Genomic DNA, 57,336 nt, shown 5'->3' on the forward strand with positions numbered 1-57,336 from the left:
TCCTGATCCTGTTCCTCTTTATCCTGACGCTGGAAGAATCCGGCTACCTGCCGCGCGCAGCCTTCCTGCTCGACCGGCTGATGATGGGCGCGGGCTTGTCCGGCCGTTCCTTTATCCCGCTGCTGTCGAGCTTTGCCTGCGCGATTCCCGGCATCATGGCCACGCGCACCATCCAGGACCCGCGCGACCGCCTCGCGACCATCCTGGTGGCGCCGCTGATGACCTGCTCCGCGCGCCTGCCCGTATACGCGCTGCTGATAGGCGCCTTCATCCCGGCGCGCACGGTGATGGGGCTGTTCAACCTGCAGGGACTGGTGCTGTTTGCGCTCTATGTGGCGGGCATCGTGAGCGCGCTGGTGGTGGCCTATGTGCTGAAGTATTTCCGCCGCGACCGCACCGACCACCCGCTGCTGATGGAGCTGCCCTCGTACCGCATCCCCAATGCGCGCGACGTGGCGATCGGCCTGTGGGAGCGTGCCCGTATCTTCCTGTCCCGCGTGGGCAAGGTGATCCTGACGCTGACSGTGCTGCTGTGGTTCCTGGCCACCTTCCCGTCGCCGCCGGACGGCGCCACCGCCCCGGCCATCGACTACAGCTTCGCCGGCATGATCGGCCGCGGGCTGGAGCATGTCTTCGCGCCGGTGGGCTTCAACTGGCAGATCTGCATTGCGCTGGTACCCGGCCTGGCCGCGCGCGAAGTCGCCGTGGGCGCGCTGGCCACCGTCTATGCCCTGTCGGGCAGCGAGGACGCCATGGCCAGCCAGCTGGCGCCGATGATCGCYGCGCAATGGTCGCTCGCCACCGCGCTGTCGCTGCTGGCGTGGTTCGTGTTCGCGCCGCAGTGCATCTCCACGCTGGCGGTGATCCGGCGCGAGACCGGCTCCTGGAAGGTAATGGCGGCCTCGACCGCCTACCTGGCGGGGCTGGGCTACGTGGCAGCCTTTGCCACATACCGCATCGCCCTGATGTTCAGCTAACCAGCAGCACCCAGTCATGAACCTCTACCACGCCGCCGAAACCCTGCTCGTACCGTTGATCGTGCTGGTCTGCGCGCTCTCCGTGCTGGCGCGCTACGCGCCGCGCACGCGCGAGCGGGTCAAGGCGTGGCTGGCGGCGAGCCTGSGCGGCAGCGCCGCCAACGGCTGGCGCCAGCGCGCCGTGGCATGGCTGGCACCGCAGGCCGCGGCCGGCTGCGCCAGCGGCTGCGACAGCGGCGGGTGCAATACCTGCGACTCCAGCACGGCGCAGGGCGAGCATCCGGCGCCCGGCAAACAGGCCGGCGAGCAGGTCATCCGTTTCGTGGCCAAGCGCTGAAATACCCTCAAGACCCATCGCGAACCCTCTTGCCGGTCCACGCAGAAACGGGTACGCCCTGGGTTCGCCGGGGCTGAATCCCGGCTTTTCCCGCCTCCTTTCCCCCTCCCCCTGCGCCGTCTTTCTCTACCCGCCAGGAAGCCTGGGCCAGGCAGTCTCCACGATGTTGCGCCAAGGTCCAGGCTCTCATGCACGAGCAGTTGCCGGATTCCCACCGCGTTACGGTATTTTCCCGAATGCCAGGCCAACCTCTGCTTGCTTGTGCAGTGCGCCGGCAATGACAACGACGCCCGGCAGATAAGCATGCCGGGCGCCGCGTCAAAGCCGAGAAGGCGTACAGGAAGACCTGGCCCTCGTATCAGATCACCGTTCCCGGAATCGTGATTGAGATCGGCTGCAACTCGGGGCCTGCCGTGCAGGTTGCCGTCACGGAGAAGTCGCCAAGCGCCAGGGGCGTCACTACGATCTGCGCGGCATCGACGCCAGGCCCGAACGTCACGTTTGCGCTGCTGGTCCAGCTCCAGCCGGTGCAGTTGAGGGACGGGCTTGCCGCACCGAAGAACATCAGCTTGGCGCTGACTGGAATGGGCACCGGCAGCGACAGCAGCAGCTTCAGGGGCTGCGGCCCGCTATACACCAGCGCCCATTTCGGCTGCTCCGTCACCGTCAGGCTGGCCTTGGGCGTACTGGATATCTTGGAACTTGCAGCCGTCACCAGCAACTGGCTCTGCACGGTGGGCTTGCCAATCACGATATTGCTGCTCACCACGGCTTGCCGCGTGGCCGGAGTCGCGGAGACGGACAGTGTCGGGGAAGCGATCGCATAGCTCCAGGTGCCGTCGAAGTCCGCGGTGGAATCATGTGAGTCGCTGCGGATCACGCGGGCGCCAAAGGTCTGCGGATAGCCATTGAGCACGGTCAGCGTACTGATCGGCGTCCCCCCCTGCGACAGTTCGAGCTGGTACGTGTAGCTGGTGTTCTTCTGCACCGTCACCAGCATTTGCCCGCTGACAGGACTGCCGTTGGGCGCGGTGACCGACACGGTGACCGTGCCGACCGCTTCGGTCGTATCAGAGCTGTTGACCCCCTTGAGCGAAGCCGAGTTCTGCGTGGCACTGACTTGCACGTTGGAAATCGAACTGGCCCAGGCCCAGTCATGCACGGCCGCGCTGACGTCGTTGCCGTTGCCATCGACCAGCTTCGCCGTGACTGGCTGCACCTGGCCGTCGACCAGCGACAGGACCGGATTCGACAACGCCAGGTTGTAGCTGACGGTGCCCGGCTCCACGGTCACCGTCGCGGTCTGTGCGGGCAACTGCGTGGTGGTGTTGTCGGCCGCCTTGACGCTGGCGACCACCTGGATGGTGGCCGTACCCACCGCCACGCCCGTCACGGTGGCGCTGCCGCTTGCAGCGGCGGCAGGGACCACGGTGGCCACTGTATCGACTGACGAAGTCCAGGCAAAGGCGGTGGACGAGGTCACGTCCGTGCCCTTGCTGTCCACCACCGAGGCTGACATCGAAATGCTGCGTCCCACGCCCACCTGTCCCGAGGTCATCGTGAGCGTTACCGAGTATTTCAGCGGTGTCGTATCGGCCGCGGTGCTCGCCGTGCTGGGCGCGGCTGAATTTCCGCCGCCGCCCCCGCCACCGCAACCCGCCACCAGCAATGCCATGGCGCCACAGGCCAGCCATGCTGGCCACCTCTYGGTGTTTGTCATGATGTCTCCCCCGTATGGCGTCCTGTCCGCGGGCCATGCCGAACAAGGCAAAGGCGCAGGTGCCGAATCTCGTTTTCCGGACGCGCCAGCTGGGAAAATGGCGGAATCTCTGGTCACGTCGCTTACCAGACTAGTCAGGATGCGCGGACTGCTGTACCAGCCATACGGTTGAGGGTTCGAGGCTTATGTGCGGCAGCGCTCATCCCCGCGCCGCCATCCGTCAGGGTGAAATGCGAAACGCGCACCTTTGCGGCTCAGGCCCGAAGACGACGCGGCGGCGCCCTTGACGCCCGCGCGTCAACTCGACTACTCTTGCCAGATGCTTGCCGCTTCGCTGGCGACAGGCATGCAACGCAAGTGATCAGCGCAACCACGGAAGCCGCGCCATCCGGACCGCTTCCCGCACCGCACGCAATGCACCAAGCCACCTGCTCCCACCGCCAGGCCGCCGATGCTTCCAGCATCGCCGCAGCCGTGCGCGTGCCGGCAGCAGGCCGTGTGCCGGGCACCGCTCCGGCGCTATCGGCGCCGCATCTCTCCTCCTCGCTACTGCTAGACCTACCGATCGGTTGCCGGGCCTAGTGCCTCGTGGCAGTTCGGCAGCCTCGCGCCACCCTTTTTCCGCCATTGCGCTTTAGCGCTCTGGCCTATTGTGTCTTGCATCTTCCCGCGAGGAAGGAGAACCGTCATGATGTTGTGCAACCCCGCCGCCAAGTACCGCCCCGCCATCGCCGTCGAAATCGCCGACCGCACCTGGCCCGACCAGCGCATCACGCGCGCGCCGATCTGGATGAGCACCGATCTGCGCGATGGCAACCAGGCCCTGATCGAGCCGATGAACCCGCAGCGCAAGCTCCGTTTCTTCGAGCAACTGGTGAAGATCGGCCTGAAGCAGATCGAGGTGGCGTTCCCCTCGGCATCGCAGACCGATTTCGATTTCGTGCGAATGCTGATCGAGGAAGACCGCATTCCGGATGACGTGACCATCGTGGTGCTGACGCAGGCGCGCGAGGACCTGATCCGCCGTACCATCGATTCCGTGCGCGGCGCGGCTCGCGCCGTGGTGCATCTCTACAATCCCATCGCTCCCGCGTTTCGCCGCATCGTGTTCGGTGCCAGCCGCGAGGAGGTCAAGGAGATCGCCCTGGAGGGCACGCGGCTGATCAAGGCGTTGACCGATGCCATGCCCGAGACGGCATGGAGCTACGAATACTCGCCGGAAACCTTCAGCATGACCGAACTGGATTTCTCGCTCGAGGTCTGCGATGCGGTGTCCGCGATCTGGCAACCGAGCGCTGCGCGCCCCCTGATCCTGAACCTGCCGACCACGGTGGAATGCAGCACGCCCAATATCTTCGCCGACCAGGTCGAATGGATGCACCGCCATCTCGCAAGGCGCGCTGACATCGTGCTGTCGGTCCATCCGCACAATGACCGCGGTACCGCCGTGGCKGCCGCCGAGCTGGCCGTGATGGCCGGCGCGGATCGCGTGGAAGGTTGCCTGTTTGGCAACGGCGAGCGTACCGGCAATGTGGACCTGGTCACGCTGGCGCTGAATCTCTACACGCAGGGCGTGGACCCTGCGCTCGATTTTTCCGATATCGACGAAGTGCGCCACTGCGTGGAGCATTGCAACCAGCTCCCGGTGCATCCGCGGCACCCCTATGTGGGCGACCTCGTCTTCACCGCGTTCTCGGGCTCGCACCAGGACGCGATCCGCAAAGGCTTCGCCCAGCAAAAGCCTGACGAGATCTGGGAAGTGCCCTACCTGCCGATCGACCCGGCCGACCTTGGCCGCAGCTACGACGCGGTGATCCGCGTCAACAGCCAGTCCGGCAAGGGCGGCATGGCCTACCTGCTGGAACAGGTGCATGGCATCTATATGCCGCGGCGCCTGCAGATCGAGTTCAGCCGCGCGGTGCAGGCAATGACCGACGAAAGCGGGCTCGAAGCCAGCGCCGACGACCTCTACGGCTTGTTCCAGCGCGAGTATCTCGAACACGCCGCGCCGTTGCGCTATGTGGGCCACCAGATGGTGTCCGATAGCGAAGGCCAGGTGGAGATCGAAGTGGCATTGCTGCGCGACGGCGAGTCCGTCAGCGTGCGCGGCCGGGGTAACGGCCCGATCGATGCGTTCGTCGGCGCCTTCGCCGGCGCGCTCGATGCGCCGGTACGTGTGATGGATTACCACGAGCACGCGCTGTCGTCCGGCGCTAATGCCGCCGCGGCTTGCTATGTGGAAGTGCGTGTTGGCGATTCCGCCACCGGCTTCGGCGCCGGCATCGATGCCAATATTGTCACGGCGTCGCTCAAGGCTGTGGTGTCCGGCGTGAACCGCCACCTGCGCGCCACCAGTCAGTCGCAACGCGAGGAAGCCCTGGCCGGCTGAGGTCCACCGAGGAAAAACCGGTGTGCCCCGCCCCCACGGGGCACACCCGGAAAGACGCCCTTGGCGGGACGCCCACGACATGCTCGTTGCTTGACTGTGTGCACAGCGTAAGGGGCGCCGGTGCCGGTTGCCACGAATATTTGCGCATGTCCTTAGAACCCCGGAGCGCGATTGGAAATGCGAAAGTCCGGCGGCTTGCCCACGATCCCGCCTGACAACCAGACAGYGGCTGTGGCGACGCTGCGACGCACATGCACACGCGCGCCGCCGATGCAGTGCTTCTTGCTTTCGGTCAAGGCTTGGCTGGGAACCCTACGCCACACTGAGCGTGAAGTTTCCCTACTACACGAGCCAACCATCATGAAGAAGCGTCTGTCCACCCGCCTTTCCACAACCGTTGTTGCTGCCATCGCCCTGCTYGGCAGCGTTGCCGCGGCGCCCGCCATGGCAGCGTCCGACGAAACCCAGGGCAACTGGATGGTGCGCCTGCGCGCCACCTATCTGGACATGGCCGACAAGTCGGACCCGATCGGCGGCGTTGGCGCATCGGACCGCATCACCGTCAACAACAAGTGGATCCCGGAACTCGACGTCACCTACTTCTTCACACCACACATCGCCGCGGAACTGGTGCTGACCGTGCCGCAGAAGCAGAACGTCTACCTCGATGGCAACAAGATCGGTTCCTTCACCCACCTGCCGCCGACGCTGCTGGTGCAATATCACTTCATCCCCAACGGTACCTTCCGCCCCTATGTGGGCGCGGGCCTGAACTTCACGCGGATCTGGGGCGCCGACATTGCCAACAACTCGCTATCGCTCGACAGCTGGAGCGTGGCGCCTGCCTTGCAGATCGGCATGGACTACAAGCTCACCAAGAACTGGTTCCTCAATGCCGACATCAAGAAGGTGTGGCTGTCGAGCGACGTCAAGGCGGCCGGCGTCAAGGTCTCGAACGTGAGCCTGGATCCGTGGCTGTTCAGCATGGGTGTGGGCTACCGCTTCTAAACACCTCGAACACATCGAACACATCGAGCCCTTCGGACGCCTCGGACGCCTCGGACGCTTTAACCGGGCTTCCAGGCGCGCGCGGCAGATCCCCCGTCAGGCCCTCGCCTGACGGGGGATCTGCCGCAATGCATCGCGATTCAAGCCGTAGAAGCGCGCGACCACGGCCATCTCGGAGCCGGCGCTGAGCAGCGCTTGCGCCGACCGCCGGCGGTGCAAGACCTGCGGGATGTTGGCGAGGAAGACGCTCGTCACCTCCGGGTCGAATTGCGTGCCTGACCCAGCCGAGACGATGGATAGCGCATCGTCGTCCGTCATGCAGGGGCGATAGCAACGCGCCTCGGTCATCGCGTCAAAGGCATCGGCAACCGCCACGATGCGAGCTGCCAGCGGGATCTCCTGGCCGGCCAGCCCACACGGATAGCCCGTGCCGTCAAAGCGCTCATGGTGGTGATGCGCGACCTGCGATGCGAGCCGCATCAGGGCATTCGAACTACCCGCAAGTAGGTTCGCGCCGATCTCGGCGTGGCGCTCGATCACCTGTCTCTCTTCGGGAAGCAACTTGCCGGGCTTGAGCAGCACGGCGTCCGGGATGGCGAGCTTGCCGACGTCGTGCGCCGGCGTGGCGAGCCGAATGCGCTCGCACTCCTCGGCACGCAGTCCGACCATTTCCGCAAGGCCGGCCGCAATCGTCGCGGTGCGAACCAGATGGCCAGAGGCATGCGGATAACGCAAGCAGCCTGCCAGCGTCAGGCTGGCCAGCGTGACGACCGCATGGTGGTTCGTAGTCATAGTTCTGAAGTGGTGCAGATCGCAACGGCACCGGCATGGCCAGGTGGATGCCATGCCGGGCAATCGCGGCATTCGCCGCATGACGGCGAATGGCATCTGGCAAAGCGCGAGATTCTATGCCTGGACTGGCATATCGCCAATAGGCAATAGCCGGTTATCGCCAGGGATCCGGTGAAACACGCGTGGCGGGCCAACGGCGCGGTGAGCGGGAACAGGGAATGCGATGGACCGCCAGTGCGAACGTACGCCAGCTCGCACGTCGATGAGAGCGCGGCACAAGAAGAAAGGCCCCGCATCACGGGGCCCCCTTGCATTGCAGCTTTCCCGAAGAAGCCCGCCTAGCGGAACGCCGGTTCGTCRAAGCTRCGCAGCTTGCGCGAGTGCAATTGTTCGGCACCACCTTCGCGCAGGATACGAATCGCTTCCAGCCCGATCGACATATGCTGGCTCACCCGCTGCCGGTAGAACGCATTCGCCATGCCCCGCAGCTTGAGCTCACCGTGCAGCGGCTTGTCGGACACGCACAGCAGCGTGCCGTATGGCACCCGCAGGCGGAAGCCGTTGGCCGCGACCGTGGCGCTCTCCATGTCGATGGCGATGGCACGTGACTGGTTGAAGCGGGCGTACAGCGCCTTGGACTTCAGCTCCCAGTTGCGGTCGTCGGTGGAAACCACCGTGCCGGTGCGCATGCGGGTTTTCATTTCATTGCCGGACAAGCCCGTCACTCGCACCACGGCCTCCTGCAGCGCGACCTGGATTTCGGCGATGGGAGGTACCGGTACCCACGGCGGCAGGTCATGATCGAGCACGTGATCGTCGCGCACATAGGCGTGCGCCAGCACGTAGTCGCCCAGTTGCTGCGAGCGGCGCAGGCCGCCGCAGTGGCCGACCATCAGCCAGCAGTGCGGACGCAGCACGGCAAGGTGGTCGGTCATGGTCTTGGCGTTGGACGGGCCCACGCCGATATTGACCAGCGTGACACCGAGCTTGTCCTCGCGCACCAGGTGATAGGCGGGCATCTGCGGCAGCGCGCGCGGACGCTGGGCGTCGTCGGGCTCGGCCGCGCCGCGCTCCTGGATCACGTCGCCGGGTTCGACGAAGCGCACGTAGCCATCGGCGCCCTGCGCATCTTCGGCCCCCATCAGCGAGCGGCCGAGCGCGATGAATTCATCGACGTAGCGCTGGTAGTTGGTGAACAGCACGAAGCGCTGGAAGTGCTGTGGCGCGGTGCCGGTGTAGTGGTAGAGACGCTGCAGCGCCAGGTCCACGCGCTCGCCGGGGAACATCGAGAGCGGCCAGGCCTCGCCCGCCACCGGCTCATAGGTACCGTTGGCGATGGCATCGTCGATGCGGCTCAGCTCGGGCAGCACGAAGGAGGCTTCCAGCTCGCGCGCCTGGGTGTAGCTGATGTCCGTGGTGGAGGCTTCGATGACGAAGGGCAGCGGGATCGGGCGCCGGCTCACGCCGACCACCACGGGCACGCGGTGGTAGCGTATCAGGCGCTCGATCTGGTCCCGGTAGTAGTCCGCCAGCAGTTCGGGCCGGGTGACCGTGGTGCCGTACACGCCGGGGTAGGCGACCGTGCCCCAGGATGGGCGGCTGTCGGTGACCATGGTTTCGAGATTGACCGAGATGCCGAGGTAGGGGTAACAGGCATGTGCCGCTGACGGCAGTGGCTGTCCCTTGGCAAAGGCATCGAAGCGCGCGCGGATGGCGCCGACCGAGGCATCGTAGATTTCACGGATGCGGGCCAGCGCGGCATCGGCATCGCTGAACTCGGCCAGCTGATCGGCCGGATGGGCGGAAGAGAAGATCGAGGCATTCATGGTGTCCATGATACCCCGCCACAGCATGGTAGCAACATGGCCTGTCGCAAATTGACGGGCCTGCGCGCGCTCGCTACACTGCCAGCAGTCTTTCGCGGCCTCGGGCCGCACTCGCCTCGAGACGCCCCCCCACAAGAAGGGCAGCGCCGAGTTGCAGTATGTGCTTGCATGGGGAGCCCTGATGGAAATCCGCAATCTGCTGCCAGAAGAAACCGAGGCAGCCAGACAACTCCTTGCGGCCAACGGGTGGGCACACCGGGTCGCCAATACGGAACGCTTCGCCCGCCTGATCGCCAACTCGCAACGGGTGGTGGTGGCGGTGGATAACGGTGAAGTCGTAGGTTTCGCGCGTGCCTTGTGCGACGACATCTCCAACGGCTATCTGTCGATGGTCGCGGTGGCACCGAGCCATCGCCGGCGCGGCATCGGGCGCGCCCTGGTGCGCCAGATCGTCGGCAACGATCCCGACATCACCTGGGTGCTACGCGCCGGACGCTCGTCCGAGGCGGCCTTCTTCGGCCAGCTAGGCTTCGTGCCTTCGCTGGTGGCCATGGAGCGCCGGCGCACCTGAGTGGCGCAAGGCGGCCGCCAAACACCTCACACGCAACGCCATGGCTTCTTCCACCGGTTGGTTTCATTGGGCATTGCTGTCGGCTGTTTTCGCCGCGCTGACGGCGATCTTTGCCAAGATCGGGCTTGAGGGCATTAATTCCGACCTCGCCACCCTGGTGCGCACCGCGGTGATCATCGTGGTGCTGAGCATCTTCGTGGTRCTGACGGGCAAGTGGAGCAACCCGCTCGCGCTGCCGCCCCGGACCTGGATCTTCCTGGTCCTGTCGGGACTGGCCACCGGYGCCTCSTGGRTSTGCTACTTCCGGGCACTGAAGATCGGCGATGCCTCGAAGGTGGCGCCGGTGGACAAGCTCAGCCTGCTGCTGGTGGCGGTGTTCGCCGTGATCTTCCTCGGCGAACGCCCCAGCCTGCGCGAGTGGGCCGGCATCGCTCTGGTGGGCGCCGGCGTGCTGGTGCTCGGGTTCAAGCGCTGAGCGGCGCCCGCGCCGCCCGGATTCCTCACCGGTCCGCGGCGCCGGCACGAAGATACGACAGCACCGGTGCCAGTTGCGGCAGCGCCGGCGCCTGCTGACAGGCGAGTGCACCAGCACACCACGGATAGGGCAGCCGCGCCAGCCAGCCGTCGAGCACGGGTTGCGCGGTGTCGGAGGGCAATACTTCCATGGCCTCGATCACGATGGCGAGGGCTTGCACGCGCGGCTTGCCCGGCCCGGAGAATTCCCATGCGTAGCTGCCGCAGCCCACACGTACGCCGCCGGTGGCCTTGTCGGTCATGCCGACCAGCCAGTCGCAGGCATAGCGCTGCGCATCCGCTGCGGGCTGGGCTTCGGCCAGGCAAAACGTGTAGACATTGTCGTAGCTCTGGCCAAAGCGCCGCACCAGCACATCGCTGATGGCGGCCAGGCCTTCGCTGCGCGCGGGGAAGGCGATGGCCGCGGACTTGACCGTCATCTCCAGCGTGGCATCGGCGGCGAAGGCCTGCGCCATCAGGTGGGGACGGTTTTCGTCCTTGGCGCGGATATAGGTGCGGATCAGCGCCTGGGGGTCGAGGGAGCCGGGAAGTCCCGAAGCGGCGGTTGCGTTCATGCTGTGCCTTGCGTACGTCCGCGCATGGCCGTGGGCCGGGGCGTGGCGAAAGTTGAGTGGGTGCCGGCATGGTAGCCCGTCTGTGGCGCCCGGGGCGCTGCGGCCCTGCCGCCAGCAAGGTTGACCTAGGGCGCGCCCCGCCCCATCCAACACATCCGATGCGCAGCGCCTAGCCCGGCAAGCTGCYGTATGCGGTTGGCTGCCAGGCCATGCCGTGCAGGTGGATCGCACGGCAAGGCGGCACGCATGGCTTACTCGGGCTGGATGTTCGCGGCCTTGATGATGCGGCCCCACTTGGCCGATTCCTGCGTCTGGAACCTCGCCAGTTCCGCCGGCGTGCTGGTGAACACTTCAGTACCGGTGGACTGGTAGAAATTGGCCGCGGTGTCACTCCTGGCGGCCTTTACCATCAGCGCGTTGAGCTTGTCCACCACCGGCTGCGGCGTTTTGGCCGGCGCGTAGGCGGCGAACCAGTAGCTCATCTCATAACCCTTGACGCCCGCCTCGTCGATGGTCGGCACATTGGGCGCAAGCGGCGAGCGGGTCTTGCCCGACACGCCCAGCGCCTTGAGCTTGCCGCTCTTGACCTGGGGTAGTCCGGTGGCGGTATCGGTGATCATCATCTGGATCTGGTTGCCCAGCAGATCCGTGACCGCGAGCGGATTGCTCTTGTAGGGCACGTGCAGCAATTGCACATGCGCCATCTGCTGGAACAGCTCGCCCGCGATACGCGAGGACGAGCTGCCGCTGCCGAAACTGAGCTTGCCCGGCTCCTTCCTGGCCAGCGCGATGAAGTCTCCCACGCTATTGACCGGCAACTGCGGGTTGACCACCATGATCTGGCCGCCACGGCCCAGTGCTGTCACCGGAACGTAGTCCTTGACCGGATCGTAAGGCAGCTTCTTGAACAGGTGCTCGTTGGCCGCATGCGTAGTGTTGCTGGTGATCAGCACGGTATAGCCGTCGGGGCTGGCCTTGGCCACGTCGCTGGCGGCGATAAAGCCGTTGGCGCCGGGCTTGTTGTCGACCACCACCGTTACCTTGGCATCCAGCGTGATGGCCTGGCCGATCGCGCGGGCTAGCTGGTCCGTCGCGCTGCCGGCGGCGAAAGGCACCACGAAGCGGATCGGCTTGTYCGGGAACTCCGCGTGCGCCGGGCCGGCCAGCAGCACGAGCGCGGCGGCGGCGATGCCGGTGACCGCCTTCAGGACGGAAGCGGGCTTGGTGTATGCGGACATCTTGGGTCTCCTGTTCGAATCTCGAATCGTTTTGATTTGTGATACGTGGTTTGTGGTTTGTCGCTTGYGGTCTGGATCCGGCGTTTCAGCCGGCGCCGGCCAGGCGCGGGGGCAAGGGAATTTCCAGTTGCAGCAGCAGGAAGGACAGCGCCTTGCCGTGCGTGTCCAGGTTGAGTGCATCGTTGACGCCGCCGTCGAGCACGCCGTCGATGACGAAGTTCATCGCCTGCAGCGAGGGCACCAGGTAGCGTCTGACCGCAGACGGCCGCCGGTAGCTGAACAGTGCCGCCACGGCGTCTTCGGTGACATGGGCGGCGAGATGGTCGAAGTCGCGCGGGTCGTAGGCGATCACGCTGATATTGGAGCGATCGCCCTTGTCGCCCGTGCGTCCGTGCGCAAGCTGATAAAGCGCGATGGTGGCTGCAGCGGCAGCCGGCGTGGCGGTATTGGAGGTGGTGGCGTTCATGGCAGCAGAGTGTGGCTTGCGGTGACGGCGCTGCGCGGCACCAGGCAGGACATGGCATTCAGGCGCGCGCGCAGCGCGGTGCGCACGCCACCGCCGCCGGCGGGTCCGCAGGTATAGAGCGCATTGACCTCGCGCAGCAGCGTTTCCGCCACGGACTTGTCCTCATGCGCCAGCGCGGCGCGCAGACGCACGTCCCGCGCCTGCGCCTCGCCGGCTTGCGGCTGTTGCAGCAGGCGGCCGCCATCGTCGGCGAACACGCTCAGCACGCCGATCAGGTCGAAGCGGATCGGCGCCGCGTGGCCCAGCAGGTCCATGCGCTTGCGCACGATCTCCGCAGCCAGGCGCGCGCGCGCCGCGGCGTTGGGGCCGGCGTACGAAATCTCGCCTTCGGCGATCCAGCCGCCTTCGTAGAACAGGTTGGCCTTGAGTTGTCCGGGCCGCTCGCGGCCGCGCACATTGCGCACGGCCACGCGGTCGGGGCCGACCTGCTCGACCGTGGCCGCGCTGATATCGGCGATCACGTCGGGCGTGAGATAGGCGGCAGGGTCATGCACCTCGTACAGCAACTGTTCCTTGACCGTGCGCAGGTCCACGCAGCCGCCGGTATCCGCCGCCTTGCCCACCTCGATATTGCCGTCTTCATCCAGGCGCACGATGGGATAGCCGACGGCGTGCACATCCGGCACGTCCTTCATGCCGGGATCGGCGAAATAGCCGCCGGTGACTTGCGCCCCGCATTCGAGCAGGTGGCCTGCCATGGTGGCGCGCGCCAGGCGATCCCAGTCCTGCCATGACCAGCCGAAATGCGCCATGGCCGGGCCGACCGCCAGGGCGGGATCGGCCACGCGGCCGCACACCACCACCTGCGCGCCGGCGGCCAGCGCATCGGCAATGCCCTGCGCCCCGATGTAGGCGTTGGCGCAAACGAAGCGCGCCTCGGGAAAATCAGGGCCGACGATCTGGCGCAGGACGGCGCGGCCGGCCTCGTGCGAAAGATCGTCGCCCTCCACCACCGCCACCCGCGGCGGCGCCAGGCCAAGCTCCGCCGCCAGTGCGCCCACGCGCTGCGCGGCGGCATGCGGATTGGCCGCGCCGAAATTGCCGACGATGGGAATGCCATTGGCCAGGCACAGCCCCAGCACGGGCGCCAGCAGCGCGTCGAGCAGCGGTTCATAGCCATGGGCGGGGTTGCCGCGGCGCGCCAGCTGGGCCAGCGCCAGCGTGCGCTCGGCCAGCGTCTCGAACATCAGCACGGCCGGACCGCCCGCTGCGATCAGGGACCGCACCACGGGCAGGGCGGCGTCGGTGCGGTCGCCGGAGAAGCCGGCGCCTGAGCCAATCAGCAGAGGAGCGGTCATAGGATGGAAGCCCGTTGATGGCCTGAGAAAAGCTTGGGTGATGAAGAAGTACGAGCCCCGATGAGCACGTCCGATGAAGTCATTCTAGACGTGTCATCCTCAACTAAAAAATGGATAATTTGGATTAATCTATCGTTTTTTCAGCTGAATTGGGCGCCTGCCAATGAACCTCTCGGTCAAACACCTGCGCGCCTTCGTGGCCTTGGTCACGCACCGCAACTTCACGCGCGCCGCGCAGGCCTGCCACCTGTCGCAATCGGCCTTCAGCGCACTTATCCAGACGCTGGAGGAACAGGCCGGTACGCGGCTGTTCGAGCGCACCACGCGGCATGTGGAACTGAGCGTGGAAGGCCGGCGCTTCGAGGAAGTGGCCACGCGCCTGCTGGCGGATTTCGAGACCGCCTTCGCGGAACTGCGCGACCACGCCGAACGCCGCAAGGGGCGGGTTTCGATTGCAGCGCTGCCCTCATTGGCCGCGGGCGACCTGCCGCCGATCCTCGCGGCCTTCCACCAGCGCTATCCCGGCATTGCCATCGAGCTGTTCGACCTGCTGGCGGACGGCTGCATCGACCTGGTACGGCGAGGCCGCGCGGACTTCGCGCTGGCGCCCGCCCCGGCGCAGGACGGCGACCTGCGCATCGAGCCCCTGGTGACGGACAGCTTCCACCTGGTTTGCCCGGCGGACCATCCGCTGGCGCGCCGCCGGCGGGTGGCCCCGCAAGCGCTTGCGGGCCTGCCCTTTATCCAGCTCTCGCGTACCAGCAGCGTGCGCCAGCACCTGGACGCCGCGCTCCATCCGCTCAAGCTTAACGGGGTGATGGAAGTAGAACACCTCGCCACCGTAGCCGCACTGGTAGCGGCGGGGCTCGGCGTGACGGTGRTGCCCGCGCTGGCGCTGTTCCAGTTCCAGCAAGAAAGCCTGGCGATCCGGCCCCTGCAATTACCCTCCCTGGTACGCGAGATATGCCTGGTGCGGCTGAAAGAGAGAGGAGACTCGGTAGCGGCAGCGGCGATGATTGAAGCCTTGCAAGCGCATTTCAGGAAAGGCGGAAGCGGCTAGGCTGCAGCGACGATGCTCTAACGGCAACAGCCTGGCCAAGACCAAAGGCGAATGTGGAACTCGCGCCTGACAAGCAAAGCCTGACGGACCGAAGCAACGCAGAGAAAAGCGCCACCGCCAGATCAACGACCTGGTGTAGCCGTGTGGAGCGCCCCCAAGGGCGGGCCGCACCAACCCGCGATGCGAAGCGAGCCGTCAAGGTGTACCAGGCCGTATGGGGCGCCTCGTCGGCAGGCAAAAAGAGCGGAAAAGAGGGACCCATGTTTGAGTATCGCCTTAAGGCGATGCGAGTTTGGGTCCCGACCACTCGGCAACGCTAGCGTCATCGACCATAGGCTGATTAGGTTCGGTAGCAAAATACCCCGGCGCAATGGCATTGACAGTCACACCATCCCGCCCGAGATCCGCCGCCATTGCCCGGGTAAGCGCATCCAGCCCCCCCTTGGTAGCGGGATAGAGCACGTCATTGGCACGCGCCACCTGCCCCGCGATCGAGCTGACATTGACAATGCGTCCATAGCCGCCGCGCCGCATCAGTTGCGCGGCGTGCCGGCACAAGGCATACGGCGCCACCAGGTTGGTCTCCAGCATCTCGCGCAGATCCGCCGCGTCCAGATGCGCCATATTGCTGCGCTTGCGCGCGCCGGCGTTGTTGACCAGGATATCGAGGCGGCCGTGCACGGCGTCGACGTGGGCAAAGGCAGCGTCGACCGCCGCTTCGTCGGTAATGTCTAGCACCAGTGGCTCGGCGCTGCCGCCGTGCCGGGCGAGCTCGGCCGCGGCGGCATGCACGCGCTCGGCATTGCGCGCCGCAACGATCACGTGCGCGCCGGCTTGCGAAAGGGCGGCGGCAATCGCCAGGCCCAGGCCTTGCGCGCCGCCGGTGACCAGCGCCACGCGGCCTTGCAGGGAAAAAAGTGAGGTAGCCATCCGGCGACTATACCGCAGCGCGCCGGCGGGGCGCTGCGGCCGGACCCTTCGCTCAGCGGATCAGTTTGCCCGTCGACGACACGATCGACATCTCCACGAATGACGACCCGGTATGCCGCGTCGGGCTATAGCTGATCAGGATCCCGCCCAGGTCAAAGTCGCGCAGGCTCTCCAGCGCGCCGACCAGCCGCTCGCGGGTCAGATCCGGCCCCGCGCGACGCAAGCCCTCCACCAGCACCTTGGCCGACATAAAGCCCTCCATGCCGGCATTGCTGGGCTCCACGCCTTGCTGCCGGGCCTGGCTGCGATATTCGCTGGCAATGCTCATCTGGCTGGAATTGGTGCCCGGCACCACCTGCGTGATGATCAGCCCGCGCGCGTCCTCGCCCAGCTCCTTGATGAAGGAATCGGCCGCGTTGTTGGACAGCGTGACGAACTGCGCCTGGCTGCCGCCGCGGCGCAGTTCCTTGATCAGGCGCGCGGCCTCGGAGCCTGAGCCGATCACCAGCACGGCCTGCGGATTCGCCTTGTTGATGGCGGTGACGCCAGCCTGGATATCGCCCATTGGGCGGGCAAACGAGGCGCTTGCGGCAGGCTGTACGCCGCGCGCCTGCAGCGCGGTGCTGAAGCCCTCGAACACGTCCTGGCCAAAGCCGTCATTGGCGTAGAAGATGGCGATGCGGGTCATGCCCGTGGTGGCAAGATGGTTGATCGCGCGGGCGACTTCATCCTGGTATTTGGCGCGCACGTTGAATACGTAGCGGCTGACCGGACGATGCAGCGTGATGGCGCCGGTAAGCGGTGCCACCAGCGGCACCTTCTCGGCCTGGATGATGGGCAGGATGCTTTCGTTCTGCGGCGTGCCGCGCACCATGAAGAGCGCGAACACCTTGTCCTCCTGGACCAGCTTGCGCACATTGTCGGGGGTGCGCTTGGCATCGAAGCCGTCGTCGTAGGTCACCAGCTCGATCCGGCGGCCTCCCACGCCGCCGTTGGCGTTGACCGTCTTCAGGTAGACCTGCGCCCCGGCGATCTGCTCCTTGACCGAGCCCGCCACCGGCCCTGTCACGCCGGCCGACTGCCCGATCCGGATCGCGGTCTTGCTGACCCCCGGCTCCGCCTGCGCCACCGGCGCGCCCAATCCCAGCGCCGCGGCCAGCAGGCCGCACGCGATCCATTTTGTTTTCATCTCCGACCCCTCGTTCGCTTACGAATCTTTTGCTTTGTCATGCGCGCCACGAATGGGCGCGGCGACAAGCAAATTACCTCAAAGCGGCGCCATTCTGCAAATCGCTGTTGCAAAAGTCATCACAGCGGCATCGAACGGCAGCTCGGGAAGGAATCGGGTATGGCAGGGAAAAGCAGGGTCGGAGCGCACAAGGGCAGGCGGCCCGCAGGCCGCCATGCCCCCGCATTGGCCGGTCCCCGTTCAGGGGAAGGCGGGTATGGCCGGGTCCATCCCGGCGAAGCGGGCTTCCGGATGGGACTGTTGCAGCAGCGCTTCGATTTCCTCAACGCGGCCACGCGGTACGTCCACCATCAGCAGGATCTTGCCTTCCTCAATGTCTTTCTCGAAGGTCTTGTGCCGGCTGTTGGGCGCTGAGCAGCCGATCATGCTGGACGCCCAGGCGCCGAACACCGCGCCGAGCACTGCCAGCACACCGACCAGGCCCCATTGCGGGGTCTCGCTGACGATGGGAAACAGGGCGACCAGTGCCCCGGCCACGATGCCGATGCCGCCGCCAACCATCAGGCCCATTTCCGCAGCATGCACGATGTCGGAAGTCTGGAACAGGTTGGCTTCATGCAGGCCAGTCATATCGGCGCCATCGCGCGCGATGAAGTGGATATGACTGTTCTCGACGCGAGCCAGCAGCAGATCGTCCATGGTGCGGCGGGCGCTCGCCAGATCGGGCAACAACCAGAAGATGCGTTTGCGCATGACTCTCTCCTCGCTTCAGGCCGTTTCGCGGCCATTTCGGGTCATCCCGGCAGCGGTGTGCATGCGGAGTCGCCTTCACGCAGTCACGGAAAACATGGAGGTGGAGGTGCATCCGTATCCGCCCAGGGGACGGGGTAACTCATTTGTACGCCAGTCGCGCGGCAAGCGCAAGGCGATGACCACGGCATGCCTACCGCGCATCACGTGGCGTCTCATCCGTCGAATTCGCGCATGTCACCAGCCCTCAGAAAGTGATTGGCAGGCGCACCGTGACCTGCAGATCCGGGGTATCGCGCGTCAGTCCCGCGCCGACCGATACATTCAGCGTATAGCGGCTGTTGAAGCGATACGAATAACCCACCAGCAAGGTGCCCTGCGTGATGCGCACCGAGCCGGGCACGGTCTGGCCATTTTGCTTGGTCGGCCAGATGATGCTCTGGTCGTAGCCGATACTGAACGACGCATGCTCGTTGAGCGACAGGCCCATGCCGAAGTTAAAGCCAAAGATATCGCCCGGCGCGATCTTGCCGAGATTCTCCTGCTGCCCGTTGAGCACGGTGCGGCTGACATTGTCCCGCGCGAAGTTGTGCAGGTAGCTGAAGGTACCGAAGAACACCGCCGGATCCGTGGGCAGCAGCCACGTAATGCCCGGCTGTATCGCCTGGAAGCCGGTGCCGGTGGGCAGCCCGAGCGGCAAGCCCGTGCCGGTTGTATTGCCCACGCAACGTGTCACGCAGTCGGTCACGACGTCGAAGGGGCTTTTGCCGGTATTGGACTTGTAGCGCAGCCAGCCGATGAAGTACGGCATTTTCTCGTTGCCGTAGTTGAGCTGGTAGCGCACGGTGGCTTCCACGTCGCCCAGGCCCTGGCCACTGGCATTAAAGACGTTGTCGACCGCTGTGCCGGTAAAGACTTCGCGGCTGATGGTGGAGCCCGAGGTCTGCACGTAGGGCACCTTGACCTCGAGTTCGAGCCGCTTGGTCACGCCATAGCGCAGCGCAGCCTGCTCGATATAGGTTGAGGTCTTGACCTCGCGGACATCGATCAGCCCGATCAGGATGGCGGGAATGATCGTGTAGCCGACCAGCGCCACACGGTTGTTCGACGAATAGCCATACTGAAAGCTCGGCTCGAGCACGAACTTGCCCGCGGGCGTGAGTACGCCAGGCTGGTCGAAAATCGGTGCAATCGCAGGTGGAGCGGTGTCGGCCTCGGGCGGTTTGCCCACCGGCTGCTCGTCGCCGGCCTGCGCAACCTGGCTGTCGGCTGCTGGCTGTGCCGGCGTTGCGCCTTGCTGCGCCTGCGTGGCGCCTTCCTGCGGCACATTGGCGGTATTAGGCAGGGCTTGCGTGCCTGCCGCGCCGGCGGCGGCCGCCGCGGCATTGGTGGCGGTGTCGCCGGGTGTCACGCCGCCGGTGCCTGGCGCGCGCTGGCCGCCGCGCTTTCTCGCCAGCACTTCGGGACCCAGCACACTGCGCAACTCGCGGATGGTGGCCTCTTGTTCCGCCATTGCCCGCTTCATCTGCTCCAGTGTCGCGGCCTGCTCTGTCACCTCGCGCTTGAGCGCATCCAGCTTCGCCGCCGTTGGTCCCTCGTCAGGCGGGGTCTGGCCGTGTGCCATCCCGCCCAGCAACAGCAATGTCGAGCACCCTGCCTGCCGGATGCCGCGCAGCGACTTTTTATTCATTTCGCCTTCCTCCCCCGGACGGCGGACTGCTTCGTACAGGAGTCCGCAACCTGCTTAACGCATACTGCCCCTCTCGTTGCACGTACTACCAATCGCCTGCAGGTATTCAGTGCCGGCTCGCGGCACTCTGCAATGCACTGTTCAATGCTGAATTAGCCACCTGGGCGCGGAATGCCTGCAGGGTGTTCACGCCTGCATTGATGGTCACCAGGTTCTGGATCGACTGGTTGTTCAGCGAGTTTTGAATCACCGTGGCAGGTGTGCCTGCCAGCATGCTGGAGGCGACGCTATTGCCCGGCCCGTTTTGTATCAGGCTTAGTGCGCCGTTGGTTGTCACCACGGCGCCACCCGCCGCTATCGCCGTGGCAGGCAGGCTGGTCACCGATGCGCCCGGACTGCCGGTCGCGCTGGCGCTGGTGCCTGTACTGCTACTGCTGCTTCCCGTGCTGCTGCTGCCATTCGCGCCGGTCGCGGTTACCGGGTTGCCGGCCAGCGCGTTGTTCACGGCTGCGCTGGCCATGGCCGCCGCACCTGCAGCCCCACCGAGCGCCGTGGCCAGGCGGCTGGCCTGGTCGGCGGTGATGCGGCTCACATCGGGAATAGTAAGGCTGGTTGCCACCACCAGGGCACCGTTGATGTACACGGCGCGTTCGATACCGAACGAAACTTGCAAGCCGGCGCCCACGTCGAACCCGCCACGCAAATCGTCAAGCCGCTCTTGCGCGACCGGCTTCCAACTCGCCATGGTGCTGCGCGCGGCATGTGTGGGCGATGTTCCGACAGCCGCCAGCGTCACGGCAGGCGTTGCCGGGGCAGCGGCGCCGGCTGCATCTGGCGACTGGCTCGCGGCGGCGAAACCGCCCCGCAGGTCTTCCAGCCGTTCCGACGCTACCGGCTTCGGCGCGCCCGCGCTGCTGCGTACCGCAAGCCGGCGAGGCGCGCTGGCGGCGGCCAGGACGGGATTGCCGGTTTCGGCCTGCCGCTCCACCGGCGGCGCCAAGTCGGCAGCATCGGGGGCATCGGCCGCGCCGAGGGTGGCGCGGCCATCTGCCGGACGGTCAGCCGGCTCCGCCACGGCGAGGGGGTCTTGCGAGACCGGCGTCCGGCCGGCCATGCTGCCAAGTGCCGCAGCCAGGTAAGGGTTGTGGGTTTCCGCCTGCATTGCGGGCGGTGCCGTGAAGCCGGCAGGGTCGGTCGCACCGAGCGTGCCGAGCGCCTCGATCCCCGTGCCTTCGTCGGCCCGCACCGGCCCGGCGCAGGCAAGGCCCGCGCCGAGCAACATGACGGCAGTGGCCGAACCGGCGCTACTGCGGCGATGCTGCGCGGACTTTGAGGATGTCTGGAACATGGTACGTTCCTTAGAAGTCGCTACCGCCATGCGAAGGCATGACGGTGAAGAACAGACTATCCCGGTTGATACCCATCGAATAAGGGCCGCTCGGCGCTACACGCCAGTCGGCCGCCAGGTTGAAGCGAGCGGATTCCTCGCGGTTGTGGATGACGAACAGCAACTGGCTGTCCCAGATCCGCTCAAAGTGCTCACGCGACAGCGCGCGCGTGCCAAGCGCCGGGTCGCCGACCAGCACACGGTCGCCGTGCACCCCCTTGACCACGACAAAATGGTGATACCCGTTCTCCACCACCAGTACGATGGCGGGGATCTGGGTTTCCTCCAGCTTGGACAGGGGCAATTCATAGCCATCGGCAAGAAAGCCGCGCGACTCCAGGAAGCGCTTCATGTCCAGCAGCGAGAACCCCTCCTGCCGGATCTTGGCCTGGTCGCCGTTGACATACATGTTCTGGAACACCGTCTGCTCACTGACCGGAAAGCCATACTGGTAAGTGAGCAGCGTTGCTACCGCGGCAGAGCCGCAACTGAAGTCGTATTGCTGGCGGATGGTGGTCTTGTACCGTGCCTCCTTGAGGCTGGTCACCCGCACGTTGTAGTAGTTTCCGCCATCGCCTGGCACGTATATGTAGTCGGCCCACGCCACGGACACGCCGGCCGAAGCCAGCAAGAGCGTAGCCTGCAGAAGCAGCTTTCGCAGCATCATGGCTTGAACTGGATATTGACGATGGTAGCGTTCTGGATCAGCACGTTGGCGCCCGAGTTCTGGATGACAGTGGGCAGACCCGCGGCGCTGGCGAAAGAGCCTTCGGCAATGCTGTTGGAGCCGCTGATCATGCGGTTCACGCTGTTATCCGCCACGGTGCCGCCGAGGCGCATGTCGTTGACCACCAGTTCGGATCCGCCGCGGATACCTTCGAGCTTGTCGCTGGCGACGGGTTTGCCGAGATCGGCAAAGATGCCGCGCCGAGCGCCACCCACCACGGCAGCGGGAGTCTGATCCGGCGCCGCCGCGCTGGTGTTCATGGCGGTTCCGGTGTTGGCCGCAGGCACTGCGGCTGATGGCCCGGCGGGCTGCGGCCCGGCAAAGGCTTGCAGGCCAGGCCAGACCAGGATTGCTGTCGTGACCAGGGTGACAGCGGAGCGGACCGATCGCATGTTGGTGTCTCCTTCAGCCTCTTGCGTGCCGTCCCCATCCAGACGATCACACCGGAAGCGAGTGGACGCTTCGTCGAATGGGCACCCCGGCAGCGCACGATGCGCCGGGATGCCCTGAGTTGCCGGAGTCAAGCTGTGCCGGCGGGACGTGCGCGCGGGCCATCCACCCGCAGCGCACGCCACCACCACGCACGCGCCTTACTTGCCGACCGCCAGGTTGGCCTGGACGTTGACGCTTTGTTGCACCAGCGAAGCGAAGCCGCTGTTTTGGTTGGCGATCATGATGCCCGCTGCCGACTGACCGACGCTGGTCATGGTGTTGGACATATTGAAGGTGCCAGCATCGACGTAGTTGGTGCCGCCGGCGCCGCCAGCTCCACCCACTGCGCCATTGCCGGTACCGCCAGTGCCGCCATTGCCCACGCCGCCAGCGCCACCGGCGCCGGAAGCCGCGCCAACCGCGCCAGCGCCTGCCGTTGCGCTGCCGTTGGTGGCCTGGGTGGTAGCACTGCCGTTGGCTGCGCTGCCGCCGCCGCCGCCGCTACCGGCCAGGCTGGTTTGGGTACCACCCGCGCCACCCGTGCCGGTGCCTGCGCCGCCGGAAGCCGTTGCCGCGCCGCCTGTGCCCGCACCACCTGCACCGCCAAGCCCGGTACCGGCACCGCCGGTCGGGCTGGATGCGCCGGATGTCGCCGCACCGCCTGCACCGCCGGTCGCGGTACCTGCGCCTGCCGTGGCTGTGGTCGTGCCGCCAGTGCCGGCACCGCCTGCACCTGCCGTGCTACTGCCACCGCCGCCACCGGCGCCAAAGCCCCAGCGGCCACCGTTGCCGCCGCTGCCGGCAGCCGATCCGCTGCTGCCGCCCTTGCCGGCACTCAGGCTGCCGGCGCTACCGCCGGCGGCACCTGCGCTGCCGCCCTTGCCGGAGCCTGCGAGGCTGGCACCCAGCGAGTCGCCGCCGGAGCCCTTGGCACTGCCGCCGCGGGCACCCACGCCGACGCTGGCGCTAAGCGCATCGCCGCCAGAGCCCTTGCCGTTGCCGCCGTCTCCGGCCCAGCCGATGGCCTTGCCGCCATTGCCGCCGTCACCAGCATTGGCGCTGCCGTTGCTGGCAGCACCCGCGGTGGCGCTACCGTTGCTAGCGGAACCGCCGCTACCGCCGCTGCCGCCGTTGCCGCTGTTGCCACCGTTGCCGCCAGAGCCACCGTAGCCGGCGCCGCCATGACCGGAACCGCCCTTGCCACCGGCGCCGCCATTGGCGTTACCGTTGTTGGTGGCGACATTGCCGATGTTGCCAATCGAAATGCCGCTCACCGAGCCCGAGAGCTTGCTGATGGCAATTGCCTTGCTGGTATTGAAGGAGTTGGTGAAAGCGGCGTTGGCCGTGCCGCCGTTGTTCGCGCCGGCATTGCCATAGCCTTCATCGAAAGTGACCCGGCCCCGGTTATCGGCGTTGTTCTTGGTTGTGGTATTGGTGGTGTTCCTGGTAGAAGTTTTGGTGGATGTCCTCGAGTGATAGCTGTTGTCTTGCGAGGCCGATGAGTTTTCGTTCGCCGCCGCGCCGCCGCCGGACTGGGTGGAAGTTGCAGTGGCTGTCTGCGTGGTACTGCGCGTTTCCTCGCCATTGTTGTTCGTCGGGTTAGCCATCGCCTGACCGCCTGCCCCAAGGGCCAAAGCAATCGCCGACGCAAGTAAGGTCTTTTTCATACAAAGCTCCCAGGAGAATTTCACAGCGGCTCAGCCTCTCGCCAGCGCTCGGGGAGAACGATGGCTGGAGGCCCGGGTCCGGCACTCGGCCAAACCAGCCTCTCTTTCCGCATAATCGGTGCCAGGCAAATGTCTCAAACTTGTAAACCCTTGCAATACAAGGGCTACAAAGGCATGCCCTCAACCTTTATCTGGCTTGCAGAGGACGCGCGGCGGTGCCGCCGCTGTGAACCGCACACGACATGTCACATGGCTGTGACAAGGCCCGACGCGCTACATGGCAGAGAGTTCCCCATGGCAGCGAAAACTCCGCCTGCTATCAGGCCTTTAGCGCGGTTCCCAAGGAAAACCCTAGGTTGCCCATGCTGTATCACGAGTGAAACACACGTCCCGCCGGTGCACTGGTCGTCGCTCGTCGCCACGTTCCCTACTTCGGATGAGACGCTGCGTGATAGCCCCGCGCGTCCGCCCCGGCGCGGTGGAAAGAAGACATTGCGAGGGATCAACACGCCGAATGCTGCATATCCGCTGCATGCACGCAACGCCCCAGGGCCATTCGGGGATCGAATAACGCACAACTGGCGACATGACTAGGCTCTATGTCTGATTTAAAGTACATTAAGGCTATCTGAGACTTGTCACCTATTCGCAAGGGAAACCATGAGTGAAGCCGTCGTTCCCCTGTATCACCAGATTTACGTGGTACTACGCCAACAGATTGTGGAAGGCCGTTTCGGTCAAGGCCCTTTGCCGGGCGAAATCGACCTCGCCAAGCAGTTTCACGCATCGCGCGTGACCATGCGCCGCGTCTTCGACCGCCTGGTGCAGGAAGGCCTGGTACGCCGCCATCGCGGCCTAGGCACATTCGTCAATCCGCACCCGATCAAGCCGGTTACGGTCGGCGACCGCCCCGGCAGCCTGCTCGACAACATCATCGACATGGGGCAGAAAACCTCGGTCAAGGTGATATCGATCGACGACGTCCACGCCACCCCGGAAGTCGCCGACGCGCTCGGGCTGCAACCAGGCGACCCGGTGGTCAAGGTGGTGCGCGTGCGCCACTATGGCAGCCGCCCGCTATCGCATATCACCACCTATCTTCCGGCCGACCTGGGGCGCGGCCTCAATCGCAAGGATCTCGAAAGCACGCCGATGCTGCGCCTGCTCGAAGGCTCGGGCGTGCAGCTGGGGCGCGCCAGCCAGACGCTGTCGGCCCGGCTGGCCGACGTGGTGGTAGCGCCATTGCTTGACGTGCCCGTGGGCGGCGCGCTGCTGGCGGTGCGCCGCGTGGTGCTGGACAAGGCTGGCCGCCCGGTGCAGTTCCTGCTCGGCCAATACCGGCCGGACCGCTATGAATACCGCATGGAGCTCTCCCCCGCGGGCGGCGACAGCGCCAATGTCTGGGTGGAAAGCGAAGCGCGAACAGGGCTGCGCGAGTAAGAAAAGCGAGCGATACTGCACGCTCACGATCTTTCCAGAAGGAAACCGCGATGCCTGCTCCCAGCACGGGCCGACCTTTCTCCCATGCGCTTGCCACCCCCTCGCGCCGCAAGGCGATGTACGGCCTGCTTGGCGCCGCCGTCAGTGTTGCGCTGCTAGCGCACGCGCCGGTAGCGCGCGCCGAGATCGCCGGCGGCAAACCCATCCGCATCCTGGTGGGGGCGCCCGCCGGGGGCACCACGGATACGCTGGCGCGCACCATCGCCCAGGAGATGTCCCGCGAACTGGATCAGTCCGTGGTGGTGGAGAATCGCCCGGGTGCGGGCGGCAATATCGCCGCCGACCAGGTGGCCAAGAGCGCGCCCGACGGCACCACCCTGCTGATGAGCTTCACCAGCCACACCATCAACGCCACGCTGTACAAGAAGCTGCCCTTCGACCCGATCCAGGATTTCACGCCGATCACGATGGTGGCCACCGTCCCGAGCGTACTGGTGGCCACGCCCAGCCTGCCTGCCAACAACATCCCGGAACTGATCCAGCTGGCCAGGAGCAAACCCGGCAAGCTGAACTTTGCGATCGGCTCGGTGGGTTCGTCGGTTCACCTGGCTGGCGACATGTTCAAGATGATGACTGGCACCTATATCGTCAACATTCCTTACAAGGGCACCGCGCCCGCCATCACCGACCTGCTATCTGGCCATGTCGACCTGATGTTCGCAAGTACCTTCAATGTGCTGCCGCATGTCAAGACCGGCAAGCTCAAGGTGCTGGGCGTGACCAGCGCCGCGCCGCTGCCGCAGTTCCCCGGCGTGGCGCCGATCGGTGCCACCGTCAAGGGATTCGAGTCGAGCGCCTGGTTTGGCCTGTTCGGCCCCGCCGGCCTTACGCCCGACGTGCTGCAGGCGCTTTACCAGGCCGCCCGCAAGGGTCTCGACACACCCGCGGTGCGCAAGCGCCTGGAGACCGACGGCGCGCAGCCGGTCGGCAATCCGCCGGAAGCCTTTGCCGCCTTCGTGCGCAATGACGTGAAGCACTGGGCCAAGGTGGTCAAATATTCGGGAGCCACGCCGGAATGAAGCCGCTAGCCGGGCCCGCCCACGCACCCGCCACGCTGGCGCAGAAGCTGGTTGCGCGGGCTGCCGGGCTCGATGCGGTCACGCCGGGCACGGTGGTGACATGCCGGGTCGACCTTGCCATGTCGCACGATTCGAGCGGCCCGCGCCGGGTGGCGCCGCTGCTGCGCGAGCTGGGGGCGAAGGTCTGGGATCCGGAGCGCTATGTCATAGTGACCGACCACTACCTGCCCGCGGCCGATCCCGAGGCCGAGGCGATCGTCCGCTTCACCCGCGACTGGGTGGGCGAGGCGCGCCTTCCCCATTTCATCGACGGCGAGGGCATCTGCCACGTGGTGCTGCCTGAGCATGGCCACGTGCTGCCGGGACGCTTCATCGTGGGCGGCGACAGCCATAGCCCGACCGGCGGCGCCTTCGGTGCCTATATGTTCGGCATTGGCGCCACCGAGATGGCGGGCGTGGTGGCCACGGGCGAGATCTGGCTGCGCGTGCCGCACACTATCCGCCTGCAATGGGACGGCAAGCTTGGCGACGGCGTCTGCGCCAAGGACATCATGCTGTTCCTGTGCGGCCAGCTTGGACTCGACGGCGGCCGCTACGAGGCGATCGAATACACCGGCACGGCCGTGGCGGCGCTGCCCATGCAGGAGCGCATGACGCTGACCAATATGAGTGCGGAACTCGGCGCGCAGACCGGCCTGATCGCACCGGATGCCACCACGATGGCCTGGCTGGCGGAAGCGGGGGTGCCCGCCGCCACGCTCGACGCCATCGCGCTTGCGCACTGGCGCACCGAGCCCGGAGCCGCCGTGCTGGCCAGCCACCGCTTCGACGCGGCCGCGCTGGAGCCGCAGGTGGCCGCGCCGCATTCGCCGGCCAACACCGGCCCCGTCGGCCAGGCTGCCGGACAGCCCGTGGACATCGCCTACCTGGGCGCTTGCACCGGCGCCAAACTGGAAGACATGCGCATGGCCGCCAGCGTGCTGCGTGGCCGGCGCGTGGCGCCCGGCGTGAGCCTGCAACTGGCGCCCGCCTCGCTGCGCGACCAGCGCCAGGCCGAGCGCGAGGGCACGCTGGCCATCCTGCTGGATGCCGGTGCGCAATTGCTGCCCAATGCATGCAACGCGTGCGCGGGCTATGGCCCGTCCCGCTTCCCGGCCAACAGCCGCGCCATTGCCTCCACCGCGCGCAATTTTGCCGGCCGCATGGGCGACAGCGGCAGCGCGGTCTGGCTGGCTTCGCCGCTGACCGTGGCGGCATCCGCCGTCACCGGCAGCATCTCCGACCCGCGAGCATTGTTGCCATGAGTCCGGTACCCGTCCCGCCCCTGCCCGGTGGCCGCATCTGGCGCTTTGGCGACAACGTCGATACCGACCAGATGGCGCCCGGTATCCATATGAAGGGGGGCGTCAAGGAGATCGCCCGTCATTGCCTGGCCGGGCTGCGTCCCGAGTTTCCGGCCATGGCGCGCCCCGGCGACCTGCTGGTGGCCGGGCGCAATTTCGGCGTGGGTTCCTCGCGCGAGCAGGCGCCGCAGGCGCTGCGCGAGCTTGGCCTGGCCGCGGTGATCGCGCCGTCCTTTGCCGGCCTGTTCTACCGCAATGCCATCAACCTCGGCCTGCCGGTGCTGACCTGCCCCGACACCACGCGGCTGGTGGATGGAGGGCTGGCGCGGCTCGAGCTGGACGGGGCTTGCCTGCTGCTGCCCGACGGCAGCCGCGTGGCGTGCGAACCGATTCCCGATTTCCTGCGTACCCTGCTGCGGGCCGGCGGGCTGGTGCCGCACCTGAAGGCCAGGCTGGCGGCGCAGCGTTGAGCCGCCGGCGGCCCGGGTTCACGCCGGGCGCCCGCAGGCGCACTGGCGCAGCAAGGCCATGACTTCCTCATCCGTGGTCTGGCGGAAATCCAGGTAGAAAGCGCTCACGGCGCCAAAGCTGGCCGGCACGTTCAGGCAGACCACCTGGTCCGCCGCCGCGCGCAGGCTGTCCAGGCCTTCCTCCGAGGCAACCGGCACCGCGGCCACCACCTGCTTCGCGCCCGCGCGGCGCACACCTTCCAGCGCTGCGCGCATGGTCGCGCCGGTGGCCACGCCATCGTCCACCACGATCACGGTATGGCCGGCCAGGGCAGGCACGCTCGCGCCGCCGCGATAGCGTTGCTGCCGGCGCGCGATCTCGTCGAGCTGGCGCCCGCGCTCGGCGTCGAAGGTGCCGCTATCGAGGGCGCGTCGTGTCCAGCGGTCGTCGTTGGCCACGGTATATGGAGCGTTACCGGCGGCGTCGCCCTCCACCACGGCACCCAGTGCCAGTTCCGGGTAGCCGGGCGCGCCGATCTTGCGCACCAGCAGGATATCGAGCCGCCCTTCCAGGATGAGAGCCACCTCGAAGGCGACAGGCACGCCGCCGCGCGGCAGGGCCAGCACCAGCGGCGGCTCGCACTGCGCGGCGGCGCCAAATCCGAGCCCCGCCAGGTGCCGGCCAAGGAAGATCCCGGCTTCGCGGCGATCGGCAAAGCATGGCGGCAACGGCATAACGCTGGACATGGCTGGCTCCTGCAGTGAGTCGGTCGGGCCGGGTTGCGGCAGGCCAGTGCCGTGGCAACGCTACCCGCGGCGCACGGCTTCGGGGCAGCGCGGCAGTGGCGTGCCCTAGCCAAATATAGACGGAGAAGGCGGGCGAATCGAGGTGTCCGGCGAGGTGTCCAGCGATACCGCGCACGACGCTGACATCGCCCCGGGTGCGGCCTGGCGTCCGCCTTGGCGGCGAAGGGCGAGGAGCGCACCTTTGCCTCGGCAAACAATCGCAGCACGGGGAAACGGCGCGTGGGACGGAAAAGGCACCACGGTCACATCACGGACGCCGCGAAGGCGCGCCACGTGATGCCAGCGTCCCCGCTGGCCCGTGGGAGGGTGCGATTGGGCGCGATTCCGCAACAGTGTATTTTGCCGGGCCTGGATTTTCTTTCGCGCGCATCTGGATAAGATGGCTCGCAACGATGGCAGCCAGCCGGCTCGCCATTTCACCAGCGCCAGCCATGCCGGTTGTTTACCGCGCGGCGCGACAGTCAGGACAGCCAGGATCAGCGAGAACGCACATGAGCACGCACCACAAATCCAGTCACGAAACCCAACGCACGGATCACGCCGCCACGGATGCGAGCAGTCTTGGCCTCGACATCCCTTTCGGCTCGCTTGATGCCGCGGCGCTGGCCGAACTGCCATATACCTTCCGCCCGGCCGGCACCTTCACGCGCTACTACAACGAGTGTTTTAGTTAAGCCCGGCTGTGCCCCGGGCCGGGCGACCTGCCCGGCCCGGCAGGCGCGGACTCCCGGTATCAGCGGGTACGCTTGGCATCTTCCTTGGCGTCACCGTAAGCGGCCTGCGTCTTGCCGGCTATCTGCTGCGCCTTGCCCTTGACCTCGGTAGTGGCGCTGCCCGTCACCTTTCCGGCGACCTCCTTCATCTTGCCCTTGGCTTCCTCGATACGGCCCTTCACTTGATCCTTGTTCATTGTCGGCTCCGGTTAGCGACGATACGGGATTAAGCCGCCCCCAGGCATCGGACTAAGGCTGGCTGCCGTGCCCGCGCCGCGTCCACATGCATGGACCAGGGGGCGCTGGTACCAGCTTAGGCAACCGCAGCCCCGTCGCCTGTCAGGCGGTGGCTGTATGCCATGTAGGACGAGTGCCCATCCATCAGGCAATCGCCTGGAAATGAAAAGAGGGAAGAGGAAAGAGGAAAAGAGCGCCTCGCGTTGCGACGCGAGGCACTGGCCGGCAAGGGGATTCCGGCAGGGAGTCGCATAGCCCGACGGGGAAGTGAGGCTATGCCCGAATTCTATATCATTTTTATCATTTGTTGGTATGCAATATGTTTCATATTTGCACTAAAAATAGTCTGCCGGTGCCAGATCACGTGCGTTCCGCCACGCCCAATACCTCGCCACGCGGGCCTGGTGGCGGCGTGACGCGTTCCAGGTGCGCCGGCAGCCAGTCGCGCAGCGCAGCCAGCGTCATCGGCCGCGCGAAGTAATAGCCTTGCCCCAGGCGCACGCCCTTGCCGGCCAGTTGCGCGCGCTGTGCCTCGCACTCGATGCCTTCGGCCACGACCGCAAGGTCAAGCGCATGGGCAAAGTTGAGGGTGACGTCKACAATCTGGCCACTGACCTTGTCGTCCTGATCGGCTTGCACAAAGATGCGGTCGAGCTTGAGGAAATCCACTTCGAACTGCTTGAAGTACGCCAGGCCGCAGTAGCCGGTGCCGAAGTCGTCCACGGCCAGCTTGATGCCGCGTGCCTTGGCACGCTGGATCGCGCTGCGCTGATGCTCCACCAGCGAAACCGCATCGCGTTCGGTGATTTCCAGCACCGGGGTGATATTGGCGCGCAGCAGCGCGAACAGCGGCGCATCGTCGGCCCAGAAGCCCACATCGTCGAAATGCTCGTTGGTGATGTTGAACGCGAGATGGAAGGCCGGGGGCAACACAAGCGACTCGAGGTCGCGCAGGACGCGGGGAATCAGGTCCAGGGTCAGCGCAACCGCCAGGCGCTGTTGCTCGATCGCCGGGATGAATTGCTCCGGCTCAAGCAGGCCGCGCCGCGGGTGTTCCCAGCGCGCCAATACTTCCACCCCCGTGCACAGCCTGCTTTCGAGATCGACCACTGGCTGGTAATAGGGGATGAATTCACCGCGGCGCAGCCCGCGCCGCAACTCCGCGGCGAAGGAGCGGCGCGCCGCGCGGCGCGAATGCAGCGCAAACACCGCCAGCGCGGCAAAGCCGGCGGTCAGCGGTAGCAGCACCAGGTATTTGAGGCTCTCATGCAGCACAAGACTGCGCGACGCGCTGGCGATCACGGCGATCGGGTGTCCCTCCAGTCGCCGGATATCGACGATACCGCGCGCGGCTGCCTGCGCGGCATCCCGCCTGACCAGCGTTGGCGCGCCGGCTGCCGCGGCCGCCTCACCCGCCGCGGGATCGCCGGCGTTGAGCATGAAGCGCGTGCCCGCCACCTCGATCGCGATATCGGGAAACCCCAGCTTGCCGGCCGAATGCACCATGTCGGCCAGGTAGCGTCCTTCCACCCAGACCAGCACGCCGTTGCCGGGAGCAGTACCAAAGAACACCGCCAGGGCCGTGTTGCTGCCGCGATAGGGTCTGGCGAGCCGGTATTGCAGGCCGGGCTGCCAGTTCAGCAGCTCACTCAGCGGCACCGCGATCTCACCCTGCACAGCCGAGCAATAGCGCATGCCGCGCGACACCAGCACGACGTCGCGGACATAGGCGGTATAGGCGCCCTGCTCCTGCAACTGGCGCGCCACGCTGTGGCAGGGCGCGCCCACCAGCGCACGATCCTGATAGGCGACGCCAAGCGTATCGGCAAGCGCAAACTCAAGGTTGTCGCGCACCGCCGAGGACACTCCCGCCACGCGTTCGCGGGCATCGTGCGCAGCCAGCAGCGCGATCAGCCATAGCGCCAGGCAGGCGCCCAGCAATGCCGCCAGCAAAGCGGCCCGGCGTCCTGCCGACTGGCCAGGTTCGCCCCACAGCCAGCGCCTCATGTTGCCGCCGGCAGGCTGAGAGTGACCACGGTGCCCTTGCCCAGTTCGCTGCTCAGCGTGATCTGACCCTGATGCACGGCCACGATTTCCCGCACGATCGCCAGGCCCAGGCCGTTCCCCGTTGTATTTCCCTGCCGGTTGGCCCGGTAAAAATTGTCGAACGCCAATCCGGCTTCTTCCTTCGTCATGCCGATACCTCGATCCTCGACCCGAACCGACACCTTGTCCTGCCCTTGCGCCAGCGGTGCGACGGTGACAGTGACTTCTTCTTTGCCGTCAGAATACTTCAGCGCGTTCTCAATGAGGTTACGCACCGCCTGCGTCAATTGCGCGCGGTCCGCCAGTACATGAAGCGGCGCGTTGGCAGCGATCACATGCACCCTGCCCTGCTCGGCGAACTCGGCCGCCACAGTCTCGCGCACAAGCGCGGCCACCTCCACGCGCTCGCGCTCCAGCAAGCCTCTGCTGCGGGCTTCGATGCGGGCCAGGTCGAGCAGGTCGGACAGCAGGGCATTGAGCTGCCTGGCCCGGGCATGGATGGCGTGGTAGATGCCGCTGCGCCGATCCGGCGCCACGACACCGGCGCTCAGCAGCTCGGCGTAGCCGGCGATGCCCGCCACCGGCCCCTTGAGTTCGTGCGCCGCCGCCGAGACGAAATGCGATTTCATGCGATCGTGGCGTAGTTGCGACGTGACGTCGCGCAGCACCAGCACCAGGCCGCCGCCGCTGGCGGCATGCACGATGCGCACCTCGTAGGCGGGCGACACCGCCATGTCGAACTCGACAATGCCTGCGAACTCGCCGCCTGGATGGGCCCGGTCCAGTTCAGCCAGGAGTTGTTCGGCATGGCATGCCTGCCCCGCCGGCCGCCGGCCCCGGTAAAGCCAGTGGACGAACTCGCGCTGGGTGGCGCCGCGCAGTTGCGGCAACGACACCCCAAGCAGTTCGCATAGCGCGGTATTGGTCTCGTCGATCACGCGATCGTGGCCAAAGACGGCCACCCCGTCCGGCATGGCCAGGAACAGACCGCGCAGGTGTTGCTTCTTCTCGGCCAGGATGTCGCGCACCACGCTCTCGCGATCGGCCAGCATCGCAAGCTCGTGCAGTGCGGAGAACTGCCTRACCTGGAAGAACATCACGAGTAAGGTGACCACGGCGGCAATCACGATCACCAGGCGCAAACGGTGGTGATAGCTGGCCAGCGCAACCTCGCTGCTCATGCCCACCAGCACCGCCAGGTTGCGGCCTGGCAGGCGCTGGATGGCGTAGATGCGCTGGCTGTCGGCGCGCCCGCCGGCGTCCGTGACGAGGCCGCCGCGCGCACCGGCCAACGCCCGGCGCAAGTCGGACCCGGGCATCAGGATCTGGCCAGGCTGGCGACTGTCCTCGCTCCAGCGCGCGCGCACCACGAAGTCGTCGGTGCCCGCCAGCAGCACGACGCCGGATGGCCCCAGCGCCGCCCGCGAAAAAACCTCGGACAAGTAGCCCGGATCGAGCGATATCACTACCGCGCCGGCGAAGTGGCCGGTCATCGGGGCTACGATGCCCCTGGATAGTTGCACGGACCAGCACCCGGTGACGCGTCCCACCAGGGGCACGCCGACGTATAGCGTCGGCAGCGCGCGTTTCTCGTGCACACGAAAATACTGGCGGTCGCTCAGGTCCAGCGGTTCGAAGCTAGCGTTGGTGGACGAGCGCAGCCCGCCCTCGCGGTCGAGCACGGACACTTCCAGGAAGGGTTTGGTGGAGAAATAGCCGCTGCGCATCCATTGCGCCAGCGGCAGCACGGGCCCGCGCTCAACCACCACGCCACCGACCAGCGATGCGATCTGGTCGGCTTCGGCCAGCGTGCGTTCGGCATGTTCGCCAAGCAGCCCGGCAATGCGCGCCAGAGTGGCATGAACGTGCCGCAACTCGGCTGCGCGATCCCATAGCGCCCAGCCAGACAGCGCGCCCCAGATGCCGATCAGGATGACAAGGCTTGACCAGAACGGACCCCCCACGGAGCGATGCGCGCCTGCCAATGCCTGTCGGTAGATTTCCAGCCTCATGGGAAAGCTACCAAAAAACGAATATATTGTTCATCACAGCCGTGAATCGCAGCCTTCCATCTAGTCCGCTGTCCGCGCGTGCGGCCGGCGCCCCCGGTGCCGCTGCCCCGATGGCAGCCTGCCCGCGGCGAAGCTTCACAGTATGATCTATTCGGCTGCGCCAGTCCGCACGTCCTGGCCTATCGTCGCGGTACGCCAGGCGCTGCCGGGCAGTTGCATCACGCGGCATTCCCTTCGACAGATCAGCGATGCTTTATCATAATTGCGTGTTTTCCTGGCATTAAGTTGCGCTTTGGCAGCTTTACGAAGAATAATGAAAACAATACGATGCGTAACGCCCCGACCGTACCGGGCGCGCCGCGGCAGTTGACAAGACTCTATGACCGATCTGCGTTTCTATTCCACCAAGACCGCCGCCGAAATGCTTGGCGTGTCCTTGCGCACGGTCCAGCTCTGGGTCGAGAACGGCCGGTTACCCGCGTGGAAGACCGACGGCGGGCATCGCAGGATCCCGGCCGACGCCGTCGACCGCATGGTGGCCGACCAGCGCAACCAGGCGGCGGCACCCACGGCGACTGCCGCAAGACCATTTCGCGTGCTGCTGGTGGAAGATGACGAACACCTGCTGCAGATTTACCGCATGGCGCTGGAAACCCTCAGTCCGCCGGTCGAGATACTCGACGCCACCAACGGCTACGATGGCCTGTTGCTCATCGGCAGCAGCAAACCCGACCTGGTCGTCCTGGATCTGATCATGCCCGGCATCGATGGCTTCCGCCTGTGCCGGACCATCGACGCGCAGCAGGAATTTGCCGCGACCCGGATCGTCGTGGTGACTTCTCTCGACAAGCACGCTATCGCGGACCGCGGCGGCATACCCGCGCACATCCGCGTTTTCTCCAAGCCGATCCCGATGTCGGTACTGCAGTCGCTGGTCGTGACGTTGCAGGTCAGCCCCGGCGCGACAGCTTAGGATAGGCGATGGTGGGCTTCAGCCCCGGCATTATATATCATTTTTTTCACAAAATTTTATAGGGCAGGTTTCATATTTACGCATTCCGCGCCCCGCGAAAACAGTTAGGCAAGCCGCATCGCCCTCACCCAGGAGTTCCCCAATGTCTATCCATGAGCAATATCTGCGCGAAGCGGTACGCCTTGCCCAGGCCAATCGCGCGCGCGGCGGCAGGCCGTTCGGCGCGGTACTCGCGATGGATGGCGAACTGGTTGCGACTGGCGTCAACGACATCGTGCACAGCTTCGACCCCACCACCCACGCCGAGATGGAGGCCATCCGTGCTGCCTGCCGCAAACTTGGACGGCCGAGCCTGAAGGGTGCGGTGATCTACGCCAGCGGCCATCCTTGCCCGATGTGCCTGGCCGCGCTAACCATGACGGGTGTGGAGGCGGTCTACTACGCGTTCGACAACGCCGACGCGGCCCCTTACGGACTCTCCAGCGAAGCCGTGTACCAGGCGCTGCGCCTGCCGTTGACGCCGCCGCCACTGCCGCTCACCCGCCTGCCGGCGGGCATGACGGCGGCCGAACTCTATGGTGCCTAAGGCGGCCACGCGCGGGCATCCCCCCGGCCATCACGTGGCGCGAAATCAAAGCGTACCCGTTTCTGCGTGAGTGCCCGGACCCTGCCGCGTACCCGTTTCTGCGTGGATTTTGCGCGCCCTGGAGGCTGAGCGTACCCGTTTCTGCGTGACATTTTGCGTGGCCCGGAATCCGGGCGTACCCGTTTCTGCGTGATGGAATCCAGGCGGCAATCCGGCCCGCAAACCCGCGGCAGCGCGCGGGACGACCGGTGCCGGACCTCTCCGGAGGATCCTCAGTAGGTCTTGTAGGGCAGGAATTTCCCCGACATTTCAATACGCACGCGGTCGCCGTTGGGGTCGGCCTCGCGTTGCAGGTCCATGCGGAAATCGATCGCGCTCATGATGCCGTCGCCGAACTCTTCGTGGATCAGTGCCTTGAAGGTGCTGCCGTAAATGCTGACCAGTTCGTAGAAGCGGTAGATCAGCGGATCGGTCGGCACCGGGGTCGGCAGCGAACCCTTGTAAGGCACTGTGCGCAGCCACGGTTCGGCCTCCGGCGGCAAGCCGAAGATCTCCATAACGGCCCGCGCGCCTGCCGCGTCGAAGGCCATCTGGCCCAGGCAGGCGGCAGTCGTCCACTCTTTGCTCTTGCCGACCTTCCCAGCTACGTCGGCCCACCGGATGCCCTTGGTGACCTTGGCTTCGATGATCAGGTCGGTTACGTCGCTACGGTTCATTTGCAGTCCTTTCGGTTGAATGTGTCAGGTGTCGCTGGCACGGACGCTTCCCGCTGCGCAAAGTCAGGGAAGCCCGTCCGGCCCGGTACAGGCGGCGGCGCGCGCGCTGTCGTATCGCGCCAGCGCGGAGAACGAGGTGGCGCCCGGCACAAAGGCCTGCAGCGCCAGCACAACAAGGACAATCGGCATCATCACGCCTCCGGCGCTTTCGTGCGCACGACCTCGAGACCCGGTGCGGCCGCGCGCGAATCCGCGTCACCACGCGCACCCCCGATGCGAAAGCCGCAGGCAATGTGGCGATCGCAGCGTCATGCCGGAAGCGGACCGGCATGGGGACGCTCCCGCCCCCGGCGCAAGGTTCGTGCCACTGCGCACGGTCGCTTGCGCCGTGCACCGCTCCGTCCCCGGCACTATCGGGCGCGCACTGCCACGGGGAATATCGGCGTGGATACGCACCCGCGGCCAGCCGCCGCGCCCCCATGCGGTGCAGCGCCGGGCACGGCCTCCCACGCGCGCGCCGCGGTCTACGTGGCACAGCCATTGCTTGCATACAAGACCGCATGCAAGCAAGAGCGCAACATGCCACGCGCGTGGATGCATCGCCTTTCTCGGCAATCTCCGTGCCGCATGGACTTTCGGATCCCAGCCTCCGCGCGCCTCTTCAGTCCCCGGCCTGGGAACGGCGAAACCCTGGAGAAATGCCATGACCAAGCTTTGCGACGAGACGCTGGCGCACTACGCCCGCAGTGCGCTCAGGCTGCACGGCCTGGAACTGCCGGCGGACGCCGAGGCCCGCGTGATCGAACAGTTCCTGCGCGTCGCCGCGGTGGCGGGGCCGATGCTGGCGCACCCGTTCGATGCGCATGACGCGCCGGCCCCGGTATACAGGCCATGAACGTCCATGATTTCCGCTTCGAGTCCGCGCTGACGATCCGCAGCGACATCGATACCGGCGCGCGCAGCGCACTGGATGTGGCCGTCGCCACGCTCACGCGCATCGAGGCCTGCAATCCGCTGCTGCATGCCTTCACGGCCGTCACGCGCGAACGCGCGCTGGCCGAAGCGCGCCGCATCGACACGATGCGTGCCCAGGGCGCGCGGCTGCCGCCGTTGGCGGGCGTGCCCTACGCCGTGAAAAACCTGTTCGACGTGGCGAATGTCACCACGCTGGCGGGCTCGCGCGTGCTGGCGGGCAGCGCTCCCGCACGGCGTGACGCGGCGTTGGTGGCCCGCATGCGCGAGGCAGGCGCGGTGCTGGTGGGCACGCTCAACATGGATGAATTCGCCTACGGCTTCACCACCGAGAACGCGCATCGCGGCACCTGCCGCAATCCGCACGATCTCGCCCGCGTGGCGGGCGGCTCCTCGGGCGGCAGCGCGGCTGCGGTTGCCGCGGGCCTGGTGCCGCTGTCGCTCGGCTCGGACACCAATGGCTCGATTCGCGTGCCGGCCGCGCTCACCGGCATCTTCGGCCTGAAGCCCACCTACGGACGGCTGTCGCGGCGCGGTAGCTACCCCTTCGTGCACAGCCTGGACCACGTCGGTCCCTTCGCGCGCTCGGTGGCGGACCTGGCTGCGGCCTACGATGTGCTGCAGTATGCCGACAGCCGCGACCCCGCCTGCGCGCGCCGTCCCATCGAAACCGTGAGCGGGCAGGCGCCGCTGCGCGTGCGCGCCGCGCGCCTTGACGGCTACTTCGATGACATGGCCGGTCCCGCCGCTCGTGCCGCCGCCCGGCGCGTGGCCGAGGCGCTCGCGGCAGCGGATGTCGTCAGCCTGCCTGGCGCGGCGGCCGCACGCGCGGCGGCCTTCATCATCACCGGCACCGAGGGCGGGCACCTGCACCGCGAGCACCTCAGGCACAGGTACGCAGAGATGGAGCCGCTCTCGCGCGACCGGCTGGCGGCCGGGCTGGTCCTGCCGGCTGCGTGGTACGTGCGCGCGCAGCAGGTTCGCGCAGCGTTCCGCCACGAAATGCTCGGCGTCTTCGCGCGCACTGACCTGCTGATCGCGCCGGCCACGCCGGTGGCGGCACCGCTGGCCGGGCAGGAGAGCATCGAAATCAATGGCCAGGTGCTTCCCGCGCGCGCCAGTCTGGGGCTACTCACGCAGCCCGTCTCCTGCGTCGGGCTGCCGGTGCTCACGGTGCCGCTGGCGGGACCGGATGGCCTGCCGCTCGGCGTGCAACTGATTGCGCCGCCATGGCGGGAAGACCTTGCCTTCGCCGCAGCCCATGCGCTCGAAGCCATGGGCGTCGCGGCCTGCCCGCGGCCGTCGGCGTTGCTGGCGCTGGCTGCCGCATGAGCAGCGTGGAAATCCGCGCCTCCTCGCGCGCCGAAGCGGTCTATGCGCAGTTGCGCGACGATATCTTCGAGCGGTGGAGCACGGCGCGCTGGCGCGGCTCGCGCAGTTCTGGCGCGCGCCGCAAAAAGAGCGGCTGGAAGACGGCCGCCTGGTGGCGCAGCACGATGAAGCCTTTCACGCCGCGCTGGTCGCCGCGGCCGGCAACCGCGAGATCGCCACGGTGCACCGGCAGCTGACAGAGCGCATCCGTATCATCCGCCGGCTCGATTTCACCTGCGCCGCGCGCGTGACCGCCACCTATGACGAGCACGCCGCCATCCTGGGCGAGATACAGCACCAGTGCGCGGAGCGGGCCGTGCTGCTGCTGTCCGGCCATATCGAGGAAAGCCGCGCCGAAGTGCGCAAGATCACGCTGCACCGTTTGCAGACGATACGCACCGGCGGCAGTAGCCCGCATCCATAGCGGAAGCCATCCCGGGCGCCCGACGAAGCCCGCCCTCCTCAAAGCGTACCCATTTCTGCGTGGGTCCGGAGACCACCGAAGCACGCCGACCGGCCCGCGGCCAAGAGAGTCGACTGCGACCTGAGACGGCTCCCCCGCTCAGGCTGAACGCCAGGGTTCCGCCACGCAAAGACGCCACCGCGCGGGCAGAATCTTTGCGCGAGTTATTTCCGATGTAACGCCACATTACGGGACCGGCCACGGTCCCGTTTTATTTTCAGCCTGCGACGGGCCGCTCGGCAAAGTCCGCGCAACCAATGCAGGCAAGGGCTGGCGGGGCACGTGCAAGGGCAGTCGAAGGCATGCGGCGCAGGATGCGGCGCCTTGCGCAAGTGTGAGCAAGCCTTACAAGTGCAAGCACAACGGCGCCGGCCCGATGGCTACAGTGAGGCCATGTTCAACGCGAAGCCAGTCACGGAGTCCCCGACATGAAACGCGCCATCGCCCTGGTTGTCTTGCTCTCATCCGCAGCGGCCCTGCTGTCCGCCTGCATCGTGGTGCCCCCGCGCGGCGGCCCGCCGCCGTACCGCTACCACGACCGCTATTAAGCGGGCCCCGGTAATCCACACTAAAAGCGCCGACCATACCCAATGCATCGTTCGCATCCCTGGAGCTGAATCATGAAACGCCAACTGCTGCTCGCCCTCACCACCCTCGCCGCCGGCGCCGCGCTTGGCCTGATCTCGCCGGCCCAGGCCCAGGCTTATCCGCCGGGCTATCACGGCAACCCATACATGCGCCCGGCCCCGCCCCCTCCGCGCTATGAGCCACGTCCGGCCGCTCGCCCCGGCCAGGCCTGGGTCCCGGGGCACTGGACAGCCAACGGCGGCCGCTATGACTGGCGCGGCGGCTACTGGCAACACGCGCGGCCGGGCCAGCGCTATGTGCCCGAGCGCTGGGTGCAAAGCCCGCGCGGCGGCTGGGTGATGCGCCCCGGCTACTGGGTACGCTAACGCGGATCCCGCGCCATCGCGCAATCGTCCCCGCCGAGGCGGGGACGATTTCATTTCAGGGCGCGCGGTCTGCGCGCCTGCCCGGCCGCCGCCAAGTGTGTGCTAGGGAACAGTCCCTCCCGGGACCGGGCATTACAGTCACCTCACTACCCGTCACTCGGCTCGCCGCGAGGGCGAGCCAGGCCTCGTGCCGTGTGAAGGAGACGTGCCATGCCAGACGACATGCAGATCGTACCGCTCATCCTTTGCGGCGGCACGGGCGCTGCGGCACGCCGCGATGCGTTCGGCAAGCTGGCAGCCTTCCAGGCCCGCCACCATCATGCGTGAAGCCGACACCGTAGTGCCGCCGGACGCACCGCCATCGCCGCTGCCGCGGCGGCCACGCGTTTTCGTGGCGGGACATCGTGGCATGGCCGGCTCGGCCATCGTGCGTGCGCTCGACGCGCGCGGACAAGCGGAGACGATCACGCGCGGCCACGCCGAACTCGACCTGGCCGACCAGCACCAGGTGCGCCACTTCTTTGCCACGGAAGCCGTCGACACCGTCTACCTGGCCGCCGCCCGCGTAGGCGGCATCCACGCCAACAACACCTATCCCGCCGAGTTCATCCATCAGAACCTGATGATCGCGGCCAACGTCGTGCACGAAGCGTGGCGCGCTGGCGTAAAGCGCCTGTTGTTCCTCGGTTCGAGTTGCATCTATCCGAAGCTCGCACCCCAGCCCATCGGGGAAGCGGCGCTGTTGACGGGCCCGCTTGAGCCCGCCAACGCGCCCTACGCCCTGGCCAAGATCACCGGCATCGCACTGTGCGAGAGCTACAACCGCCAGTACGGCACCGACTACCGCAGCGTGATGCCGACCAATCTCTACGGTCCCGGCGACAACTACCACCTCGATAACAGCCACGTGATACCCGCGCTGCTGCGGCGTTTCCATGAAGCCGGCATGGCGCACGCGCAGCAGGCGCCGGTGTGGGGCAGCGGAGCGCCGCTGCGCGAGTTTCTCTACGCCGACGACCTGGCCGCGGCGTGCCTGCATGTGATGGAATTATCGGAAGACACCTACCGGAAAACCGCGCCGGCCGGCTTCCTGAACGTAGGCAGCGGCGAGGAAGTCAGCATCCGGGAGTTGGCGGGACTAGTGGCAAAGACGGTGAGCTTTCGCGGCGAGGTTGTCTTCGACAGCGGCAAGCCAGACGGCACCCCGCGCAAGCGGCTCGACTGCACGGCGCTCTCGGCGACAGGCTGGCAGCCAGCCGTGTCGCTGCGCGACGGCCTCCGGCTGGCCTACCTCGATGCATTGCAAAGCGGCACGCTGGCCCACGGCACGGCACCGGCGCAACCTGGGGAGGCCTGACATGAAACCACTGCTTCGCCATTTCGCAAAACGTGACCCGTCCCCGCTCGCCGCGGCGAACGGCCCGGCAACAAGCACTGGCGCGCTATGGCCGGGCCAGGTGGTCTTTCCCACCGGCAGCGCGGAAGCCGGAACCTGGCGGCGGCGCCTGCAACTGGTGCGTGCCATCACACTCAGTCCCGGCGCGCTGGTGGTACTGGCCGGTCAGAGCCGGCTGGACAACTGGGCCATGTTGCTGGCCAGCATGGTACTGGGACGGCGGCGCGCTGCCTTCTTCCACGGCGCTGCCTTTGCCAGCATGCCCGGCCGTTTCGGCGCGCTGGCCGACGCGGTGCTGCTGCGCCATTGCCATGGCGTCTTCGTCGGCAGCGAGCGCGGGTGCGCGCGCGCCATCGCCGCCGATGTGCCGCCGCGCAGGATCTTCGCCTGCCGCCCGCCCGCGGTACTGCCGGACCGGTTCGATGCCGGCACCGCGCTGCGCGAGCGCATCGAGCATGCGCCAGCGCCACATGCGCCAAATTTCCTGCACATCGGCACGCTCACGCACGCACCGGCCTTGCTGCTGCTGCTACGCGCCTTCGCCGCCGCGAGACAAACGTGGCCGGCCGCCACGCTGTCGCTGGTCGGCACCGGCCCGGGCTACGGGCGGCTGCGCGCCACGGCCAACGCGCTGGGGCTGGGCGCATCGGTACGCTTCCTGGGCACGATGGCGCAACCGGATTTCGCGACCGAATATCGCAAGGCGAGCTGCCTGGTACTGCCCGATGCGGCCCAGCGCTGGCATCCGCTGGTGCGCGAAGCATTGAGCTACGGCTGCCCGGTGGTGGTCAGCGTCAACAACGACGATGCCGGCGAACTGGTCCGCGATGGCGTTACCGGCCTGTACTTCAAGGCCGGCGATACCGCCGCGCTGGCGGGAAGCCTTGCGCAAGTGCCCAGGCAATTCGGCGATGCCGCCGCTACCGCCGCCCGTTGCCAGGCGATCGCGCTGGAAGACACGCCCGCATCGGCGGGCAGGGCCATCGCCGCCGGCTGCATGCGGATCATGGCTGCCGAGGAATAAGTGCGCACCGAACCCGAGCACCGAGGCAACCCGATACCATGAAGATACTGATGTACTGCCTCAACTACGCGCCGGAACTGACCGGCATCGGCAAGTACACCTGCGAGCAGGCCGAATGGCTGGCCGCACGCGGACATGAAGTACGCGTCGTCACCGCGCCGCCGTACTATCCGGCCTGGCGTGTCGGAGAGGGTTATCGCGCGTGGCAGTACCGCCGCGAGCAACGCGGCCCGGTGGCGGTGTTTCGCGCGCCGGTCTGGGTGCCGCGGCGGCCCGGCGGGATCACGCGGCTGCTGCACCTGGCGAGCTTTGCCTTGTCCAGCCTGCCCAGCGTCATGTGGCAGCTACGCTGGCGCCCGGACGTGCTGTTTGTGGTGGAACCACCCCTGATGTGCGCGCCGGGTGCGTTGCTCTTCGCCCGTTTGAGCGGCTGCAAGACCTGGTTGCACGTGCAGGACTACGAAGTGGACGCGGCCTTCGCGCTGGGGCTGCTGCGCCGGCCCTGGCTGCGCCGCCTGGCACTGCGCGTGGAGCATCAACTGATGTCGCGCTTCGACCGGGTCTCGTCGATCTCGCAAGCCATGGTCTCGCTGGCGTGCGGCAAGGGTACGCAAGCAGTGCGTACGGCACTGCTGCCCAACTGGATCAACCTGCAGGAAATCGGCGCCGGCAACGCCGCGATGGCCCGGCGTGCGCTGCAAATCCCTGGCGAGGCCATAGTGGCACTGTATTCCGGCAACATGGGGGCCAAGCAGGGCCTGGACGTCATGGCCGAAGCGGCACGCCTGCTGGCGGGCCACGAGCGGTTGCACTTCATCTTCTGCGGCGACGGTGCCGGGCGGGCGGGGCTCGAAGCCGCCTGCGCGGGGCTGCCACGGGTGCGCTTCCTGCCCTTGCAACCGGCCGGGATGTTCGCGTCGCTGCTGGCCGCCGCCGATATCCACCTGCTGCCGCAGCGCGCCGGCGCCGCCGATCTGGTCATGCCGTCGAAGCTGACCGGCATGCTGGCAAGCGCTCGCCCGGTCGTCGCCACTGCGGAGCCGGAAACCGAACTTGGCCGCGTGGTCGCCCAATGCGGCGTGCTGGTGCCACCCGGCGACGCCTCCGCGCTCGCCGACGCCATCGACTCGCTGGCCGCGCAACCCGCGTTGCGCGCGCATCTGGGTGGCGCCGGCCGCCGCTGGGCCGAACAGCACCTGGATCGCGAAATGGTGCTGGGCGACCTGGAAAGCGCACTGTTCGCGCTGGTCAGCCACCACCCCGCGGGCGCGGCCAAGGCGGTCGGGCTGGGCGGCGAATAGCGCGCGCCGCTCCGGCGTTCACGTCCTTCCACGGAAAGTGCCTGCCGGTACGCCGGGACAAGTGCGCTTTCGTACGTCCCGGCGGCGGCACGCTTCACCCCGCCTCGCCGGCCCGGGTTGCCGGGCCTTCCGAACCACATTTACCAGAGCAGCCCCCGACGTTCTCCCCTGCGAGTCGGTAGCAAATCCGCCGGCCGTCCATCAGACCTCCGCCACTCGTCCAGAGGTAGGAAACCGGACTCATCCTTTTGCATTAGTCCTAATTGGCCATCCTCCCAGCCATTGGCGCAAGACCAGAAAAATTACGCCCGCAAGCCAAGTTTCAATAGTGGAGCAAAGCGGTATCAGGTGATATTCAGCCAACCCCCGAAAGGGTGAAATAAAGTCGAAAGTGGACCTCCCGGCGAGAGTATCCGTTTCACCGCTGAAACTTTCGCAAAACGATTTGTTTCACCTCTGAAACTCGGTCCGGAGCTATTTGAATGACGCTTGGCTAACACCGCCAAGCCAGTCCCATCAACGCTTTCCGGATTGTAAAAACTCTCTCAACCATCCTTTTGACAGGTTGAGAAAGGAGCGCTTGCATTCCCTCCAACCAGCCCATAAGATGATTTTAAGCCTGTTATGGGGCGAGATTTCTCGGGGTAGGGTTCGGGTCCTTCTTCTGGCTGCGCTGACATAGTTCCACCCAAAACGGAGCACAATGCAGCACGGAAGCACGGGGTTACAGCGTACTTTGCAGGCGCCGCCAGCGTGCGCCATGCAGGCTGGCATTCCGTAACGCAAAAGCGTCCCGCACTCCCTGCTCCGATTAACGGGGAGTCATAAAAGCATGAACGCGTTGCTGATAGAGGAGCATCCTTTGCTCAGTCTCGGGCTGTTTCAAATGCTCGAGAACATCCACGGTACCGGGCACGTCGTCAACCTCTCGCCCACCGACATCGCCCACCTTGATGGTAGTCATCGCAACGCCGACCTGATGGTGTTCGGCATGCCCGCCGATACCGTTTCCGGCTGGCAGCAACTGGACCGCGTACGCGAACTGATCGCGCCCAAGCGCATCCTGGTGCTGGCCGACGCACTCCCGCTGTGGGTACCTTCCGCCGACAGTGCGCGCAATATCTGCGGCTGCCTGCCCAAGTCGGCATCGTTGCCGGTAATCGAAGCCGCCATCCGGATGGCGGCTTCGGGTAGCCATGGCCTGCTGCTCGCCACCGAGCCGGGTGTGGGAGCGGCCCCTGCCGCATCGCGCTCAGCCCTGCCGGCAACGGCTTCGCTCGCGTCGGCAGCGCCCCTGCCGCTGGCTGTCGCCGTGCAGGCCGATCCGCACGCGGTCGCCGCATGTGCCGCTACACCGCGCTCGGCACTGCGCAGCGCGCTGGCCAGCGCGCAATCGCTGTCGTCCCGCACCGACGACGCGGAGCCCAGTTACGACGAAGCGGAAATGCTCAAGATCACGCCGCGCCAGTATGAGGTACTGGTACTGCTCGCACGCGGCCATCCGATCAAGACGGTCAGCCGCATGCTCAATATCTCGGTGGCGACAGTCAAGAGCCACGCCTGCACGCTGTACCAGCGGCTCAAGGTCCGCAACAAGGGCGAGGCTGTCTATGCCGCCCTGCAGCGCGGCGCGACGCTGGATTGGGTCAGTGGCGACGAGCGCGTGACCACCATGGCGTCGGCAAGCGCCCGGCGCACCGAGGCGCACAGTGCCGGCAGCGCCGCGCTCTGACGACGCCAATGATACGGCGGCCGCGCCAGCAGTGCGCGTCGCCGGCCATCGCGGCGCCTGACGCCGCGACGGCGGAGACAGCACGCCGCCTCTGAGAACCGCTCGGCGAGGAAATCGGCAAACGCAACCGGTCCATGGCAAACCTGCACCGGCCATGGCGTGCGTTGCCGCGAATCGATCGGCCCGCCAAGTACCTGCCATGGAGGGCATCATGCCAGCCAGCACATCCCTGCCGAGCTTCTCGCTCTGCATCTGCACCCGGAATCATCCGGCCGGTCTGCGTCGCGCGCTGCATTCCGCGCTTGCGTCCTCAGTGCCGCCGCACCAGCTACTGGTATCCGACGACAGCACGAACTATGACACGCGCCAGATGATGCGCGCCGAGTTTCCTGCGGTGAGATACCTGGAAGGGCCGCGACGCGGGAATGCCGCCAACCGCAATCGCATGCTCCCGGTCATCACGGGCTCCCACGTGCTGTTCATCGACGACGAGACGGTGCTTGGTCAGACGTTCCTGCAGCAGGTGGCCGAACGGATCGCGGATGACGATGTCTATCGCCGCGGCGGCACCGGCGCCGCCACACCACTGATCGTCACCGGCCCCAGCCTGAGCGACGGGCAGAAGTGCAAGCCGAAGAAGAGTTCATTCCTGGGGTACCCTTCGCTGAACTATTGCCACGGCGAGCGCCTTTGCTCGGTGATGCTGCACAGCACGGTGTTTCCATCCGAACTGTTCCGGCATGTCGCATTCGACGAGAGGCTGGCCGGTGGCTATGACGTGATCGACCTGGCCAGCCATGTCGTGCTCGACGGCGGGTGCCGTATCGAGTGGCTGCCGAGCGCCGCCAACCAGCATATCCCCGGCGCCGAACCCCTCGACGCCGGCCACCTGGCCGAAGCCTCCCGCATCTATGCGACGCTCCACCGCTACAGCCACTACCAGCACCGCCGGGTAAAAGCCGGGATCTTCCTGCTGCTGGCACTGACGCACAGTCTCGCATCCAACCTGCATCGATCCGGACTGCGTGGCGCGACCGCGTTTTGCGCCACAGCCCGGTCGTTGTGGAACCATCTGCGCAGTCCCGCCCGCGCTGGTATTGCCACCACATCGGGCGACATCGGCGCAAACCTGACGCAAGGCTGAGGCCGCTGGCCGCGGCGGCCCTTGCGTACCCGTTTCTGCGCACGCCTGCGGCAGGCTGTTCCCGCACCGGCCAAATGCGGCACCGCACTATGTGTGCTAGCAAACGGTTATCCGTGCACACCGGCAGTACAGTCCAAAAACCGGCCCTCGTCCGCATTGCACGCGGCACGGCAGGTCGCCCTGGCATCGTGCCGAGATCCGGCTCGCCGCCCGGCGCGCTTTGGGTTGCTTGGCAAGAATCACACTCATCGGACATCGGAACGCTATGGGCGCAAACGAAGTGGAACCTCTCGGTCATGTGGCGGCAAGCAGCCAGGACAAAGCACAAGGCTCGCCACGGGATGCGCGCCGGCGGCGCGCGCTGATTACCGGTATCACCGGCCAGGATGGCTCGTATCTGTGCGAGTTCCTRCTCAACAAGGGTTATGAAGTGCACGGCATCAAACGGCGCAGTTCGCTGTTCAACACCGACCGCATCGATCACCTCTATGAGCATCCGCAGGCAGAAGACCGCCGTCTGGTACTGCATCATGGCGATATGACCGACACGGCCAGCCTGGTCCGCGTGGTGCAGCAGTCGCAACCGGACGAGATCTATAATCTGGCGGCGCAAAGCCATGTGCAGGTCTCGTTCGAGGAACCGGAGTACACCGCCAACACGGACGCGCTCGGCACACTGCGTCTGCTCGAAGCCGTTCGGATCCTGGGGCTGGAAAAACAGACTCGCTTCTACCAGGCGTCCACCTCCGAACTGTACGGCCTGGTGCAGGAGATTCCTCAGAAGGAGACCACGCCCTTCTATCCACGCAGCCCCTACGCGGCGGCCAAGCTGTACGCCTACTGGATCACCGTCAACTATCGCGAGGCGTATGGCATGTATGCCTGCAATGGCATCCTGTTCAATCATGAGAGCCCGGTACGCGGAGAGACCTTCGTGACCCGCAAGATCACGCGCGCGATCGCCCGCATTGCGCTCGGCCTGCAGGACACGCTGTACCTGGGGAATCTCTCGGCGCTTCGTGACTGGGGCCATGCGCGCGACTACGTGGAAATGCAGTGGCTGATGCTGCAGCAAGCCGTGGCGGAGGACTTTGTGATTGCCAGCGGCGAGCAGCATAGCGTACGCGAATTTGTCGAGCGCTCCGCGGCCGGACTCGGCATTACCGTGCGTTTCGAAGGCGAAGGCGTGGACGAAGTCGGCGTGATCGCGCATGTCGACAAGAGCCGGCCGGAGCTGTCCTCGCATTGCAAGGCCGGAGACGTGATCGTACGCGTGGACCCACGCTACTTCCGCCCGACGGAAGTGGAAACCCTTCTGGGCGACGCCACCCGCGCGCGCGAACGGCTGGGCTGGTCGCCGCGCATCGGCTTCGAAGAACTGGTGCGCGAGATGACCGAGTCAGACTTCTCCGCGGCGCGCCGCGATGCCCTGGTCAGGATGGCCGGCTTCCGTGCCTACAATCATCATGAATAGGAACACACGGCGTATCTTCGTGGCGGGCCACCGCGGCATGGTGGGATCCGCCATCGTCCGGGCGCTGCGCGCTGCCGGCGAAACCGACATCGTCACCCGCTCCCACGCGGAACTCGACCTGACCGACCAGCAACAGGTGCGCGAGTTCTTTGCCACCGAAGGCATCGGGCAGGTCTACCTCGGCGCGGCACGGGTCGGCGGTATCCACGCCAACAACACTTACCCGGCGGAGTTCATCCAGCAAAACCTGATGATCGCGGCCAATGTCATTCACGAGGCCTGGCGCAGCCATGTCGAGCGCTTGCTGTTCCTCGGCTCGAGCTGCATCTACCCCAGGCTGGCCACCCAGCCGATCAGGGAGACCGAGCTGATGACAGGCGCGCTGGAGCCCACCAACGCGCCTTACGCCATTGCCAAGATCGCCGGCATTGCCATGTGCGACAGCTATAACCGGCAATATGGCACCGACTATCGCTGCGTCATGCCCACCAACCTGTATGGTCCCGGCGACAACTACCATGCCGAAAACAGCCACGTGATACCGGGCTTGATCCGGCGGTTTCATGAGGCGCGGATCGCCGGCGCCGCCACGGTGGCGGTCTGGGGCAGCGGCACGCCAATGCGGGAGTTTCTCCACGCTGACGACCTGGCCGAAGGCTGCCGCCACGTGATGGCAATGTCCAAGGATGCCTATCAGGCCTGCGCCGCGCCCACGGGGATCCTCAATATCGGCAGTGGCGATGAACTCACGATCCGCGAACTCGCGATGGAGGTGGCCCGGGCGACCGGCTACCGCGGTGAAATCCGTTTTGACGCGACCAAGCCGGATGGCACGCCGCGCAAGCGGCTTGACTGGAATGCACTGGCGCAAACCGGCTGGAATCCGCGCGTCAACCTGGCAACCGGTCTGCGCGGGGCCTACGAGGACGCGTTAGCCAGCGGCCTGCTGGGCCCCGCGCAGACCGAGGCAGTTCCCATAACGTAAGAGGCCAGCGGTGCGACCTGTTGCCACGCGATGGCCCGAGGAGACCGACATGATGCAAGATCTGTCATCGTTCAAAATGCCAGAGGGCTTCCGGGGACGCTCAGCGTTTATCGTACAGCTGTGGTGGATCGTCGAAGCGACGCTGTTCCGCCACTCGCTCCGCCGTGCCGACGGCTTCCGGCGATGGTTGCTAAGGCTCTTCGGCGCACGGGTAGGCAAGGAGGTCATCATCCGTTCCACCGTGCGCATCACCTATCCGTGGAAGATAACGATCGGCGACCATTCCTGGATCGGTGACGATGTGGAGCTCTATTCCCTGGGCGAGATCATCATCGGAAGCAACACCGTGATCTCTCAGCACAGCTACCTCTGCGGGGGCGACCACGACTACCGCTTGCCGGACTTCCCGATTCGCTCCCGAACGATCCGGGTGGAAGACGAGGCGTGGGTTGCCTGCCACGTCTTCATCGCACCCGGTGTCACCATCGGCCACGGAGCCGTCATCGGTGCCCGTAGCGCGGTGTTTGAAGACATGCCGGCAAAGATGGTCTGCGTAGGCAGCCCGTGCCGTCCGATCAAGCCACGACTGCCGGAACCGGTTCTGAAGTTCGTGGAAAGCGCGGCTTAGCCCGCGCCTTTTGCCGTCATTCCCATGCGGTGTCGCGCGGCCGGCAATCTCGTTGCCGAGCCAATGGAATGCCGCGGCCTGCCGTCGTCGCCCGGGACCCGCATGGGCGCCCCCCGGACGCACGGACCGGTTCAATCCATCTGTGCGCTCCCACACAGTATCGGCAAGACATAGTTCTTGCCTGAAGAAATGCTGCACTGCTACATTCTTTACTGGCCAGGGTAATTCCAGAGCCGCTACAAAAGCCAGCAAATCAATCGTCGCCTGACATTCCGCGATGGCCAAGCGCAAGCTTGCGTCGTTGCAACACAATGCCATGCCGACTCAGTTGATATTGGTCCGCAATGGCATCGGGGTGAACGGCATAAGCCGCGAACCCAGACCGGGGATGCCGACTTTCATCTGTTTTCTCGGCAACCACAGGCAACCAGGCCTGTGGCGGACTTCTTTTGCGCGTATCTCGCCGTGGGACAGGTATCTGAAAATCGTTATTTTCATGGACTCGACCCCGCCGATGAATACCCTATCCTATCCAGATATCGCCCACCCGACGGACAGCAGCACACTGGCAAAAAGGGAGCCGTCCGAATTCACTTGGTCGCCAGGCCATCGCGATGACGAAGGTGCGGGCACCGCCGTCAAACCCTATTTCGAGCAGCTCCGCCCCTACCTCGCCGCCAACACCATGCTGCGCGGCACAATGATCCCTGCGGTGGATATTCCGCACGCAAGCGCTGGCATGAAGGCGAACGCACACTATTTCAGCCATCCCCGGTGGATGGAGGACTGGCTTGCAGCCGTACACCGCTACCCGGAACTGCGCGAGCGCTGGCATGCCGCCGTGGGTACGCTGGATGGAAAGGTGCTGATCGACATCGGTTGCGGTCCGGGGAATTTACTCGCCACGCTGGGAGGTCGGCCGCGCATCGCAATTGGCGTCGATATCGCGCACGGAAGCCTTGTGCACGCTGCCAGGGTCGGCTACGTGCCACTGCTGGCGGACGCGCACAATCTGCCGTTAAGGTCGGGGGTGGCGGATATCGTTGCCATCAATGGGTCGCTGCACCATTGCGATGACATGCCAACGGTGCTCAGGGAGGCGGCACGCCTCGTGCGGCCCGGCGGCACGCTGATCCTAGACCATGATCCCCAGCAGTCCGCCTGGGACTTTCGCGGCCTGGCGTTGATCCTCTGGAACCTGCGCCTGCCAATCTACCGCTGGCTCAAGCGCGGGGGGCATTGCGCCGAGGACGATGAGCAGTCCTGGGCGCAGGCAACGGAGTTGCATCACAGGCCGGGCGACGGCATTTCCGAGCAACTACTCCGCTCCACGCTGGAAGGCCTCCGGTTCCGCATCGACATCTATCCRCACAACCACTATGTGGGCAAGGAAAGCCTGGACGGTGTCATGGGCCGCCAGCCGCTGAAAATCAGGGTGGCGCAAAGACTATCCGGCATCGACCCCAAATCCCGAGCCGCTGCGCTGAGCCTGCTCTGCGTGGCCAGGCGTGAGTTCGCAGACCGCGCCGCGCCGGGGTAAGGCGACGCCCCCGCCAGCCAAATGATGGCTGGTGTGTCCTGCCGAACATACGCCCTCCCGCACCAAAGGCAACACTTGGGACCATTGCGAAGGCCTGGGGCGAGGCGCCCCAGGCGCTTCATCGGGAGAACGCCCGCAGGCCAGGGGACGCGGGGCGCTGCCTACGGCCCGCCGGACAACATGCCGGCTTTGTCCCTCCCATCCGCGAGCAGGCTGCCCGGCGGTCTGCCTTGAAATAGTGAGAGGAGTCAGCACATGCGTATCCCGCTCAACGCGGTGTGGGACATGGTAATGATCGCGCTGATCGTCTCGCTGGTCAGCATCTGCCATTCCGTGTCGCACGTCAGCACGCCCACGTTGCTGGCTTCGTCGTTCATGCTGGCGGCCGTCATCGCCGCACACTGGGTGATGCACAACAATGAGAGGCTCCCGTCGATGGCGGACGCGGCCGTTCTGCTTTTCGAGTTGATGTTTCTGCTCCTTGCGCCGAATGTCCAACTGGCCTTGCTAGAGGAGAACCTTGTCAACACCTCGGTTCTCAACGAGACGTACGCCGTCATCACGAACCTGCTTTGCATGACCTTCGTGCTGAGCTACCTGCTCGCCAGGCGTTACATCCTCATCCGCACAAGGCGCCATTCCGTTCGTCCGCCGACGCGCCATCCCTCCACCCGGCTATCGGTGCGTCGAGCGCTCTTGCTGGTACCGGTTGGCCTTCTTACCGTCTACTTGTCAACGCGGTCCATCGAACTGGTCACGCTGGGGACGTTCGAATCATCGCCCGCCTACCTCCTCGAGCAAAAGTTCTTCTGCTTCATCCCGGTGCCGATGTTGTTCATGATTGTCGCGGCAAAGCGGACCCGCTTTCTGAAGGAACCGGTCTGGATTCTTTTCTTCCTCTTCTTCCTCGCCTGTGTACTGGTGAACCTGAACCCCGCAATCGAGAAACGCAATACGCTCGGTCCGGTCTATTTGGGGCTGCTGTTTCTGCTGGTTCCCGGGCTGGCCCGCACGTCACGCGTCCAGATCACCGTGCTCCTGCTTCTGATGGGGGTGTTCTTCCCCTTGTCTTCGGCCTTCACGCACAATCAAGTGGAGTCCTGGGATCTCAAGGCTATACTCGATCCCGATCTCTACTTCTCCCACTTTCTGCAGTTGCACTATGATGCCTGGGCGAATCTCCACACCATGGTGGAGCTCGTTGACCGCCAGGGAATTCAATTGGGCAGGCAGCTGCTTGGCACGTTCCTGTTCTTTGTTCCACACACCCTCTGGGAAACCAAACCGCTGGCCACGGGCATCGTAATCGGACAGTACTTGTCAGCAAACTACCAGATGGATTTCGACAACTTGTCGGCACCTCTGGTCGCGGAAGCCTATGTCGACCTCTCCGTGTTTGGCGTCGTCATCGCAGCGGTGGCGCTTGCATGGGTAACGCGCTTGCTTGATAAGTTCTGCTACTCGGACAATCCTCTGGCGCAGGCCGCGGGAATCTATTTTTCCCTCTATCTGATCTTCCTGCTGCGCGGCGCGTTGATGGTCGCCGTCGCCTACGGCTCGGGCGCGGCGCTGGCCTTCTTTGCGGTAGACCGTGTGATGCGTTACCGCCGAAAGCGCGCGCGAGCGCGCATTGACTCGCTGCCGGCACACCCGGTCACATCCTGAGCAGCGTCGGTCTCGCTGATCGACTCCCGAATGCCGCCGTGGCCCCTGGACCGCGGCGGCGACACCGCGCTACCGCCATCGCCAACGTCGAGCAGTGACTCGCCACGCGAGTCGGTTCGGCGTCATGCCGCAGCTGGCGCGCGCCACGCCGCAGCCGTCGTCGATGCAGATGCGCGGCCCGCGTTCCGCCCCGAAGCCGCGCTGAATCTGTGTGCTAGCAAACGGTGCTGACAGCATGGCAGCCGTACATTGGCGTCAAACCGCCATTCCGGAGTTGGCGCCACTCGCGTTGCAAGTGGATATCCGAGGCTGAGGGAACTGAGAGGCAGGCAGGATGATCGACATCTATCACAACATGCTATGGCCCAAATACAAGGGCGCGGTCTTCAGCGAGGCGTTCTCGCATGCACGCCAGCTTGGCCGGAGCGTGCGCTTTTCTCACGTAGTACCGACTGACGGCGGCCGCACGTCAATGAGTAACGTCGACGCGAGCTATCACAAGTATCCGCATCGAGTGCTGTTCGACCTCCCCTATGAAGCGATCCCCCGCTGGAAGCTCTGCCTGCGGCTGGTGCAGGAGGTGTGGCGCTCGCCGGCTGACATCGTGGTGATGCCCGGATATCACCTGATCGAGTACTGGGCCATGCTGCTTGCTTGCATGGTGCGCGGCAAACGGCGCGCCGTCTTCTGCGACGCCACGGCCATGGATCAGCCTAGCAATCCGATCAAGCATCGCCTGAAGGTATTCTTCTTCCGACACTGCGACGGCGTATTCGTCTACGGACAGCGCGGCTACGCCTACGCCGTGTCGCTAGGGGCCGAGCCGTCGCGGGTATTCGGCCGTTGCCAGGCGGCGGCCCTGCCACATGGGTACCGCCCGGAACACGCAGAGAAGCGTCGCCTGGAACTGGCGCCATCGCCTTCGTCGCCCAGGTTCCTCTTTGTCGGACGAATCTCGGAAAAAAAGGGGGTCAAGGACCTTCTGCGCGCCTTTGCCCTGGTCCTGCGCGAGCATCCGCTCGCCACCCTGGTCCTGGCCGGCCCGTGTGATGACAGGCCATCGCTGGACCGGCTCGCCGGCGAACTCGGCGTGACAGCGGCAACGGAGTTTCTTGGCCCGATGGCCATTGACAAGCTGGCCGCGGAGTATGGCCGTGCCACGTGCCTCGTGCTGCCAAGCCATAGCGAGGCGTGGGGCCTGGTGGTCAACGAGGCATTGAGCTATGGCTGCCCCGCGGTGGTCAGCGATCATTGCGGCTGTATTCCGGAACTGGTGCTGGAAGGAGAGACCGGCCTGACGTTTCCGGTTCGCGACATCCAGGCACTTGCCGGCGCCCTTGGGCAGGCGGTACGGATCTTTAGCGATGTCGAAGTCACGGCCCGCAGGTGCCTGGAAGTCATTGGAGAGTTCACGCCGGCGGCGGCTGGACGCACCATCGTGGACGGGTGCATCACGATCCTTGAGGAGGCACGACGCTGAACGTTGCCGCGCAACGCACCGGCGGGCTACGCCGCGTGGTGCCGCGGCCCGAGCAGGCGCACCTCGGCAAAAGCCGCAACAGCGGCGCCAGGCACGCCACGGAAACACAAGGCTATCGATGCTGAGGAACAGCATGTCCAATCGAGTTATCTTCCTGGGTCCACTGCCACCGCCCGTGCATGGCTATTCCGCGGCCTGCCTGCGCATGCTGGAACACTTGCGCAAGCAGGCCAGCGTCATCACGCTGGACACTGGCTGGGCGGGCACCGGCAAGCTCGCGCTGGCAGGTAGCCTCTGCCGGCGGTTCATGCTCTGGATCCGGCTCCTGTACGCCTGCCTGTCGCAGCGGCCCCGCTCTTTCTACATGGGCATATCAGGCGGGCTCGGGCAAATGCTCGATATCCCCTTTGCACTCACGGCACATCTCTTTGGCTTGAGGATCTTCATCCATCACCACAGCTTTGCCTACATCAGCAGGGCGCGCTGGTACACGCGCGCGCTGCTATGGTGCGCGCCGGGGGCCACGCATCTTGCGCTGTGCGACGGCATGGGCGAGAAGCTGATGCAGATATACGGCCTGCCCGCCACGCAGGTACGCGTTCTGCCCAATTCGAGCCTGGTTGACTTCGAGCAGGAGGATGTCCCCCAGCCATCGCAGCGCCACAAGCTCACGATCGGCTTTCTTTCGAATATCACCACGGCCAAGGGCATCTTCACCTTCTTTGCCCTGGTGCAACGCGCCCAGGAACTGAACCTGGACATCGATGCGCGCATCGCCGGGCCTGTCGCGCAGGAAATCCTTGCGGATTTCAACGCGGAGCTCGCCCGGACACCCGCCGCCCGCTACGTCGGCGCGGTACATGGCGAAGCCAAGCATCAGTTCTTTTGCGGCATCGACGTGCTGGTGTTCCCCAGTACATATGCGAACGAGGCCTCTCCGCTTACCGTGCTTGAAGCCCATAGCTATGGCATTCCGGTCATCGCCAACGACCGCGGCTGCATTGCCTCGATGATTCGCGGCGACGGCGGACTCGTAGTCGCCCAGGGAGCCGACTTCGTAGCTGGCGCGCTTGCGTTCCTGCGCAAGCAACAACCCCAGCTTACGCAAATCACTCACTTGCAGGCATCGCTGCGCGACCAGTTCCGGATCGATCGCGAGCACGCGGGAGAAACCCTGGGTCAGATCGTCCAGATGATATGCCACGCTGAACATGCACGCTAACGGTCCTGAATCTGAAATTCGTTGAGTAGATAAGCCTGCCGAGACGGCGTGCACGCCTGGGCATGAAGCGCGGTAAGGCTAGAGCCCTGCGAGCTAGCGCTGCAATAGCAGTTGGACTCCATGGCACCCACTGCAAACCGCCTATGTGTGGCTTGCCGAACGGTGCAAGCATCCGCGGCGCGGTACGTTTGTGTAGAGCAATAGGAAGTTCGTGCCGGTTGTGCAGTGTTCGATGCGATGGCTGTAGAAATGGCAGCCCACGGGAAACGCGACCAACGCTCCCCAGTGGACACGATCGACACCTCCACCCAACTAGATCCTGACCTATTGCCCAAACTATGCGCCGGCACCGTCCTTGCATTTGAACGTCCTGTGAGAAGCGTCAAATCCGAGCTTTGGGGTAACTGTTAATGCCGCTCATTCAAGCCGAAAAGGCGCCGAAGTCTCTCGCTCGGCTTTCCTCATATCTCTTTCTTGTTCAAATCGCGGCCTATGCCTTGCCGTTGGTGACAATACCGTTGCTGACGCGCGCCCTGGGCAGCGATGGATACGGTCGCCTCATTGCTGAGCGTCTGCCTTCTTCCAATTATGTTGCGCGCCGAAGGCGCAGCGATGAATTGGCTGATTGTGGAAACAGGAATCGCCATTTGCATGATTCTGATGGTGAACAAATCAAACATCCCAAAATTGGCTCCAAGATGAAGATCTCCATCATTATTTGCTGCTTCAATTCCGCAGACCGGATCACGCAGACGTTGAAGCATTGCGCCTATATGGCGCAATCTTGCCTGCCCGCAGACCAGTGGGAGATAATCGTTGTCGACAATAATTCCAGCGACAATACTCAAATGCTTGCCAGGCTCGCGTTGAATGAGCCTGATTGTTCCGCACTTAGAATTGTCAAGGAAGGACGACAAGGATTGGCATATGCGAGGCGGACGGGCGTCTTGGCATCACGCGGCGAATTCATCTGCTTTATCGATGATGACAACCTGCCCTCGGAGGATTATTTTCCGGAAATTATACGGATCTTTGAAAATGAGCCAAATATCGGACTGATCGGCGTTAGTACGCGATTGCCCACTGGCTCACGATTTCCCGACGATGTTCAGGTACATGCCACGAGCTATGCCGTGGGACGGCAATACGATCAGAGCGGCCGCCTCGATCATGGCTCTCCAGTCTGGGGCGCCGGAATGGCTTGTCGAGCAGCCGTTATCATCAGGCTCTATTGCTTTGGTTTTGTTCCCATTCTCAGCGGGAGAGCAGGGAAATCACAATTGGCTGGCGACGATACGGAACTATGCTTGGCAATTAATTTGGCGGGCTATGACGGATGGTACCAGGATAGCGCGCAAATTGTACATGCGATCGATCCTCGCCGGATGAACCCGGTCACCCTGAGGAAGATGATTTCCGGCTTCTGTGCAAGCCGCCCGATTATTTCGCGATACGCGAAAATTGCAAATGGGATGACGCTGGCAAGAACCATCGGATTTGTTCCGCTCTATTATCTTTCGACCGCCATCCAGATAACAAAGCTTACTTGCATCTCCCTAAGAGAGCGAGCGGAAAAATCATCAGACATGGATCTCTTATGGCCGAGAGTCAGAGGGCTATTTATTGGCTGCTTGCTACTCGCAAAAAAATACCGAATGCAATCCGTGAACGTGAAGAGAATTGATATAGTCAAAGCGACATTCAAAGAATGAGTGAGGAGTTTCTTGTTTCAATGCTGCCTGCGACGGCGACGGAGTAGTGAAATGAATATACTTCATGTTACCCCAACACTCAATCCCGCCACTGAAGACGTTTCGGCGTACGTATCTCAGTTCTGCCTTCAACTTGAATCGATGGGGCATACATGCAACGTCATAACCCTCGATAGCAGCAAGGAAGCGCGCCATTGGCCCCCAGATATCTCCTGGGAGGCGGTTGTCGATAAAAATTCCAAGTTCGGTTTTTATTCAGATCTCTGGCACC

At 65.4% G+C, this 57,336-nt stretch carries 53 protein-coding genes (1 of these 53 only partly in view); 32 read left to right on the top strand and 21 right to left on the bottom strand.

The features are described 5' to 3' along the window. Both AC1DKD_RS20635 and AC1DKD_RS20640 read left to right on the top strand, forming a co-directional pair. Positions 1–977 (top strand): nucleoside recognition domain-containing protein (locus tag AC1DKD_RS20635; RefSeq protein ID WP_477143647.1); only part of this gene is annotated, 977 nt, incomplete at its 5' end. 16 nt (positions 978–993) lie between these two features. After that, positions 994–1,314 carry a DUF6587 family protein gene (locus AC1DKD_RS20640; RefSeq protein WP_477143648.1) on the top strand — a complete coding sequence of 107 codons (321 nt, stop codon included), beginning with the start codon at positions 994–996 and terminating at the stop codon, positions 1,312–1,314. Positions 1,315–1,672: 358 nt separating this feature from the next. On the opposite strand, the gene AC1DKD_RS20645 is transcribed toward AC1DKD_RS20640, so the two are convergent. Further along, positions 1,673–3,034 carry a hypothetical protein gene (locus AC1DKD_RS20645; RefSeq protein ID WP_477143649.1) on the bottom strand — a complete coding sequence of 454 codons (1,362 nt, stop codon included), beginning with the start codon at positions 3,032–3,034 and terminating at the stop codon, positions 1,673–1,675. A 691-nt stretch (positions 3,035–3,725) separates the two neighbouring features. On the opposite strand from AC1DKD_RS20645, the gene leuA reads away from it, so the two are divergent. Further along, positions 3,726–5,423 (top strand): 2-isopropylmalate synthase, encoded by a 1,698-nt coding sequence (leuA, locus tag AC1DKD_RS20650; RefSeq protein ID WP_441636556.1) that lies wholly within the window; start codon positions 3,726–3,728, stop codon positions 5,421–5,423. A 360-nt stretch (positions 5,424–5,783) separates the two neighbouring features. Beyond that, the gene (locus tag AC1DKD_RS20655) at positions 5,784–6,431 is read left to right on the top strand and encodes an OmpW/AlkL family protein (protein ID WP_441636552.1); all 648 of its coding nucleotides are present in this window, start codon (positions 5,784–5,786) and stop codon (positions 6,429–6,431) included. Between the two features lie 96 nt (positions 6,432–6,527). On the opposite strand, the gene AC1DKD_RS20660 is transcribed toward AC1DKD_RS20655, so the two are convergent. Both AC1DKD_RS20660 and AC1DKD_RS20665 read right to left on the bottom strand, forming a co-directional pair. After that, positions 6,528–7,277 carry an HD-GYP domain-containing protein gene (locus AC1DKD_RS20660; RefSeq protein ID WP_477103630.1) on the bottom strand — a complete coding sequence of 250 codons (750 nt, stop codon included), beginning with the start codon at positions 7,275–7,277 and terminating at the stop codon, positions 6,528–6,530. A 284-nt stretch (positions 7,278–7,561) separates the two neighbouring features. Next, positions 7,562–9,058 (bottom strand): AMP nucleosidase, encoded by a 1,497-nt coding sequence (locus tag AC1DKD_RS20665; RefSeq protein WP_152561723.1) that lies wholly within the window; start codon positions 9,056–9,058, stop codon positions 7,562–7,564. A gap of 172 nt (positions 9,059–9,230) precedes the next feature. On the opposite strand from AC1DKD_RS20665, the gene AC1DKD_RS20670 reads away from it, so the two are divergent. Together AC1DKD_RS20670 and AC1DKD_RS20675 are read left to right on the top strand one after the other, a co-directional pair. Further along, positions 9,231–9,620 carry a GNAT family N-acetyltransferase gene (locus AC1DKD_RS20670; protein WP_035862606.1) on the top strand — a complete coding sequence of 130 codons (390 nt, stop codon included), beginning with the start codon at positions 9,231–9,233 and terminating at the stop codon, positions 9,618–9,620. A 40-nt stretch (positions 9,621–9,660) separates the two neighbouring features. Further along, positions 9,661–10,095: an EamA family transporter gene (locus AC1DKD_RS20675; protein ID WP_477143650.1), complete on the top strand. Its 435-nt coding sequence runs from the start codon at positions 9,661–9,663 to the stop codon at positions 10,093–10,095. A 25-nt stretch (positions 10,096–10,120) separates the two neighbouring features. Here AC1DKD_RS20675 and AC1DKD_RS20680 read toward each other — a convergent pair whose 3' ends face one another. The 4 genes from AC1DKD_RS20680 to AC1DKD_RS20695 form a co-directional block, all read right to left on the bottom strand. Then, entirely contained in the window at positions 10,121–10,708 is a 588-nt protein-coding gene (locus tag AC1DKD_RS20680) for a hypothetical protein (protein WP_441636547.1), read from the bottom strand. A 251-nt stretch (positions 10,709–10,959) separates the two neighbouring features. After that, entirely contained in the window at positions 10,960–11,946 is a 987-nt protein-coding gene (locus tag AC1DKD_RS20685; protein WP_477143651.1) for a Bug family tripartite tricarboxylate transporter substrate binding protein, read from the bottom strand. A gap of 85 nt (positions 11,947–12,031) precedes the next feature. Beyond that, positions 12,032–12,412, bottom strand: a complete 381-nt coding sequence (locus AC1DKD_RS20690; protein ID WP_441636544.1) for an AtuA-related protein — start codon at positions 12,410–12,412, stop codon at positions 12,032–12,034. After that, positions 12,409–13,770 carry an acyclic terpene utilization AtuA family protein gene (locus tag AC1DKD_RS20695; RefSeq protein WP_441636542.1) on the bottom strand — a complete coding sequence of 454 codons (1,362 nt, stop codon included), beginning with the start codon at positions 13,768–13,770 and terminating at the stop codon, positions 12,409–12,411. Before AC1DKD_RS20695 ends, AC1DKD_RS20690 begins: the two co-directional genes overlap by 4 nt. A gap of 163 nt (positions 13,771–13,933) precedes the next feature. Between AC1DKD_RS20695 and AC1DKD_RS20700 the strand changes: the two genes are divergently transcribed. After that, positions 13,934–14,830, top strand: coding sequence for a LysR family transcriptional regulator (locus AC1DKD_RS20700; RefSeq protein ID WP_477143652.1), 897 nt, complete (start codon positions 13,934–13,936; stop codon positions 14,828–14,830). Positions 14,831–15,106: 276 nt separating this feature from the next. On the opposite strand, the gene AC1DKD_RS20705 is transcribed toward AC1DKD_RS20700, so the two are convergent. The 8 genes from AC1DKD_RS20705 to AC1DKD_RS20740 all read right to left on the bottom strand — a co-directional run bounded on the left by AC1DKD_RS20705 (position 15,107) and on the right by AC1DKD_RS20740 (position 23,602). After that, entirely contained in the window at positions 15,107–15,760 is a 654-nt protein-coding gene (locus AC1DKD_RS20705; RefSeq protein WP_477143653.1) for an SDR family oxidoreductase, read from the bottom strand. A 52-nt stretch (positions 15,761–15,812) separates the two neighbouring features. After that, the gene (locus AC1DKD_RS20710; protein ID WP_441626080.1) at positions 15,813–16,949 is read right to left on the bottom strand and encodes an ABC transporter substrate-binding protein; all 1,137 of its coding nucleotides are present in this window, start codon (positions 16,947–16,949) and stop codon (positions 15,813–15,815) included. 240 nt (positions 16,950–17,189) lie between these two features. Beyond that, positions 17,190–17,702: a DUF1269 domain-containing protein gene (locus AC1DKD_RS20715; RefSeq protein WP_441626082.1), complete on the bottom strand. Its 513-nt coding sequence runs from the start codon at positions 17,700–17,702 to the stop codon at positions 17,190–17,192. A 244-nt stretch (positions 17,703–17,946) separates the two neighbouring features. Further along, complete coding sequence (locus tag AC1DKD_RS20720) at positions 17,947–19,389, bottom strand: acetate kinase (protein ID WP_477102850.1); 1,443 nt, start codon at positions 19,387–19,389, stop codon at positions 17,947–17,949. Positions 19,390–19,495: 106 nt separating this feature from the next. Next, on the bottom strand, positions 19,496–20,737 hold the full coding sequence (locus tag AC1DKD_RS20725; RefSeq protein ID WP_441626086.1) for a hypothetical protein: 1,242 nt from the start codon (positions 20,735–20,737) through the stop codon (positions 19,496–19,498). A 10-nt stretch (positions 20,738–20,747) separates the two neighbouring features. Then, on the bottom strand, positions 20,748–21,443 hold the full coding sequence (locus AC1DKD_RS20730; protein ID WP_045236394.1) for a C39 family peptidase: 696 nt from the start codon (positions 21,441–21,443) through the stop codon (positions 20,748–20,750). Continuing rightward, positions 21,440–21,895 (bottom strand): hypothetical protein, encoded by a 456-nt coding sequence (locus AC1DKD_RS20735; RefSeq protein WP_441626088.1) that lies wholly within the window; start codon positions 21,893–21,895, stop codon positions 21,440–21,442. The genes AC1DKD_RS20730 and AC1DKD_RS20735 overlap by 4 nt, the downstream gene beginning before the upstream one ends. Before the next feature lie 198 nt (positions 21,896–22,093). Next, complete coding sequence (locus AC1DKD_RS20740; protein ID WP_441626090.1) at positions 22,094–23,602, bottom strand: hypothetical protein; 1,509 nt, start codon at positions 23,600–23,602, stop codon at positions 22,094–22,096. A gap of 660 nt (positions 23,603–24,262) precedes the next feature. Between AC1DKD_RS20740 and AC1DKD_RS20745 the strand changes: the two genes are divergently transcribed. The 4 genes from AC1DKD_RS20745 to AC1DKD_RS20760 are packed head-to-tail and all read left to right on the top strand — an operon-like array spanning position 24,263 to position 27,934. Next, positions 24,263–25,042 carry a GntR family transcriptional regulator gene (locus AC1DKD_RS20745; protein WP_441626092.1) on the top strand — a complete coding sequence of 260 codons (780 nt, stop codon included), beginning with the start codon at positions 24,263–24,265 and terminating at the stop codon, positions 25,040–25,042. Positions 25,043–25,092: 50 nt separating this feature from the next. Then, a complete protein-coding gene (locus AC1DKD_RS20750; protein ID WP_441626094.1) occupies positions 25,093–26,121 on the top strand; it encodes a tripartite tricarboxylate transporter substrate binding protein in 1,029 nt (342 codons plus the stop codon). Next, entirely contained in the window at positions 26,118–27,425 is a 1,308-nt protein-coding gene (locus AC1DKD_RS20755) for a 3-isopropylmalate dehydratase large subunit (protein ID WP_441626096.1), read from the top strand. The genes AC1DKD_RS20750 and AC1DKD_RS20755 overlap by 4 nt, the downstream gene beginning before the upstream one ends. Continuing rightward, complete coding sequence (locus AC1DKD_RS20760; RefSeq protein ID WP_441626098.1) at positions 27,422–27,934, top strand: LeuD/DmdB family oxidoreductase small subunit; 513 nt, start codon at positions 27,422–27,424, stop codon at positions 27,932–27,934. The genes AC1DKD_RS20755 and AC1DKD_RS20760 overlap by 4 nt, the downstream gene beginning before the upstream one ends. An 18-nt stretch (positions 27,935–27,952) precedes the next feature. Here AC1DKD_RS20760 and AC1DKD_RS20765 read toward each other — a convergent pair whose 3' ends face one another. Next, positions 27,953–28,648, bottom strand: a complete 696-nt coding sequence (locus tag AC1DKD_RS20765; RefSeq protein ID WP_441626248.1) for a phosphoribosyltransferase — start codon at positions 28,646–28,648, stop codon at positions 27,953–27,955. A gap of 563 nt (positions 28,649–29,211) precedes the next feature. Between AC1DKD_RS20765 and AC1DKD_RS20770 the strand changes: the two genes are divergently transcribed. Continuing rightward, the gene (locus AC1DKD_RS20770; RefSeq protein WP_035875250.1) at positions 29,212–29,394 is read left to right on the top strand and encodes a hypothetical protein; all 183 of its coding nucleotides are present in this window, start codon (positions 29,212–29,214) and stop codon (positions 29,392–29,394) included. A gap of 59 nt (positions 29,395–29,453) precedes the next feature. Here the strand turns inward: AC1DKD_RS20770 and AC1DKD_RS20775 are convergent, their stop codons facing one another. From AC1DKD_RS20775 to AC1DKD_RS20785, 3 genes are all read right to left on the bottom strand, one after another. After that, a complete protein-coding gene (locus AC1DKD_RS20775; RefSeq protein WP_477102853.1) occupies positions 29,454–29,630 on the bottom strand; it encodes a CsbD family protein in 177 nt (58 codons plus the stop codon). Positions 29,631–30,030: 400 nt separating this feature from the next. Beyond that, on the bottom strand, positions 30,031–31,677 hold the full coding sequence (locus AC1DKD_RS20780) for an EAL domain-containing protein (protein ID WP_441626103.1): 1,647 nt from the start codon (positions 31,675–31,677) through the stop codon (positions 30,031–30,033). Further along, complete coding sequence (locus AC1DKD_RS20785; protein ID WP_477111414.1) at positions 31,674–33,728, bottom strand: ATP-binding protein; 2,055 nt, start codon at positions 33,726–33,728, stop codon at positions 31,674–31,676. The genes AC1DKD_RS20780 and AC1DKD_RS20785 overlap by 4 nt, the downstream gene beginning before the upstream one ends. A 379-nt stretch (positions 33,729–34,107) precedes the next feature. On the opposite strand from AC1DKD_RS20785, the gene AC1DKD_RS20790 reads away from it, so the two are divergent. Both AC1DKD_RS20790 and AC1DKD_RS20795 read left to right on the top strand, forming a co-directional pair. Further along, complete coding sequence (locus AC1DKD_RS20790) at positions 34,108–34,701, top strand: response regulator (RefSeq protein ID WP_441626107.1); 594 nt, start codon at positions 34,108–34,110, stop codon at positions 34,699–34,701. Between the two features lie 142 nt (positions 34,702–34,843). Then, on the top strand, positions 34,844–35,287 hold the full coding sequence (locus tag AC1DKD_RS20795; protein ID WP_276286936.1) for a nucleoside deaminase: 444 nt from the start codon (positions 34,844–34,846) through the stop codon (positions 35,285–35,287). Positions 35,288–35,559: 272 nt separating this feature from the next. Here AC1DKD_RS20795 and cynS read toward each other — a convergent pair whose 3' ends face one another. Further along, entirely contained in the window at positions 35,560–36,003 is a 444-nt protein-coding gene (gene cynS / locus AC1DKD_RS20800) for a cyanase (protein WP_035875095.1), read from the bottom strand. A 63-nt stretch (positions 36,004–36,066) separates the two neighbouring features. After that, on the bottom strand, positions 36,067–36,195 hold the full coding sequence (locus tag AC1DKD_RS20805; RefSeq protein WP_255350710.1) for a hypothetical protein: 129 nt from the start codon (positions 36,193–36,195) through the stop codon (positions 36,067–36,069). Between the two features lie 511 nt (positions 36,196–36,706). Here AC1DKD_RS20805 and AC1DKD_RS20810 point away from each other — a divergent pair. The 18 genes from AC1DKD_RS20810 to AC1DKD_RS20895 all read left to right on the top strand — a co-directional run. Continuing rightward, a complete protein-coding gene (locus AC1DKD_RS20810) occupies positions 36,707–36,898 on the top strand; it encodes an AtzG-like protein (RefSeq protein WP_441626110.1) in 192 nt (63 codons plus the stop codon). Further along, positions 36,895–38,307 (top strand): AtzE family amidohydrolase, encoded by a 1,413-nt coding sequence (locus AC1DKD_RS20815; protein ID WP_441626112.1) that lies wholly within the window; start codon positions 36,895–36,897, stop codon positions 38,305–38,307. The genes AC1DKD_RS20810 and AC1DKD_RS20815 overlap by 4 nt, the downstream gene beginning before the upstream one ends. Continuing rightward, positions 38,237–38,770: an FCD domain-containing protein gene (locus AC1DKD_RS20820; protein WP_477143654.1), complete on the top strand. Its 534-nt coding sequence runs from the start codon at positions 38,237–38,239 to the stop codon at positions 38,768–38,770. The genes AC1DKD_RS20815 and AC1DKD_RS20820 overlap by 71 nt, the downstream gene beginning before the upstream one ends. Positions 38,771–39,429: 659 nt before the next feature. After that, positions 39,430–39,762, top strand: a complete 333-nt coding sequence (locus AC1DKD_RS20825; protein WP_441626116.1) for a hypothetical protein — start codon at positions 39,430–39,432, stop codon at positions 39,760–39,762. A gap of 319 nt (positions 39,763–40,081) precedes the next feature. Then, positions 40,082–41,119: a GDP-L-fucose synthase family protein gene (locus AC1DKD_RS20830; RefSeq protein WP_441626118.1), complete on the top strand. Its 1,038-nt coding sequence runs from the start codon at positions 40,082–40,084 to the stop codon at positions 41,117–41,119. A 1-nt stretch (position 41,120) separates the two neighbouring features. After that, positions 41,121–42,182: a glycosyltransferase gene (locus AC1DKD_RS20835; protein WP_441626120.1), complete on the top strand. Its 1,062-nt coding sequence runs from the start codon at positions 41,121–41,123 to the stop codon at positions 42,180–42,182. 38 nt (positions 42,183–42,220) lie between these two features. Further along, on the top strand, positions 42,221–43,483 hold the full coding sequence (locus AC1DKD_RS20840) for a glycosyltransferase WbuB (RefSeq protein ID WP_441626122.1): 1,263 nt from the start codon (positions 42,221–42,223) through the stop codon (positions 43,481–43,483). A gap of 832 nt (positions 43,484–44,315) precedes the next feature. Beyond that, the gene (locus AC1DKD_RS20845; RefSeq protein WP_441626124.1) at positions 44,316–45,215 is read left to right on the top strand and encodes a response regulator transcription factor; all 900 of its coding nucleotides are present in this window, start codon (positions 44,316–44,318) and stop codon (positions 45,213–45,215) included. A gap of 199 nt (positions 45,216–45,414) precedes the next feature. Then, positions 45,415–46,359: a glycosyltransferase family 2 protein gene (locus tag AC1DKD_RS20850; RefSeq protein ID WP_477143655.1), complete on the top strand. Its 945-nt coding sequence runs from the start codon at positions 45,415–45,417 to the stop codon at positions 46,357–46,359. A 265-nt stretch (positions 46,360–46,624) separates the two neighbouring features. Then, the gene (gene gmd, locus AC1DKD_RS20855) at positions 46,625–47,833 is read left to right on the top strand and encodes a GDP-mannose 4,6-dehydratase (protein WP_441626128.1); all 1,209 of its coding nucleotides are present in this window, start codon (positions 46,625–46,627) and stop codon (positions 47,831–47,833) included. Beyond that, positions 47,826–48,818: a GDP-L-fucose synthase family protein gene (locus AC1DKD_RS20860; protein ID WP_441626130.1), complete on the top strand. Its 993-nt coding sequence runs from the start codon at positions 47,826–47,828 to the stop codon at positions 48,816–48,818. Before gmd ends, AC1DKD_RS20860 begins: the two co-directional genes overlap by 8 nt. A gap of 49 nt (positions 48,819–48,867) precedes the next feature. Further along, positions 48,868–49,446 carry a putative colanic acid biosynthesis acetyltransferase gene (locus AC1DKD_RS20865; RefSeq protein ID WP_441626132.1) on the top strand — a complete coding sequence of 193 codons (579 nt, stop codon included), beginning with the start codon at positions 48,868–48,870 and terminating at the stop codon, positions 49,444–49,446. A 277-nt stretch (positions 49,447–49,723) separates the two neighbouring features. Beyond that, entirely contained in the window at positions 49,724–50,986 is a 1,263-nt protein-coding gene (locus tag AC1DKD_RS20870; RefSeq protein ID WP_441626134.1) for a class I SAM-dependent methyltransferase, read from the top strand. 255 nt (positions 50,987–51,241) lie between these two features. After that, on the top strand, positions 51,242–52,651 hold the full coding sequence (locus AC1DKD_RS20875; RefSeq protein WP_441626136.1) for a hypothetical protein: 1,410 nt from the start codon (positions 51,242–51,244) through the stop codon (positions 52,649–52,651). A gap of 334 nt (positions 52,652–52,985) precedes the next feature. Next, entirely contained in the window at positions 52,986–54,131 is a 1,146-nt protein-coding gene (locus AC1DKD_RS20880) for a glycosyltransferase (protein ID WP_477143656.1), read from the top strand. Between the two features lie 133 nt (positions 54,132–54,264). Continuing rightward, positions 54,265–55,353 (top strand): glycosyltransferase family 4 protein, encoded by a 1,089-nt coding sequence (locus tag AC1DKD_RS20885; RefSeq protein WP_441626140.1) that lies wholly within the window; start codon positions 54,265–54,267, stop codon positions 55,351–55,353. Positions 55,354–55,763: 410 nt separating this feature from the next. Next, a complete protein-coding gene (locus AC1DKD_RS20890; RefSeq protein WP_441626142.1) occupies positions 55,764–57,065 on the top strand; it encodes a glycosyltransferase in 1,302 nt (433 codons plus the stop codon). Between the two features lie 51 nt (positions 57,066–57,116). After that, positions 57,117–57,336 carry the 5' portion of a glycosyltransferase gene (locus AC1DKD_RS20895; protein ID WP_441626144.1) on the top strand. Its footprint extends 923 nt past the window's final position, so 220 of the gene's 1,143 nt are visible here — the first part of the coding sequence; it begins with the start codon at positions 57,117–57,119; its stop codon lies off the right edge, out of view.

Source organism: Cupriavidus sp. 05T313 (assembly GCF_056396665.1).

Excerpts from the sequence above, each read along its gene's own strand:
- AC1DKD_RS20660 (WP_477103630.1), bottom strand. The coding sequence starts at position 7,277 with ATGGCATCCACCTGGCCATGCCGGTGCCGTTGCGATCTGCACCACTTC.
- AC1DKD_RS20670 (WP_035862606.1), top strand. The coding sequence starts at position 9,231 with ATGGAAATCCGCAATCTGCTGCCAGAAGAAACCGAGGCAGCCAGACAA.
- AC1DKD_RS20680 (WP_441636547.1), bottom strand. The coding sequence starts at position 10,708 with ATGAACGCAACCGCCGCTTCGGGACTTCCCGGCTCCCTCGACCCCCAG.
- AC1DKD_RS20690 (WP_441636544.1), bottom strand. The coding sequence starts at position 12,412 with ATGAACGCCACCACCTCCAATACCGCCACGCCGGCTGCCGCTGCAGCC.
- AC1DKD_RS20695 (WP_441636542.1), bottom strand. The coding sequence starts at position 13,770 with ATGACCGCTCCTCTGCTGATTGGCTCAGGCGCCGGCTTCTCCGGCGAC.
- AC1DKD_RS20705 (WP_477143653.1), bottom strand. The coding sequence starts at position 15,760 with ATGGCTACCTCACTTTTTTCCCTGCAAGGCCGCGTGGCGCTGGTCACC.
- AC1DKD_RS20710 (WP_441626080.1), bottom strand. The coding sequence starts at position 16,949 with ATGAAAACAAAATGGATCGCGTGCGGCCTGCTGGCCGCGGCGCTGGGA.
- AC1DKD_RS20715 (WP_441626082.1), bottom strand. The coding sequence starts at position 17,702 with ATGCGCAAACGCATCTTCTGGTTGTTGCCCGATCTGGCGAGCGCCCGC.
- AC1DKD_RS20720 (WP_477102850.1), bottom strand. The coding sequence starts at position 19,389 with ATGAATAAAAAGTCGCTGCGCGGCATCCGGCAGGCAGGGTGCTCGACA.
- AC1DKD_RS20725 (WP_441626086.1), bottom strand. The coding sequence starts at position 20,737 with ATGTTCCAGACATCCTCAAAGTCCGCGCAGCATCGCCGCAGTAGCGCC.
- AC1DKD_RS20730 (WP_045236394.1), bottom strand. The coding sequence starts at position 21,443 with ATGATGCTGCGAAAGCTGCTTCTGCAGGCTACGCTCTTGCTGGCTTCG.
- AC1DKD_RS20735 (WP_441626088.1), bottom strand. The coding sequence starts at position 21,895 with ATGCGATCGGTCCGCTCCGCTGTCACCCTGGTCACGACAGCAATCCTG.
- AC1DKD_RS20740 (WP_441626090.1), bottom strand. The coding sequence starts at position 23,602 with ATGAAAAAGACCTTACTTGCGTCGGCGATTGCTTTGGCCCTTGGGGCA.
- AC1DKD_RS20745 (WP_441626092.1), top strand. The coding sequence starts at position 24,263 with ATGAGTGAAGCCGTCGTTCCCCTGTATCACCAGATTTACGTGGTACTA.
- AC1DKD_RS20750 (WP_441626094.1), top strand. The coding sequence starts at position 25,093 with ATGCCTGCTCCCAGCACGGGCCGACCTTTCTCCCATGCGCTTGCCACC.
- AC1DKD_RS20755 (WP_441626096.1), top strand. The coding sequence starts at position 26,118 with ATGAAGCCGCTAGCCGGGCCCGCCCACGCACCCGCCACGCTGGCGCAG.
- AC1DKD_RS20760 (WP_441626098.1), top strand. The coding sequence starts at position 27,422 with ATGAGTCCGGTACCCGTCCCGCCCCTGCCCGGTGGCCGCATCTGGCGC.
- AC1DKD_RS20765 (WP_441626248.1), bottom strand. The coding sequence starts at position 28,648 with ATGCCGTTGCCGCCATGCTTTGCCGATCGCCGCGAAGCCGGGATCTTC.
- AC1DKD_RS20770 (WP_035875250.1), top strand. The coding sequence starts at position 29,212 with ATGAGCACGCACCACAAATCCAGTCACGAAACCCAACGCACGGATCAC.
- AC1DKD_RS20775 (WP_477102853.1), bottom strand. The coding sequence starts at position 29,630 with ATGAACAAGGATCAAGTGAAGGGCCGTATCGAGGAAGCCAAGGGCAAG.
- AC1DKD_RS20790 (WP_441626107.1), top strand. The coding sequence starts at position 34,108 with ATGACCGATCTGCGTTTCTATTCCACCAAGACCGCCGCCGAAATGCTT.
- AC1DKD_RS20795 (WP_276286936.1), top strand. The coding sequence starts at position 34,844 with ATGTCTATCCATGAGCAATATCTGCGCGAAGCGGTACGCCTTGCCCAG.
- cynS (WP_035875095.1), bottom strand. The coding sequence starts at position 36,003 with ATGAACCGTAGCGACGTAACCGACCTGATCATCGAAGCCAAGGTCACC.
- AC1DKD_RS20805 (WP_255350710.1), bottom strand. The coding sequence starts at position 36,195 with ATGATGCCGATTGTCCTTGTTGTGCTGGCGCTGCAGGCCTTTGTGCCG.
- AC1DKD_RS20810 (WP_441626110.1), top strand. The coding sequence starts at position 36,707 with ATGACCAAGCTTTGCGACGAGACGCTGGCGCACTACGCCCGCAGTGCG.
- AC1DKD_RS20815 (WP_441626112.1), top strand. The coding sequence starts at position 36,895 with ATGAACGTCCATGATTTCCGCTTCGAGTCCGCGCTGACGATCCGCAGC.
- AC1DKD_RS20820 (WP_477143654.1), top strand. The coding sequence starts at position 38,237 with ATGCGCTCGAAGCCATGGGCGTCGCGGCCTGCCCGCGGCCGTCGGCGT.
- AC1DKD_RS20825 (WP_441626116.1), top strand. The coding sequence starts at position 39,430 with ATGAAACGCCAACTGCTGCTCGCCCTCACCACCCTCGCCGCCGGCGCC.
- AC1DKD_RS20830 (WP_441626118.1), top strand. The coding sequence starts at position 40,082 with ATGCGTGAAGCCGACACCGTAGTGCCGCCGGACGCACCGCCATCGCCG.
- AC1DKD_RS20835 (WP_441626120.1), top strand. The coding sequence starts at position 41,121 with ATGAAACCACTGCTTCGCCATTTCGCAAAACGTGACCCGTCCCCGCTC.
- AC1DKD_RS20840 (WP_441626122.1), top strand. The coding sequence starts at position 42,221 with ATGAAGATACTGATGTACTGCCTCAACTACGCGCCGGAACTGACCGGC.
- AC1DKD_RS20845 (WP_441626124.1), top strand. The coding sequence starts at position 44,316 with ATGAACGCGTTGCTGATAGAGGAGCATCCTTTGCTCAGTCTCGGGCTG.
- AC1DKD_RS20850 (WP_477143655.1), top strand. The coding sequence starts at position 45,415 with ATGGAGGGCATCATGCCAGCCAGCACATCCCTGCCGAGCTTCTCGCTC.
- AC1DKD_RS20860 (WP_441626130.1), top strand. The coding sequence starts at position 47,826 with ATGAATAGGAACACACGGCGTATCTTCGTGGCGGGCCACCGCGGCATG.
- AC1DKD_RS20865 (WP_441626132.1), top strand. The coding sequence starts at position 48,868 with ATGATGCAAGATCTGTCATCGTTCAAAATGCCAGAGGGCTTCCGGGGA.
- AC1DKD_RS20875 (WP_441626136.1), top strand. The coding sequence starts at position 51,242 with ATGCGTATCCCGCTCAACGCGGTGTGGGACATGGTAATGATCGCGCTG.
- AC1DKD_RS20880 (WP_477143656.1), top strand. The coding sequence starts at position 52,986 with ATGATCGACATCTATCACAACATGCTATGGCCCAAATACAAGGGCGCG.
- AC1DKD_RS20885 (WP_441626140.1), top strand. The coding sequence starts at position 54,265 with ATGTCCAATCGAGTTATCTTCCTGGGTCCACTGCCACCGCCCGTGCAT.
- AC1DKD_RS20890 (WP_441626142.1), top strand. The coding sequence starts at position 55,764 with ATGCCGCTCATTCAAGCCGAAAAGGCGCCGAAGTCTCTCGCTCGGCTT.